At 72.9% G+C, this 55,990-nt stretch carries 56 protein-coding genes and 1 riboswitch (1 of these 57 running past the window's edge); of the genes, 28 read left to right on the top strand and 28 right to left on the bottom strand.

The window, feature by feature from the left end:
* Positions 1-86: the beginning of a helix-turn-helix domain-containing protein gene (locus R2E43_RS14480; protein ID WP_332056262.1), read on the bottom strand. It extends 1,039 nt beyond the left edge of the window; the window shows 86 of its 1,125 coding nt (coding positions 1-86); the start codon lies at positions 84-86; the stop codon falls past the left edge of the window.
* 96 nt (positions 87-182) lie between these two features.
* On the opposite strand from R2E43_RS14480, the gene R2E43_RS14475 reads away from it, so the two are divergent.
* Positions 183-1,847: a cell division protein PerM gene (locus R2E43_RS14475; protein ID WP_332056261.1), complete on the top strand. Its 1,665-nt coding sequence runs from the start codon at positions 183-185 to the stop codon at positions 1,845-1,847.
* A 138-nt stretch (positions 1,848-1,985) separates the two neighbouring features.
* Here R2E43_RS14475 and R2E43_RS14470 read toward each other — a convergent pair whose 3' ends face one another.
* Complete coding sequence (locus R2E43_RS14470) at positions 1,986-2,783, bottom strand: hypothetical protein (RefSeq protein WP_011029882.1); 798 nt, start codon at positions 2,781-2,783, stop codon at positions 1,986-1,988.
* 294 nt (positions 2,784-3,077) lie between these two features.
* On the opposite strand from R2E43_RS14470, the gene purN reads away from it, so the two are divergent.
* Both purN and purH read left to right on the top strand, forming a co-directional pair.
* Entirely contained in the window at positions 3,078-3,725 is a 648-nt protein-coding gene (purN, locus tag R2E43_RS14465; RefSeq protein WP_003974158.1) for a phosphoribosylglycinamide formyltransferase, read from the top strand.
* Positions 3,722-5,293 carry a bifunctional phosphoribosylaminoimidazolecarboxamide formyltransferase/IMP cyclohydrolase gene (gene purH / locus R2E43_RS14460; protein ID WP_030871946.1) on the top strand — a complete coding sequence of 524 codons (1,572 nt, stop codon included), beginning with the start codon at positions 3,722-3,724 and terminating at the stop codon, positions 5,291-5,293. The genes purN and purH overlap by 4 nt, the downstream gene beginning before the upstream one ends.
* A 63-nt stretch (positions 5,294-5,356) precedes the next feature.
* Here purH and R2E43_RS14455 read toward each other — a convergent pair whose 3' ends face one another.
* The 9 genes from R2E43_RS14455 to R2E43_RS14415 all read right to left on the bottom strand — a co-directional run bounded on the left by R2E43_RS14455 (position 5,357) and on the right by R2E43_RS14415 (position 15,327).
* Complete coding sequence (locus tag R2E43_RS14455; protein WP_332056260.1) at positions 5,357-5,674, bottom strand: peptidoglycan-binding domain-containing protein; 318 nt, start codon at positions 5,672-5,674, stop codon at positions 5,357-5,359.
* Between the two features lie 35 nt (positions 5,675-5,709).
* On the bottom strand, positions 5,710-6,354 hold the full coding sequence (locus R2E43_RS14450) for a hypothetical protein (protein WP_332056259.1): 645 nt from the start codon (positions 6,352-6,354) through the stop codon (positions 5,710-5,712).
* A gap of 1 nt (position 6,355) precedes the next feature.
* The gene (locus R2E43_RS14445) at positions 6,356-8,776 is read right to left on the bottom strand and encodes a glycoside hydrolase domain-containing protein (protein ID WP_332056258.1); all 2,421 of its coding nucleotides are present in this window, start codon (positions 8,774-8,776) and stop codon (positions 6,356-6,358) included.
* A 184-nt stretch (positions 8,777-8,960) separates the two neighbouring features.
* Positions 8,961-10,319, bottom strand: a complete 1,359-nt coding sequence (locus tag R2E43_RS14440; protein ID WP_332056257.1) for a protein kinase domain-containing protein — start codon at positions 10,317-10,319, stop codon at positions 8,961-8,963.
* On the bottom strand, positions 10,316-11,056 hold the full coding sequence (locus tag R2E43_RS14435; protein ID WP_106518784.1) for a hypothetical protein: 741 nt from the start codon (positions 11,054-11,056) through the stop codon (positions 10,316-10,318). Before R2E43_RS14435 ends, R2E43_RS14440 begins: the two co-directional genes overlap by 4 nt.
* 209 nt (positions 11,057-11,265) lie before the next feature.
* Positions 11,266-11,736 carry a hypothetical protein gene (locus R2E43_RS14430; RefSeq protein WP_332056256.1) on the bottom strand — a complete coding sequence of 157 codons (471 nt, stop codon included), beginning with the start codon at positions 11,734-11,736 and terminating at the stop codon, positions 11,266-11,268.
* Between the two features lie 98 nt (positions 11,737-11,834).
* Complete coding sequence (locus R2E43_RS14425) at positions 11,835-13,865, bottom strand: serine/threonine protein kinase (protein ID WP_332056255.1); 2,031 nt, start codon at positions 13,863-13,865, stop codon at positions 11,835-11,837.
* Positions 13,862-14,614 carry an FHA domain-containing protein gene (locus R2E43_RS14420; RefSeq protein WP_191850455.1) on the bottom strand — a complete coding sequence of 251 codons (753 nt, stop codon included), beginning with the start codon at positions 14,612-14,614 and terminating at the stop codon, positions 13,862-13,864. Before R2E43_RS14420 ends, R2E43_RS14425 begins: the two co-directional genes overlap by 4 nt.
* A 125-nt stretch (positions 14,615-14,739) precedes the next feature.
* The gene (locus R2E43_RS14415) at positions 14,740-15,327 is read right to left on the bottom strand and encodes a single stranded DNA-binding domain-containing protein (protein WP_003974149.1); all 588 of its coding nucleotides are present in this window, start codon (positions 15,325-15,327) and stop codon (positions 14,740-14,742) included.
* A 295-nt stretch (positions 15,328-15,622) separates the two neighbouring features.
* On the opposite strand from R2E43_RS14415, the gene R2E43_RS14410 reads away from it, so the two are divergent.
* The 9 genes from R2E43_RS14410 to R2E43_RS14370 all read left to right on the top strand — a co-directional run bounded on the left by R2E43_RS14410 (position 15,623) and on the right by R2E43_RS14370 (position 27,580).
* Entirely contained in the window at positions 15,623-16,477 is an 855-nt protein-coding gene (locus tag R2E43_RS14410; RefSeq protein ID WP_003974148.1) for a bifunctional methylenetetrahydrofolate dehydrogenase/methenyltetrahydrofolate cyclohydrolase, read from the top strand.
* Positions 16,467-17,003 carry a DUF3017 domain-containing protein gene (locus R2E43_RS14405; RefSeq protein ID WP_003974147.1) on the top strand — a complete coding sequence of 179 codons (537 nt, stop codon included), beginning with the start codon at positions 16,467-16,469 and terminating at the stop codon, positions 17,001-17,003. Before R2E43_RS14410 ends, R2E43_RS14405 begins: the two co-directional genes overlap by 11 nt.
* Before the next feature lie 392 nt (positions 17,004-17,395).
* Positions 17,396-18,796 carry an XRE family transcriptional regulator gene (locus tag R2E43_RS14400; RefSeq protein ID WP_191850457.1) on the top strand — a complete coding sequence of 467 codons (1,401 nt, stop codon included), beginning with the start codon at positions 17,396-17,398 and terminating at the stop codon, positions 18,794-18,796.
* Between the two features lie 362 nt (positions 18,797-19,158).
* Positions 19,159-20,148: a malate dehydrogenase gene (locus tag R2E43_RS14395; RefSeq protein WP_003974145.1), complete on the top strand. Its 990-nt coding sequence runs from the start codon at positions 19,159-19,161 to the stop codon at positions 20,146-20,148.
* A gap of 228 nt (positions 20,149-20,376) precedes the next feature.
* Entirely contained in the window at positions 20,377-21,906 is a 1,530-nt protein-coding gene (locus R2E43_RS14390) for an aldehyde dehydrogenase family protein (RefSeq protein WP_326650068.1), read from the top strand.
* Positions 21,907-21,962: 56 nt separating this feature from the next.
* Positions 21,963-23,495 carry a GMC family oxidoreductase gene (locus tag R2E43_RS14385; RefSeq protein ID WP_332056254.1) on the top strand — a complete coding sequence of 511 codons (1,533 nt, stop codon included), beginning with the start codon at positions 21,963-21,965 and terminating at the stop codon, positions 23,493-23,495.
* Positions 23,492-24,664 (top strand): quaternary amine ABC transporter ATP-binding protein, encoded by a 1,173-nt coding sequence (locus R2E43_RS14380; RefSeq protein WP_003974142.1) that lies wholly within the window; start codon positions 23,492-23,494, stop codon positions 24,662-24,664. Before R2E43_RS14385 ends, R2E43_RS14380 begins: the two co-directional genes overlap by 4 nt.
* Positions 24,664-26,610 (top strand): ABC transporter permease, encoded by a 1,947-nt coding sequence (locus R2E43_RS14375; protein WP_319129614.1) that lies wholly within the window; start codon positions 24,664-24,666, stop codon positions 26,608-26,610. Before R2E43_RS14380 ends, R2E43_RS14375 begins: the two co-directional genes overlap by 1 nt.
* A gap of 1 nt (position 26,611) precedes the next feature.
* Positions 26,612-27,580, top strand: a complete 969-nt coding sequence (locus R2E43_RS14370) for an ABC transporter substrate-binding protein (protein WP_078653433.1) — start codon at positions 26,612-26,614, stop codon at positions 27,578-27,580.
* A 3-nt stretch (positions 27,581-27,583) separates the two neighbouring features.
* On the opposite strand, the gene R2E43_RS14365 is transcribed toward R2E43_RS14370, so the two are convergent.
* Genes R2E43_RS14365 through R2E43_RS14355 form a run of 3 tightly spaced genes read right to left on the bottom strand, consistent with a single transcriptional unit; the run spans position 27,584 to position 29,255 of the window.
* Positions 27,584-28,315, bottom strand: a complete 732-nt coding sequence (locus tag R2E43_RS14365) for an isocitrate lyase/PEP mutase family protein (protein ID WP_003974139.1) — start codon at positions 28,313-28,315, stop codon at positions 27,584-27,586.
* A complete protein-coding gene (locus R2E43_RS14360) occupies positions 28,312-28,749 on the bottom strand; it encodes a carboxymuconolactone decarboxylase family protein (RefSeq protein WP_332056253.1) in 438 nt (145 codons plus the stop codon). Before R2E43_RS14360 ends, R2E43_RS14365 begins: the two co-directional genes overlap by 4 nt.
* Complete coding sequence (locus R2E43_RS14355; protein WP_011029897.1) at positions 28,746-29,255, bottom strand: carboxymuconolactone decarboxylase family protein; 510 nt, start codon at positions 29,253-29,255, stop codon at positions 28,746-28,748. Before R2E43_RS14355 ends, R2E43_RS14360 begins: the two co-directional genes overlap by 4 nt.
* 47 nt (positions 29,256-29,302) lie before the next feature.
* Here R2E43_RS14355 and pdxR point away from each other — a divergent pair, with 47 nt between their 5' ends.
* Both pdxR and R2E43_RS14345 read left to right on the top strand, forming a co-directional pair.
* On the top strand, positions 29,303-30,691 hold the full coding sequence (pdxR, locus tag R2E43_RS14350; protein WP_106518535.1) for a MocR-like pyridoxine biosynthesis transcription factor PdxR: 1,389 nt from the start codon (positions 29,303-29,305) through the stop codon (positions 30,689-30,691).
* Positions 30,692-30,781: 90 nt separating this feature from the next.
* A riboswitch (ZMP/ZTP riboswitch) is annotated at positions 30,782-30,871 on the top strand.
* 35 nt (positions 30,872-30,906) lie between these two features.
* Entirely contained in the window at positions 30,907-32,352 is a 1,446-nt protein-coding gene (locus tag R2E43_RS14345) for a glycine hydroxymethyltransferase (RefSeq protein WP_003974134.1), read from the top strand.
* Between the two features lie 14 nt (positions 32,353-32,366).
* On the opposite strand, the gene R2E43_RS14340 is transcribed toward R2E43_RS14345, so the two are convergent.
* Positions 32,367-33,023: a hypothetical protein gene (locus R2E43_RS14340; RefSeq protein WP_332056252.1), complete on the bottom strand. Its 657-nt coding sequence runs from the start codon at positions 33,021-33,023 to the stop codon at positions 32,367-32,369.
* 116 nt (positions 33,024-33,139) lie between these two features.
* Between R2E43_RS14340 and trpS the strand changes: the two genes are divergently transcribed.
* Both trpS and R2E43_RS14330 read left to right on the top strand, forming a co-directional pair.
* A complete protein-coding gene (gene trpS, locus R2E43_RS14335; RefSeq protein WP_003974132.1) occupies positions 33,140-34,159 on the top strand; it encodes a tryptophan--tRNA ligase in 1,020 nt (339 codons plus the stop codon).
* A 176-nt stretch (positions 34,160-34,335) separates the two neighbouring features.
* Positions 34,336-34,914, top strand: coding sequence for a 2'-5' RNA ligase family protein (locus tag R2E43_RS14330; RefSeq protein ID WP_003974131.1), 579 nt, complete (start codon positions 34,336-34,338; stop codon positions 34,912-34,914).
* Positions 34,915-35,014: 100 nt separating this feature from the next.
* Here R2E43_RS14330 and R2E43_RS14325 read toward each other — a convergent pair whose 3' ends face one another.
* Positions 35,015-35,770 (bottom strand): decaprenylphospho-beta-D-erythro-pentofuranosid-2-ulose 2-reductase, encoded by a 756-nt coding sequence (locus R2E43_RS14325; protein ID WP_016327093.1) that lies wholly within the window; start codon positions 35,768-35,770, stop codon positions 35,015-35,017.
* Between the two features lie 34 nt (positions 35,771-35,804).
* Complete coding sequence (locus R2E43_RS14320; protein WP_332056251.1) at positions 35,805-37,178, bottom strand: FAD-binding oxidoreductase; 1,374 nt, start codon at positions 37,176-37,178, stop codon at positions 35,805-35,807.
* Positions 37,179-37,320: 142 nt separating this feature from the next.
* Between R2E43_RS14320 and R2E43_RS14315 the strand changes: the two genes are divergently transcribed.
* The 4 genes from R2E43_RS14315 to R2E43_RS14300 are packed head-to-tail and all read left to right on the top strand — an operon-like array spanning position 37,321 to position 40,178.
* Positions 37,321-37,830: a phosphatase PAP2 family protein gene (locus tag R2E43_RS14315; protein ID WP_003974128.1), complete on the top strand. Its 510-nt coding sequence runs from the start codon at positions 37,321-37,323 to the stop codon at positions 37,828-37,830.
* Positions 37,823-38,791 (top strand): decaprenyl-phosphate phosphoribosyltransferase, encoded by a 969-nt coding sequence (locus R2E43_RS14310; protein WP_011029901.1) that lies wholly within the window; start codon positions 37,823-37,825, stop codon positions 38,789-38,791. Before R2E43_RS14315 ends, R2E43_RS14310 begins: the two co-directional genes overlap by 8 nt.
* Complete coding sequence (locus tag R2E43_RS14305) at positions 38,785-39,258, top strand: GtrA family protein (protein WP_011029902.1); 474 nt, start codon at positions 38,785-38,787, stop codon at positions 39,256-39,258. Before R2E43_RS14310 ends, R2E43_RS14305 begins: the two co-directional genes overlap by 7 nt.
* Positions 39,246-40,178: a YihY/virulence factor BrkB family protein gene (locus R2E43_RS14300; protein WP_272925986.1), complete on the top strand. Its 933-nt coding sequence runs from the start codon at positions 39,246-39,248 to the stop codon at positions 40,176-40,178. The genes R2E43_RS14305 and R2E43_RS14300 overlap by 13 nt, the downstream gene beginning before the upstream one ends.
* Here R2E43_RS14300 and R2E43_RS14295 read toward each other — a convergent pair.
* Positions 40,126-41,553 carry a D-alanyl-D-alanine carboxypeptidase gene (locus R2E43_RS14295; protein ID WP_332056250.1) on the bottom strand — a complete coding sequence of 476 codons (1,428 nt, stop codon included), beginning with the start codon at positions 41,551-41,553 and terminating at the stop codon, positions 40,126-40,128. The two genes, R2E43_RS14300 and R2E43_RS14295, sit on opposite strands and share 53 nt — an antisense overlap.
* On the opposite strand from R2E43_RS14295, the gene R2E43_RS14290 reads away from it, so the two are divergent.
* Entirely contained in the window at positions 41,492-41,731 is a 240-nt protein-coding gene (locus R2E43_RS14290; protein ID WP_003974124.1) for an SCO4848 family membrane protein, read from the top strand. The genes R2E43_RS14295 and R2E43_RS14290 overlap by 62 nt on opposite strands.
* A gap of 54 nt (positions 41,732-41,785) precedes the next feature.
* Complete coding sequence (locus tag R2E43_RS14285) at positions 41,786-43,096, top strand: metallophosphoesterase (protein ID WP_016327096.1); 1,311 nt, start codon at positions 41,786-41,788, stop codon at positions 43,094-43,096.
* Here the strand turns inward: R2E43_RS14285 and R2E43_RS14280 are convergent.
* From R2E43_RS14280 to R2E43_RS14235, 10 genes are all read right to left on the bottom strand, one after another.
* The gene (locus R2E43_RS14280; RefSeq protein WP_011029905.1) at positions 43,087-43,842 is read right to left on the bottom strand and encodes a TetR/AcrR family transcriptional regulator; all 756 of its coding nucleotides are present in this window, start codon (positions 43,840-43,842) and stop codon (positions 43,087-43,089) included. The two genes, R2E43_RS14285 and R2E43_RS14280, sit on opposite strands and share 10 nt — an antisense overlap.
* 11 nt (positions 43,843-43,853) lie before the next feature.
* A complete protein-coding gene (locus R2E43_RS14275) occupies positions 43,854-44,342 on the bottom strand; it encodes a thiol-disulfide oxidoreductase DCC family protein (protein ID WP_003974120.1) in 489 nt (162 codons plus the stop codon).
* 4 nt (positions 44,343-44,346) lie between these two features.
* Complete coding sequence (locus R2E43_RS14270) at positions 44,347-44,754, bottom strand: hypothetical protein (RefSeq protein WP_003974119.1); 408 nt, start codon at positions 44,752-44,754, stop codon at positions 44,347-44,349.
* Positions 44,755-44,839: 85 nt separating this feature from the next.
* Positions 44,840-45,250: a VOC family protein gene (locus R2E43_RS14265; protein WP_003974118.1), complete on the bottom strand. Its 411-nt coding sequence runs from the start codon at positions 45,248-45,250 to the stop codon at positions 44,840-44,842.
* A 41-nt stretch (positions 45,251-45,291) separates the two neighbouring features.
* Positions 45,292-45,912 (bottom strand): Uma2 family endonuclease, encoded by a 621-nt coding sequence (locus R2E43_RS14260; RefSeq protein WP_011029906.1) that lies wholly within the window; start codon positions 45,910-45,912, stop codon positions 45,292-45,294.
* Between the two features lie 165 nt (positions 45,913-46,077).
* Positions 46,078-46,851, bottom strand: a complete 774-nt coding sequence (locus R2E43_RS14255) for a succinate dehydrogenase iron-sulfur subunit (protein WP_003974116.1) — start codon at positions 46,849-46,851, stop codon at positions 46,078-46,080.
* Positions 46,851-48,605: a succinate dehydrogenase flavoprotein subunit gene (gene sdhA / locus R2E43_RS14250; RefSeq protein ID WP_003974115.1), complete on the bottom strand. Its 1,755-nt coding sequence runs from the start codon at positions 48,603-48,605 to the stop codon at positions 46,851-46,853. The genes R2E43_RS14255 and sdhA overlap by 1 nt, the downstream gene beginning before the upstream one ends.
* A 19-nt stretch (positions 48,606-48,624) precedes the next feature.
* Positions 48,625-49,107 (bottom strand): succinate dehydrogenase hydrophobic membrane anchor subunit, encoded by a 483-nt coding sequence (locus tag R2E43_RS14245; RefSeq protein WP_011029907.1) that lies wholly within the window; start codon positions 49,105-49,107, stop codon positions 48,625-48,627.
* 5 nt (positions 49,108-49,112) lie between these two features.
* Positions 49,113-49,493: a succinate dehydrogenase, cytochrome b556 subunit gene (sdhC, locus tag R2E43_RS14240; protein ID WP_003974113.1), complete on the bottom strand. Its 381-nt coding sequence runs from the start codon at positions 49,491-49,493 to the stop codon at positions 49,113-49,115.
* 181 nt (positions 49,494-49,674) lie between these two features.
* Entirely contained in the window at positions 49,675-50,226 is a 552-nt protein-coding gene (locus R2E43_RS14235; protein ID WP_011029908.1) for a 2-oxo-4-hydroxy-4-carboxy-5-ureidoimidazoline decarboxylase, read from the bottom strand.
* A 230-nt stretch (positions 50,227-50,456) separates the two neighbouring features.
* Between R2E43_RS14235 and R2E43_RS14230 the strand changes: the two genes are divergently transcribed.
* From R2E43_RS14230 to R2E43_RS14205, 6 genes are all read left to right on the top strand, one after another.
* Positions 50,457-52,082 carry a beta-N-acetylhexosaminidase gene (locus R2E43_RS14230; protein ID WP_234308198.1) on the top strand — a complete coding sequence of 542 codons (1,626 nt, stop codon included), beginning with the start codon at positions 50,457-50,459 and terminating at the stop codon, positions 52,080-52,082.
* 118 nt (positions 52,083-52,200) lie between these two features.
* Positions 52,201-52,746, top strand: coding sequence for a hypothetical protein (locus R2E43_RS14225; RefSeq protein WP_011029910.1), 546 nt, complete (start codon positions 52,201-52,203; stop codon positions 52,744-52,746).
* Between the two features lie 87 nt (positions 52,747-52,833).
* Positions 52,834-53,403, top strand: a complete 570-nt coding sequence (locus tag R2E43_RS14220) for a hypothetical protein (RefSeq protein ID WP_011029911.1) — start codon at positions 52,834-52,836, stop codon at positions 53,401-53,403.
* Positions 53,404-53,570: 167 nt separating this feature from the next.
* Positions 53,571-53,993: a hypothetical protein gene (locus tag R2E43_RS14215; RefSeq protein WP_003974108.1), complete on the top strand. Its 423-nt coding sequence runs from the start codon at positions 53,571-53,573 to the stop codon at positions 53,991-53,993.
* Positions 53,994-54,119: 126 nt separating this feature from the next.
* Positions 54,120-54,737 carry an RNA polymerase sigma factor gene (locus R2E43_RS14210; protein ID WP_046247785.1) on the top strand — a complete coding sequence of 206 codons (618 nt, stop codon included), beginning with the start codon at positions 54,120-54,122 and terminating at the stop codon, positions 54,735-54,737.
* The gene (locus tag R2E43_RS14205) at positions 54,734-55,654 is read left to right on the top strand and encodes a hypothetical protein (RefSeq protein ID WP_332056249.1); all 921 of its coding nucleotides are present in this window, start codon (positions 54,734-54,736) and stop codon (positions 55,652-55,654) included. The genes R2E43_RS14210 and R2E43_RS14205 overlap by 4 nt, the downstream gene beginning before the upstream one ends.
* The last annotated feature ends 336 nt before the right edge of the window (positions 55,655-55,990 follow it).

Here is a 55,990-nt window from a genome sequence, read left to right as displayed (position 1 = left end):
AGCTGAGGCTGTGTCAGTGCGGCGGACTCACGCAGACGTCGGCGTTCCTTGGGAGGGGGGAGGGGAGTTGCGGGGCCGCGCGTCACAGGACACCCCTTCGTACGAAAAAGTACATAAACATATATTGAGCGACACAACGGAGCTTGGCTCGTTACGCCCGGAAAGCGCGTGTCGTTGGGAGCATGGCGGGCGTGATCCAGACCACCGCTCGTCCAGCCCCGCTCTCCCTGCTGCGCACCCGGTGGCGGGACCGGTCGCCCGGGCTGGCCGCCGGCCTCCTGGGCGGTGTGGTCGCCGCCGTGCTGGGGCTGGCGGCGTGCGCCGCGCTCGTGACGCTGCTCTGGATCAGTTCGCCGTACCCCGACAGCGGGCCCGGCGGCGCCCTCCACGTCGCCGCGGCGCTGTGGGTGCTGGCGCACGGGGCCGAACTGGTGCGCGCCGACACGCTCTCCGGCACCCCCGCGCCCGTCGGCGTCACCCCGTTGCTGTTCCTCCTCCTGCCGGTGTGGCTGCTGCACCGCGCCGCCCGGGACGCCACCGACCCCGGGGACGGCGTGGGCGTGGCGGTCGGGGCGGCTCCGAAGGCGGGGCCCGGGGCGCGCCCGGCGTGGATGGCGAGCGCCCCCGACACCGGGCCGCCGCCCGTCTCCGCGCGCGTGGCCTGGACGGGGGTCGTGCTCGGCTACCTCGCCGTCGCCGCGCCCGTCGTCCTGTACGCGCAGGGCGGCGCGCTGCGGCCCTCGGCGTGGTGGGCGGCGGTGTGCCTGCCGCTGGTCGCCATGGGAGCCGCGGGCGCCGGGGTGTGGACGGCGTTCGGCCGGCCGGGCGGGCCCGTGGGGCGGGCGCTGCGCGTGCTGCCCCGGAAACTGCGGGAGCTGATGGTGGAGCCGGACGCGCGCCTGGGCGCCGCGACGCGCGCCGCGGGCGCCGGTGCGGCGGTGCTCGTCGGGGGCGGCGCGCTGCTGCTCGCGGTGTCGCTGGTGTGGCACTCGCACGCCGCGGGTGAGGCGTTCCTGCGGCTGACCGAGGGCTGGTCGGGGAGGCTCGCCGTACTGCTGCTCTGTCTGACCCTGGTCCCGAACGCGGCGGTGTGGGCGGCGGCGTACGCCCTCGGCCCCGGCTTCGTACTCGGGGCGGGGCATGTCGTGGCCCCCACCGCCTCCGCTCCCGCGCCGCTGCTGCCGCCGTTCCCGCTGCTGGCGGCGGTGCCGGACGCGGGGCCCGGAACGCCGCTGCACTGGGCGGCCGGGGCGGTGCCGTTGCTGGCGGGGGCGGTGGTGGGGTGGTTCACGGCGCGGGCGGCCACGGCGAGAGAGCCGAAGGAGCGGGGAGCGGGCCCGGCCGCCGGGGTGTGGTCGTGGCGGCGGACCGCCGCCGCCGCCGTCGTGGCCGCCGTCCTGTGCGCGGTCCTCGTCGCCCTGCTGGCCGCGTTCGCCGGCGGGCCGCTGGGCAGCGCCGCGCTCGCCCGGTTCGGACCGGTCTGGTGGCAGGCCGGGGGCGCGACGCTGGCGTGGACCGGGGTGGTGGCGGTGCCGGTGGCCGTGGCGGCGCGGGCGTGGCGGGGGCGGAGCGCTGCCGCGCGGCAGGCGGTGGTGGAGGCGTCCGGGGCCGAGGAGGCGGCCGACGGAGGGGGGCGCCGGCGGCGGTGGGTGCGGGTTCCGGCGCCGTCCGTGGGGCGGTGGTGGAGGCGGGGGGCGACGAAGGATGCGGAGGCCGGGGCCGGGGCGGGGGTGGACGAGGACGTGGACGCGGTGCCCTTCGGGTTGTACGACGGCGAGGGTGGGGGTGCGTATGACCTGCTGCCGGCCGACGGTCCTGGGCAGTCGTCGCCTCGCGGTGGGCAGTGACGTCGGCGCCGACAGACCCCTTTCGCCCCCGCCGCCCCTTCCCGTCCCGGCCATGGGGGCTGCGCCCCCAGACCCCGCTTTCGGCCCTGAACGGCCTCGCCCTCAAGCGCCGGACGGGCTCACAGTGATCCGGACCGGTCAGTCCTCCGAGCCCAGCAGCGGGCGGAGCTGCTCCGGCAGGTGGCGCTCGCAGGACTGTTCCGCCGCGTTGGTCAGGGCGTCCTCGCGGCAGGTGTAGTAGTCGCTGTAGATCAGCTGGGCGCCGAAGGACGCGGCGACCAGGAGGATGGCCAGGGACGACGTGACCAGGCCGCTGATCGCGGCGGTGCGCTGCGGGCGGCCGGTCTGCTCGGCGGGCGGGGCGGGAGTGTCCGGGTCGGCGGCGGACCGCGGCTTGGCGCGCAGCGCGCTGATGCCCCAGTACAGGGCCAGGGCGCCGAGCAGCAGGGCCACGTACGGCCAGGTGAAGAGGGCGAAGAACAGCGCCCACATGCCGCTCAGCAGGGCGTAGCGGGCACGCCGCTGGGCGGGGTCCGTCGGGTCCCAGCGCGGGCCCTGGCCGCCGCCCGACCCCTCGGGGCCGCCGCTGCCGCTGGGCCGCTCGCCGAAGCCGCCGGGGGACCGGCCGGGCTGCCGGTCGCTCCACCGACCGCCCCACGGGGAACGGCCGCCCTCGCCCTGGGAACCCGAAGCGCCCTGGGAGTCGCCGTCGCCCGACGGGTGCCGCGGCTGCCAGGGGCTGTCCGGCGTGCCCTCGGGGGGCGGTGCGAAGGGGTTGTCCTGGTCGGAGGAGCCGTCCTGCCCGGCGCCGTTCCTCCGGTCCGAGGGCGTGTCGGGCGGTGACGAGGGGCGCTCCCGCAGCAACACGGTGCTGCGCCCCCCTGGCTGCGCCGACTGCTGGGGGAGCGTGAGCAGTCGCAGGCTGCGGTCCGGCATCAACTGAGCGTCTTCCCCTTGGCGACGATGAACGGGCGGCTGGTGGAACGGGCGAGCTGGTGGAACGGGCTAGCGGGTCGGTACGTCTGGTGAACGCCCGACGCACAGGCCGCGTTCCCGCTCCGGCTCCACGCAGACGCTACCTTCCGGCCACGCCCCCGTCCCGAGGGGGCCGTCCGGTGTGCCGGTATCGTTGCTGACGGTCGGCCGCTTCGTAGACTTCCCCGTATCCCGGGGCACGAAGCATTCGTACGACCGTACAAACAGATCGCTTTCCCGAGAAAGGCCCCCACCGTGGCCGCCAAGCCCGTGGACCGGCGAGCCAAGCGCCTCGTCGTGCTGGTCTCCGGATCCGGCACCAACCTCCAGGCGCTCCTCGACGAGATCGCCACCACCGGGGCCGAGGCCTACGGTGCCGAGATCGTCGCGGTCGGCGCCGACCGCGACGGCATCGAGGGGCTCGCCCGCGCCGAGCGGGCCGGGGTGACGACCTTCGTCCGCAGGGTCAAGGACTACGGGACCCGCGAGGAGTGGGACGCGGCACTCGCCGAGTCCGTCGCCGCCCACGAGCCGGACCTCGTCGTCTCGGCCGGGTTCATGAAGATCGTGGGGAAGGAGTTCCTCGCGCGGTTCGGCGGGCGGTTCGTCAACACCCACCCCGCCCTCCTCCCCAGCTTTCCGGGGGCCCACGGCGTACGGGACGCGCTCGCGTACGGCGCCAGGGTCACCGGCTGCACCGTCCACTTCGTCGACGACGGCGTCGACACCGGGCCGATCATCGCGCAGGGCGTGGTGGAGGTCCGGGACGAGGACTACGAAGACGAAGGTGTCGCTCTGCACGAGCGCATCAAGGAAGTCGAGCGAAGGCTGCTCGTCGATGTCGTGGGGCGGCTCGCCCGCAACGGCTATCGCATTGAGGGACGAAAGGTAGTTATCCAGTGACCGCCACCGCCGGAAGCAACAAGCGGGCCATCCGTCGCGCACTCGTCAGCGTCTACGACAAGACCGGGCTCGAGGACCTCGCCCGCGGGCTGCACGAGGCCGGCGTCGAACTCGTCTCCACCGGGTCCACCGCCGGGCGGATCGCCGCGGCCGGCGTCCCCGTCACCAAGGTCGAGGAGCTGACCGGGTTCCCCGAGTGCCTGGACGGCCGCGTCAAGACCCTGCACCCCAAGGTCCACGCGGGCATCCTCGCCGACCTGCGCCTGGAGAGCCACCGGCAGCAGCTCGACGAGCTGGGCGTGGCCCCGTTCGACCTGGTCGTGGTGAACCTCTACCCGTTCCGCGAGACCGTCGCCTCGGGCGCCACCCCGGACGAGTGCGTCGAGCAGATCGACATCGGCGGCCCCTCCATGGTGCGCGCCGCCGCCAAGAACCACCCCTCCGTCGCGGTCGTCACCAGCCCCGCCCGGTACGCCGACGTGCTCTTGGCGGTCGAGGGCGGCGGCTTCGACCTGGCCGCCCGCAAGCGCCTGGCCGCCGAGGCCTTCCAGCACACCGCCGCCTACGACGTGGCCGTCGCCTCCTGGTTCGCCGCCGAGTACGCCCCGGTCGACGAGTCCGGCTTCCCGGACTTCCTCGGCGCCACCTACGAGCGCGCCCACACCCTGCGCTACGGCGAGAACCCGCACCAGCCGGCCGCGCTCTACACCTCCCCCGAGGGGGGTGGCCTCGCACAGGCCGAGCAGCTGCACGGCAAGGAGATGTCGTACAACAACTACACGGACACGGACGCCGCCCGCCGTGCCGCGTACGACCACGCCGAGCCCTGCGTCGCGATCATCAAGCACGCCAACCCGTGCGGCATCGCGATCGGCGCGGACGTCGCCGAGGCGCACCGCAAGGCGCACGACTGCGACCCGGTCTCCGCGTACGGCGGTGTGATCGCGGTCAACCGCCCGGTCTCCAAGGAGATGGCCGAGCGGGTCGCCGGGATCTTCACCGAGGTCATCGTCGCGCCGGACTACGAGGACGGCGCGCTCGAAGCCCTCACCAAGAAGAAGAACATCCGCGTCCTGCGCGCCCCGGCTGCCCCCGCCGCCCCGGTCGAGGTCAAGCCGATCGACGGCGGTGCCCTCCTCCAGGTCACCGACCGCCTCCAGGCCGAGGGCGACGACCCCGCCACCTGGACCCTCGCGACCGGCGAGGCGCTGTCCGAGGCGGAGCTGGCCGAGCTGGCCTTCGCCTGGAGGGCCTGCCGGGCCGTCAAGTCCAACGCCATCCTCCTCGCCAAGGACGGCGCCTCCGTCGGCGTCGGCATGGGCCAGGTCAACCGCGTCGACTCCGCGAAGCTCGCGGTGGAGCGCGCCGGCGCCGAGCGGGCGCAGGGCGCCTACGCGGCCTCCGACGCCTTCTTCCCCTTCCCGGACGGCCTGGAGATCCTCACCGGGGCCGGTGTGAAGGCCGTGGTCCAGCCCGGCGGCTCGGTCCGCGACGAGCTGGTCGTCGAGGCGGCGAAGAAGGCCGGCGTCACGATGTACTTCACGGGGACGCGGCACTTCTTCCACTGAGCCGGACGCAGCCCCCGAGGCCGTGGGCGCACGCCGCCCACGGCCTCGGGGCCGGTCGCACCGTCACCTGGAGCCGGTCACCAGGAGCCGGTCACCTGGAGCGTCCGCTTGCTCGTAGGCACCGCCGTCCGCGGAGTCACCGGGGTCGTCGCTGTTGCCGCGGATGAAGCCGACGCTGCCCTCGCGTCCGTTGCGGATGGCTGCTTCCGCCCATTCGAGGCCGTCCCCGTACATGCGGTCGTCCGCCTTGCTCCAGGTGGCGTCGCCCACCCACCCGTCGGCCGTCGGACCGTAGCGCGACTGCCACTTCCTGGTGGCGGAGGCGGCGTCCGGACCGAACCGGCCGTCGATGTCGGAGAGGCTCAGCAGGCCCTCGGCCACGAGAAACGGGTGGTCGGTCGGCGGCGTGGGCGTCGTCAGTTCCTGGCCTGGGCCTTGGCCCGGCGGCGTGCCCCGGCGCGGCGTTCCGGTGTCGCCGGGTCCTCCACCGCGCCGGGGCGCGGGCCGTCGTGGTGCACGGAACGGGCGTGGAAGATCTCCGTGAGCCGCCTGAGAGCCTTCGCGTCCGGACCGACGTCGATCTGGAAGTGGCACGCGTCGGCGGGGGAGAGGTCCGTACCCCAGCGCACCACGCCGCCGCAGTCGGCGAGGATGTCGCGGACGACCGCCTCCTGGTGCGGCCAGAGGCCGTCGCCCGCCCCGAGCAGGGCGATCGCGCTGCCGGAGAGGTAGTTCGACTCGTACGCGGCCCCTACGGCTCGGTCCGTACGGTGCCCCAGGACGTGCCGGGAACCGCGCAACGGTATGACCTCGTAGTGCCAGCGCCGGGCGACGTGCAGCAGGACCGGGGCCGCGGCACGGTGCAGGCGTACGGTCGCGGGGGATCCCTCGACGCGGAATGATCCGACGGCGTCGGGGTCCATGGCCCAGCCGTTGGCGCTGCGTGGGGAGTCCCAGGTGCCGTCGGCCGCGGCCGCGGGGCCGGTGAGGACGCCACCGAGCGCGGTGGCCGCTCCCACGGCGCCGACGGACAGCAGTACGGATCGTCGGGTCGGTGTCATGTCACTTGCCTTCCTCGGCCTCGACGCGTTCCTGGAGTTCCCAGGCGTACGCGAGCACGAAGTTGGTGAGCTGGGCCGGGTCGATGTTCTCCGGACGGTCCTCCGCATCGAGACTGACACGGCTGATCAGGAACCACGTTCCCGCGATCACCGCGATGTCGGAGTTCCTCCCCAGGAGCAGATTCCTGGCGAGGGTCTGCGTCGTCGAACTGCTGCCGTCGAAACGGTCGGCGTGGAAGAGCGTGTACCGGCGCTGGCAGACCCGGTCGCCGGCGCCCGGGCTGTCGGTGCCGTAGTAGCGGGCGACGGCATCGGGGAGACCGAGCGACTCCGTCCGCATGAGCCGCATGATGTTGAACCCGTCGGCGTCCTGGATCCACTGATCGTTGGAGAAGTGGGACGCGGCGTCACGCTTGCCGAGGTAGTCCCGGGCGAAGAGCATGGGGTTCGGGAACCGGTCCTTGTTCTCGCGCCAGTCCCCGTAGAACGTCACGAGGTCACCGGCCCAGCCGCCGCCGTCCCCCAGCGACACGAGATCGGTCGTCGAGGAGTACTCGAGGCACATCTCCAGCGTCGCCATGAGGTGCTCCGTACCGACGGACGTCCCGGTCACCGGATCGGTGAGGTTCCTCCGGCCGGCAAGCGTCAGTCCCTGCTCCGCCAGTGCCGCCGTCCATCCCGGGTCGACCGCCCCGAGGGACAGCCGCCAGTCGGGGCCGTTGTACTGCTCCTGCCGGAAGAACTGGCAGACGAGTCGGGCGGGGTCCGCCCCGGCGTCGTACTCCAGGGCGGCCGTGAAGAGGCGCTGGACGAGGTCGATGAAGTCCTGTGCGGGCGACCGGGCGGGATTGAGCACGGTCGTGCCGGGATCGGAGCCGCGGCGCCACACGTTCCGGTCGATCTCCCAGGCCTCGCCGAAACTTCCGCTGCCGTAGCTGAAGGTGCCGTTGCGGATCTGGTTGAACGACCAGTTCGCGGGCAGCGGGAACCCGAGGTTGCCGGAGAACCCCCAGGAGAGGCCGGACACGAAGGACCAGGTGGCTCCGACGCGGTTGGAGACGTTGCGGCACACGTTCCGGGAGCCGTAGACGCCGAAGGTGTAGCGGTTCGTCCGGCCGAGGGCCGCGCGCACGCCCCGGAAGTAGTCGAGGACGGCCGCGTCGATGTCCGCCTGCGTCGCGTCGAAGTCCACGGCGAAGTAGATGCAGGTACCACGGCCGAAACCGAACTCCCGTGCCCTCGCCTCGGCCACGCCGCCCTGCTCGAATCCCTTGTCGTAGGTGAAGTTGGCCCTCGTCGTACCGTTCCACTGGAAGATCGGGTACACGCCCAGGCCGCCGCGGACGATGTCGCTCAGCTCGGTACTGGTCAGCGCCTTGCCCAGATAGTCGTCGTCGCCCGGGTCGAGGTGTTCGTCGAGGTAACGGCCCACGATCCGGTATCCGGCGTTGCCGAGTGCCTGCGCGCGGGCGAAGGTGAGCGGCGCCGCCTCGTCGCACGCGGTGGTGTCGCGGTACTCGTTGCCGGTGGAGACGAGGAGCTGGGCCCAGGTGTCGTAGTCCGACTTGCCGGTCACGGTGAGCTGGCTGAACTTCTGGAAGGCGCGGACGAACTCCTCGGTGTCGTCGGTGTAGGTGCTGCGGACGGTCGTCGGGATCGCGGAGCCGTTCTCCAGTACCGGCGAGTTGAAGACGCACAGGGCCGTGAACAGGTGGACCAGGGCGCCGTCGCTGCCCGTACCGAGGGTGGGCTGCTCCTTGAGCCTCGCCTTGGTGGTGGAGCCGAAGTACCCGCCGATCTCCGACCGTTCGATGCCGATCTCGAACTGGAGGGCCTTCATCACGGCCTGCTGCACGTCGCGCGAGTAGACGCCGTCGCACGGACTGAGGTCCATGGTGGTGATGTCCTCGCCGTACACGTAGGTCAGGTTCAGGTGACGCTGGAACTCCTGGATCTCCGAGGTACCGCCGGGCACCCGCCGGAACTGGTCCATGCGCAGCAACGCCTTGACGATCTGCACCAGCAACCTGGTGGGGATGTTGGACACGTTGGCGGCCGACGCCAGACCCGCGTCGCCGATCAGGTCGTTCATGGAGTCGGTGGTCACGGAGGTCCACCGGCCTGCCGAGGCGGCGCCGTAGTACCCCTTGCACCACAGCGCGTAGTTGATGATGCGGATCAGGTTGGTGTCGGTCTCGGTGGGACGGATGCCGCCGCGCGCCACCAGCGCGTCGAACGTGCCGGGACCGAAGTTCTGCACCGTCGGCGAGATCCCCAGCTCGTGCTGGAGCCCCTGAGTGAGGCTGAGCACCGTCTGCCAGCCGGTGCTGCCGTCCTCGGCGCAGCGGATGTAGCCCTCGGCCACGCCGTCGTACGTCGCGTTCACCCATTCCTGCGCCGCCCGCACATTGGGATCGTTCATACGAGATGCCCCCGTTGGATTCGTCCGAGACCAGAGGGGCGCCACGACCCCGCTGCCAGACCATCGCTCAGGAGGGGGACACCGGGAACCTCGAAAGATGCAGGGTTCCCTCCACGCGCCGACGGCGAGCGGCGGCAGTCGGGCTACGACCACCGCGCCCGCGGTCGGCCGTCGGCGCCGGGCGTCATGCCTCGTCGGCGTCGCGCAGCGCCCGCCAGGTGGCCGGCCCCACGATCCCGTCCGCGTCCAGGCCCGCGCGTTCCTGGAAGGTGACGACCGCGCCCTGGGTCATCGGGCCGAAGTCGCCGTCGACTTCGCCCACCGCCGTGATGCCGTGCAGATACCGGAGCAGACACTGCAACTCCCTGACCTGGCTTCCGCCGTCGCCCCGCGCGATGGTGAAGTCCCAGGTGCCGCTGTGGCCCGCCTGGTAGCCGCGGCCGTCGGTATCCGCGTACACCACCGGCTTCTCGCAGGTGGGCGGGGCCGCGGCGGCGGGTTCCGGTTCCCACGGGGTGGTGTAGACGAGGCTCGCCGTGCCCACCACGGCCCCCGCCAGCGCCGCCGCCAGGACCGGGCGCCGCCAGCGGCGCGGCCGCAGCCTCGGCAGCCGGGCCGAGCGGGAGGCGCCCGCCGCCTCCTCCACCCGGCGCAGTAACGCGGCGGTGTCGGTGGTGCGTTCCGCGTGGGTCGGGGCCAGGCAGTCCCGCAGGATGTCCCGCCAGGTGTCGGGCAGGGCGGGGGACAGGCGCAGTTCCTCGCGGCCGCGGGTGTAGCGCATCGCCGCGTCGGAGCGTGCCTCCGAGGTGCCGCCGGGCAGCGGGAAGGCACCGGTCAGGACGACGTGCGCGAGGACGCCGAAGGCCCACACGTCGGCCGACGGGCGGATGCGCGTACCGCGCTCGTCGACCTCGGGCCACAGGAGTTCGGGCGGGGTGTAGTCCGGGGTGGCGAAGGCGGGTGTGTAGGCGTGGGTGCCCTCCAGTTCGGCGGCCATGTTGAAGTCGGCGAGCCGGGCCGAGCCGTCCGCCATCAGCAGCACGTTGGCCGGTTTGAGGTCGCCGTGCACCCAGCCCGCGCGGTGCAGCTGGTGCAGGCCCTCGCAGATCTGGGCGAGCAGGGCGGGCCCGGACTCCGGGGCCGGCGTCCTGGCCAGCACCGCGTCCAGGGAGCCCTCGGCCCGCTCCAGCACCAGGACGGTCGCGCCGTCCAGCTCCGGGTGGTCCGGGTCGTCGACCGTCAGCGTGTCGTACATCCGGATCAGCCGGGGTGAGCGCAGCCGCCGCAGCAGCTGCACCTCGCGTTCCGCCAGATCGCGCAGGTGGTGCAGTTGGCGCGGGGTGCGGGTGCCGGTGGGCAGGAACTTCAGCGCCGCCCGCCTCGGCTGCTCACCGTCGTCCAAGGTGCGGTCCCGCCCCGCGGAGGCGTCGCGGACCGCCTCGTAGACGGTGGCGAAGGCGCCGGAGGCGACCGGCTCGCGCACCTCCCACGGCCCGACCCGGTAGCCCTTCGGCACCGGGACCGCGTACGGCCGCCCGCTCACCGCTCCGCCCTGCTCGCCACCGGCGCCAGCACCAGCAGGTCGTCCTCGCGGACCAGGTCGAAGCGGAGGGCGAGAGAGGCCAGGGACTCCTTCTTGCCGTGCGTGCGCTGCCCCGGTCCGGCCGCCTCGGGACCGGGTCTCAGCCGCAGCTTCACGGCGAGGTAGTCGATGTTCCAGTACACGGCGGAGCGGCTGACCTTGGGCCAGCTCGGCCGCAGCCGCTCCACGATCTCCTCGACCGCGGGCAGCGGCGCCCGGGGCTCCCCGCGCAGGCGCCGTTCGCACAGGGCGGCCAGGACCGCGAAGTACCGCTTGGTGCGGTCCAGGGCGAACGCCGGTACGGTGCCGGTCCCGTCGAGCGCCCGGCGGTCGACGCTGCGGAAGGCGTGCCGCGGCGCCCAGACGTCGAAGCTGAGCAGGTCCCCGGCGGCGGGCAGGGTCACCCGGGACAGCTCGAACGGCACCGGCGCGTCCACCCGGCCCGGCGCGACCTTGATGTGCTCGCCCGCGCCCTCCGGGTTCTCCACCACGTAGGTCTGGTCCTCGCTGAGGTTGCTCAGCAGCCAGAACGTCCGGTGCGCCGCGATCTCCCCGGCGAGCCTCGGCACGCCCGCGTGCGCGATGGTGAGTCCGCCGCCGGATTCCGCCCGGCCGAACTCGATGCGCTCGCCCGTGCCGATCCTCAGCTGTTCGGCGACGCTGCCGCACGACGGCGGCACGACGATGATGCTGTACATGGAGTCGTCCCCCTCCCCCGATTCCCCTCGGGGTCAACCTTCCCCAGTCCAACGGGGGGCAGCCTACGGCGAAGAGGTGAGGGGAGCCCAAGCATTCCGACGCCGTGGCGGGTCGGCGGGCCGTGGTCCGTGCGGACGACGGAACGGCGGCCCCCGGCCCCTCCGCGGAGGGACCGGGGGCCGCCGCGGTGGCGGACCCGGTGGGGGGATCAGCAGGGGCGCAGCGACCAGATCGGGTCCCAGGACGCGGTGCCCGCCTGGTAGGCCGTCGACGTCCAGCGGACGCTGCCGTCCTTGTTGAAGAACTTGGCGACCGTGCCGCGCGTCTGGTTGTTGATGAACGGGCCGTCGCCGGTCCAGTTGGTGAGGTTCCAGGTCTGGCACTTGTAGAAGTCGAACTTCGTGCCCTTGACGACCATGCAGAGGTGGCCGTAGTCGCAGGGCAGGTCCTGGGCGCCCTTGGTCACGGGCGCGTCGGTCACGGTGAGGCCCTCGTACTCGACCGCGTCGGCGGTCACGCGCAGGGGCTTCGGGCTGTCGGCCAGTACCTGGCCGGCCGTCTGCTGGAGGTCGGTCACCCGGGTGCCGCCCGGGCTGTCGGCGGCCGTGGCCGCGGCCGTGGAGCCGGCGGCCAGGGCGGTGGCCGCGAGAAGGAGCGCTGCGGGCTTGAGGATGTTCATGGTCGTTCCCCCGTGAACGTCGGTGTCGTACCGCCGAGGCGGTGTGCTCACACCGTGCCCCCCGGCGCCCGCCGCGCGGAACCTGGGAACTCCCAGGGTCACTTCCCCCGCCGGGGCGTGTACTCCTTGAGGTGGTGAGCGACGCGGTCGGCGTAGTCGCGGTACTTCGGGGGAACACCGCCCGCGTCGTTCACCTTCCGGTACGACGTCCGGTAGGCCACGGCGACCAGCACGCTGCGGTCGCCCGGCAGGCCGGCGTCGAGACGGGGCGCGATCCAGCACAGGTAACGGCCCATCGCCGGAACGGACTCGGCGGGCGGGAACGGCGGCTGCGGCACGGTCTCGCCCGGGGTGCCGTCCTCGTTCATCCACCAGCGCAGCACGCTCGGCGTCCAGCGGGCGATGCCGTACTCGTCCTTGGCCGGGTCGGCGAGATCCGGGTCGAAGTCGCTCTCGACCTTCAGCATGGCCGCGATCAGGGCCGGGCTGACCTCCTCGCGGTCGCAGTCGTGCGCCGTCTCCACGATCAGCAGGCGGTAGGCGGGCGGCACGTCCCGGTCGGTGCGCAGTTCGGCCGCCCCGTAGGAGGCGGCGGCGACGCTCCCGGTACCGCCGGGGCGCGGGCCCGCGGCCGGCTCCCGGCCGTCACCGGCCCAGCGGGCGACGCCGTAGCCGAGCGCGGCGAGGGCGAGCAGGCCCGCGGCCAGGGCGGCCAGGACCCTGCGCCGGGGGCGTGCGCGGGTGCGCAGCGAGAACCCCGCCCCGCCGCTCGCGCCCTCCGTCGTACCCGTCACGCGGCGCAGCAGGGCGTCGGTGCCGATGCGGTCGGCGTGCGTACGGGTCAGGCAGGCCCGCACGATCTCCCGCCACCCCGGGGGAAGTTCGGGGGACAGGCGCAGCTCGTGGCCGCCCCGGGCGTAAGCGACGGCGGCGTCGCGGCGGGCCGTGGGGGTGCCGCCGGGCAGCGGGAAGGAACCCGTGAGCACCAGGTGGGCCAGGACGCCGAAGGCCCACACGTCGGCGGAGGGGCGGATCCGGCGGCCCCGTTCGCCGATCTCGGACCACAGCAGCTCGGGGGGTGTGTAGTCCGGGGTGGAGAAGGCGGGCGTGTAGGCGTGGGTGCCCTCCAGCTCGGCGGCCATGTTGAAGTCGGCGAGCCGGGCCGAACCGTCCGCCATCAGCAGCACGTTGGCCGGTTTGAGGTCGCCGTGCACCCAGCCCGCGCGGTGCAGCTGGTGCAGGCCCTCGCAGACCTGCGCGAGCAGCGCGGGTCCGGCCGGCGGGCGGGGCGTGGCGGCGAGCAGGGCGGACAGCGAGCCCTCGGCCCGTTCCAGGACGAGGACGGTGGCGCCGTCGAGCCGGGGGTGGGCGGGGTCGTCGACGGTGAGGGTCTCGTACATCCGGATCAGCCGGGGCCGGCGCAGCCGGCGCAGCAACTCGACCTCGCGCTCGACCAGGTCCCGCAGGTGGGCCAGCTGCCGCGGGGTGCCGGTGCCGGTGGGCAGGAACTTCAGCGCGACGGTGTCGGGAACCTCCCCGCCCGCATCACCACCACGACCGGCGCCGACCACGCCGGCTCGCCCCGGCCGGCGGGCCGTGCCGTTCCCGCTCGTGTGCCCCGGGTTGTCGGTGTCGCCTTCGGCGGGGTGGGCCGTGTCGGTGTGCGTGCGGCTGGGGGCGTGGGTGCCGGTGCCGGTCCCGTGGCTGCGGCCGGTGCCGTCGGTGCCGGTCGTGACGTCCCCGCTCGTGTGCCCCGGGTTGTCCGTGTCGCCTTCGGCCGGGTGGGCCGTGTCGGTGTGTGCGCGGCTGGGGGTGTGGGAGCCGGTCCCGTGGCTGTCGTCGGTGCCGGCCGTGTCGGTCGTGCCGGGCCGGCTGGGGCGGTGCCCCGTACCGTCTCCGCCGGGCCGCGTCGGTGGGGCCTTCGTGTTGTCGTCTCCGCCGGGCCGCGTCGGTGGGGCCTTCGTGTTGTCGTCTCCGCCGGGCCGCGTAGGTGAGGCCTTCGTGTCGTCGCCGCCGGTGCGGCGTGCCGCGTACACGCTGCCGAAGGCGCCGGTCGCGATCGGGGCGTGCACCTCCCAGACGCCCACCCGGTACCCCCTGGGGACCGGGACGGCGTACGGCTCGGTCATCGCCGGACCTGGCCGGACGGTGCCGCGAGGACCACCAGGTCGTCCTCGCGGACCAGGTCGAAGCGGAGCGCCAGCGAGACCAGCGACTCCTTCTTGCCGTTCAGCCGGGGGCCCGGCTCGGCGGTCTCCGGGCCCGGCTTCAGCCGCAGCTTCACGGCGAGGTAGTCGATGTTCCACTGCACCGACGTGCGGGAGGCGGCCGGCCAGGCCGGGCGGAGCCGTTCGACGACCTGGTCCATGGTCGGCAGCGGAGCGTGCGGCGCCCCGCGCAGCCGCGGCTCGCACAGCGCCGCCAGCACCGCGAAGTACCGCTTGGTGCGGTCGACGGAGAAGGCCGGGGCGGTCGGCTCGCCGTCGGCGCCGTCCTCGCCGCGCAGATAGTCGTGGCGGGGCGCCCACACCTCGACCGGCAGCAGGTCACCGGCGGCGGGCAGCACGATCCGCGAGAACTCGAACGGCACCGGGGCGTCCAGGCGGCCGGGCGCCACCTTGATGTGCTCGCCCGCGCCCTCCGGGTTCTCCACCACGTAGGTCTGGTGGGCGGAGAGGTTGCTCAGGGTCCAGAAGGTGCCGTGCGCCGCGATCTCACCGGCTCTGCGGGACACCCCGTCGTGCCCGATCCGCAGCCCGCCCCCGGGCACGGACCGCCCGAAGACGAGCCGTTCGCCGGGCGCGAGCCGGTACTGGGTGCCGGTGCCTTTGCCTTCGTCCTCCGTGGTCGGCGGAGGTACCACGATGATGCTGTACAAGGTGCGTCTCCCCGTGCCTGACGGCTACCCGGGCCAGACTAGGGCGACGCACCAGGGCCGTGCCCCCCTCGTACGGGTGAGACACGGCCCTGTGGCGTGATTGGCGAGAAAGCGCTCCGCGCCGGTCAGTAGCGGGGTCGCCTGAACCACTCGGCGCTGGCGCGCTTGGCGGCGAACACGATCAGCAGGATCGAGACGATCATGATGAGCAGGCCGAGGCCGTAGATGGCCAGGGTGAAGATACCGGTCACGATCGCGAGGGAACCGTAGACGATCGAGCAGACCCGGACCGCGTTGCTGCCCTTGGCGTACTGCAGCACCAGGACGAGACCGAGTACGGCGTAGACGGCGGCCAGCGCGAGGAAGAAGACGACGATGCCCTTGCCCAGCTCGAGGAAACGTTCCGCTTCGGCGTCCCCGGAGACGCCGGCTTCCAGCATCACCTCGTCCCACTGGGACAGGTTGTAGGCGTAGACCGCGGCGACGATCAGATGGGCGGCGGCGATCACGGCGAGCATGATCTGCGCCGCGCGCGTGATGCCCGGCATCTCCGTCGGGCCCGGCCCGTAGCCTCCGCCGTACGGCTGCTGCACCGGAGGCGCCGCCGGGTACCCGTAGCCGGGCTGGCCCTGGGGCTGCTGCGGGTAGCCGTAGTTCGGCTGCTGGCCGCCCTGCGGGGGGCCGTAGGGGTTGTTCGGATCGCCGAAACTCATGGCGGGTCTTCCTCCGTCGCTGTCAAGTGCGGGGACGACGCGCGGCTCGACGCGGAGGAGATTCTTCTAGAGCGGTTCGTCCCCCCGGTACGGCCCCGCGGCACTGTGCTGCCCAATCGTTCTTGACCGAACTCTTACTTGTCCAGCCCGCCCGCAAGGCGTTGTGCAAGCGCAACAACATCGATCATGAGCGGATAGGGCGGGACGTGTCCCGCGGAGTCCGGAAGGTTCCCGTGCGGTGCCCGCATGCCGACCTGATTGGAACCGGGGGCCGGTCATCCGCGAGGATGGGGGCATGACCGCCCAGATTCTCGATGGCAAGGCCACCGCAGCCGCGATCAAGTCCGAACTGACCGCCCGCGTGGCGGCGCTGAAGGAGAGGGGCGTCACGCCCGGCCTCGGCACCGTCCTGGTCGGCGACGATCCAGGCAGCCAGAAGTACGTCGCCGGCAAGCACCGCGACTGCGCCCAGGTCGGCATCGCGTCCATCCAGCGCGAACTGCCGGCCACGGCCACGCAGGAGGAGATCGAGGCGGTCGTCCGCGAGCTGAACGAGGACCCGGCCTGTACGGGGTACATCGTCCAGCTGCCGCTGCCCAGGGGCATCGACGAGAACCGCATCCTCGAACTGATGGACCCGGACAAGGACGCGGACGGCCTGCACCCGATGAACCTGGGCCGCCTCGTCCTGAACGAGCCGGCACCGCTGCCCTGCACCCCCAACGGCATCCTCACCCTGCTGCGCCGCTACGGCGTCGAGATCAAGGGCGCCGAGGTCGTGGTCGTCGGCCGCGGCGTCACCATCGGCCGCCCGATGCCGCTGCTGCTCACCCGGCGCAGCGAGAACGCCACGGTGACCCAGTGCCACACCGGCACCCGGGACCTGGCCGCCCACCTGAAGCGCGCGGACATCGTGATCGCCGCGGCCGGTTCCCCGCACCTGGTGCGGCCCGAGGACGTCAAGCCGGGCGCGGCCGTCCTGGACGTCGGCGTCTCCCGCAACGCCGAGGGCAAGATCATGGGCGACGTGCACCCCGGCGTGGCCGAGGTGGCCGCCTGGATCTCCCCGAACCCCGGCGGCGTCGGCCCCATGACCCGGGCCCAGCTGCTCGTCAACGTGGTGGAGGCGGCGGAGCGCAGTGCCGGCTGAGGACACCAACGCCGAGCGTCCGGGCGACGCGCGGGCCCCGGAGGACGGGGCCCCGCGGGCGTCACAGGCCTCCGGGGAGCCGGACGGCATCACCGTCCGCGATCCCGTCAGCGCGCCCGACGCCGAGGGGCGGCCACGGCGCACCACGCGCCGGTTCCCGCTCTTCACCCGTGACACCGCCCGGCCCGAGGGCGGCGGCCGGGCCGCGCCCGGCGACGCCCCGGCGCCCGCCCGGCAGTGGCCGGTGCTCACCGTGACACTGCTGGTCGGCGTGGGCCTGCTGCTGACCGCGCTGGACGTGTTCCGCTGGGGGCTGGTCCTGGTCGGCGCCGCGTTGCTGCTGGGCGCCGCGCTCCGCTGGACGATGCCCCGCGTCGGCATGCTCGCCGTGCGCTCGCGCTTCACGGACATCGCGACCTACGGCGTCCTCGGCCTCTCCATCGCCCTGCTGGCGCTGATGGCCCAGCCGAACCCGGTGCTGGAGATCCCGTTCCTCAAGGACACCCTGCACTTCACGGTCAGCTGACCGCGACGCGGGGCGGCGGCCCGTCCTCACCCCCGTGAAAGGACGGGCCGCCGCCGGGAACAACCTTCCTGCACTTCGAACGCCCTGTTCAACGCCTGGCAGGGCGCTGTGGCACGGAAGTGACCGTTCCGCTACTCCGCTACGCGCCTCCTTCTCGGGGGTTCCGTTCCGGTCACGGGGCCGCCGGTGGGACACTGGACCCCGGGTCGGTGGGCGTGCGACGGTGCACGTTCGCGGCCTCTGTGCTCCTGTGCGCCCCCACCCCGGGAACTGAGATCCTGACCGGGCGCATCCCTGTGGGTAGCCAGAAACGGGTGCCGCGCGGGGGGACGCCGCGCGCGGGGACCAGCGGGGAAACGACCAGCACGTCACCGGGGGAAGAGGGGGAAGCAGTGCCTCGTTGGAAGGCCTTGCCGGAGGAACTCGATCCGCAGATCAGGGAGTTCACCAGTCAGCTGCGCCGGCTCGTGGACCGCAGCGAGCTGAGCGTGGCCTCGGTGGCCGACGCCACGGGCTACAGCAAGACGTCCTGGGAGCGCTATCTGAACGGCCGGCTGCTGGCGCCGAAGGGCGCCATCGTGGCGCTGGCGGAGGTGACGGAGACCAACCCCGTCCACCTGACCACCATGTGGGAGCTGGCCGAGCGCGCCTGGAGCCGCTCGGAGATGCGCCACGACATGACCATGGAGGCCATCCGGATCTCCCAGGCCCGTGCGGCCCTCGGTGAACTGGGCACGCCCGCGGCCAGGTCGGGCGGCTCCGCGGCCAAGTCGGGCCACGGCGGCAGGACCGGCAAGGGGAGCCGGACCGGCCGCCACGGCGGCGGCACGTCGGCCGCGTCCGGGATCGCCGGGCCCGCGGGTGTGTCGCCCACGCTGCCGCCGACGGTGCCGGCCCAGCCGACGGCCGCCGACAGCCCCGACTCGGCCCTCGGCGCGGGCCGGGACGGCGGCGCACCCGGTGCGTCCTCCGCCCCGTCCCCCGGCGGAGCGACCGACGGCAACTCGTGGGGTCTCGCCGGGTACCGGGGCCCCGCGCCGACCGGTGACCGCACGGCCCGCTCCGGCGTCCGGCCCGGCACCGAGGAGCCCGTGGGGCCGGCCGGACCCGCCGGGCCGCACGGCCCCGGCCCTGCCGGCGCGTACGACGAGCCCCGTTCCGACGCGTACGGCGGGCCCCGTCCCGACGCGTACGCCGGGCCCCGTTCCGGCGCGTACGGCGAGTCCCCTTCCGACGCGTACGGCGAGCCACCGCACGGCGGTGCCCGCGCGTCCCGCCGGACACCCCCCGGCGGCGGCGGCAACAAGCGGGTGACGACCGTGATCGCGGGCGTCGTCGGTGTCCTCGTCGTGATCGCGGGCGCCTTCTTCCTCCTGAGGGACGGCGGCGACAAGAAGAACGAGGGCACCAAGCCCTCCCCGTCCCCCACCGTGAGCAGCGAACCGAAGCTGCCGCCGGGCGTGAAGTGCAGCGGGGACGCCTGCACCGGCAAGGACCCGGAGGCCATGGGCTGCGGCGGCGACCTGGTGACCACCGGCGCGACCGCCGTGGTCGGCACCGCCGCCGTCGAGGTCCGCTACAGCGAGGTATGCGGTGCCGCGTGGGCCCGCGTCACCCAGGCCGCACAGGGCGACGAGGTCCAGGTGAGCGCCGGTGGCGCGGGCGAGCAGCGGGCGACGGTCGGCACCGTCGGCAGCACCGTCGCGTACACCCCGATGGTCGCCGTGAAGTCCGCGGCCGACGCCACGGCGTGCGCGACGCTGGCGGCGGGGACGCAGGGCTGCACGAAGTAGCGGCGGGCGGGCCGCAGCGGGCGTACGGCGGCCGACGGCGGGCCGGCGAAGAAATTCGTCCCGGGCAGGCATGCCCCGCGGCGTCACGGGCACGCGAGAAGTACCCCCACGGGAGTCCGGCAACGGTACCCCCGAACGGCGGTCGCCTTCGTCCTCCCTCTCCCGGACAGGCGGCCGCCTTCTTTTGCGCGCCGTTCGGCCGTTGGGCGGCTCGGTCCTGTGGGCCGGGCCACACCGACCCGGACGTGCCGGACACCACGGGCGCGATAGCCTGACGGCTGGATCGATCTCTTGATACCAAGAGATCGATCAAACGCCCGGGGCCGGGACGCCCCACCGCCAGCTGTCATACGGAGAACGCCATGACTCGCACTCCCGTGAACGTCACCGTCACCGGCGCGGCCGGCCAGATCGGTTACGCCCTGCTCTTCCGCATCGCCTCCGGCCAGCTGCTCGGCGCGGACGTGCCGGTCAAGCTGCGCCTCCTGGAGATCACCCCGGCGCTCAAGGCCGCCGAGGGCACCGCGATGGAGCTGGACGACTGCGCGTTCCCGCTGCTCCAGGGCATCGAGATCACCGACGACCCGAACGTGGCCTTCGACGGCGCCAACGTCGCCCTCCTCGTCGGCGCCCGCCCCCGCACCAAGGGCATGGAGCGCGGCGACCTCCTGGAGGCCAACGGCGGCATCTTCAAGCCGCAGGGCAAGGCCATCAACGACCACGCCGCGGACGACATCAAGGTCCTCGTCGTCGGCAACCCGGCCAACACCAACGCCCTGATCGCCCAGGCCGCCGCCCCGGACGTACCGGCCGAGCGCTTCACCGCGATGACCCGCCTGGACCACAACCGCGCCCTGACCCAGCTCGCGAAGAAGACCGGCTCGACGGTCGCCGACATCAAGCGCCTGACCATCTGGGGCAACCACTCGGCCACCCAGTACCCGGACATCTTCCACGCCACCGTCGCGGGCAAGAACGCCGCCGAGACCGTCAACGACGAGAAGTGGCTGGCCGACGAGTTCATCCCGACCGTCGCCAAGCGCGGTGCCGCCATCATCGAGGCCCGCGGCGCCTCCTCGGCCGCCTCCGCCGCCAACGCCGCCATCGACCACGTGTACACCTGGGTCAACGGCACCGCCGAGGGCGACTGGACCTCCATGGGCATCCCGTCGGACGGCTCCTACGGCGTCCCCGAGGGCATCATCTCCTCCTTCCCGGTCACCACGAAGGACGGCTCGTACGAGATCGTCCAGGGCCTGGACATCAACGAGTTCTCCCGCGCCCGCATCGACGCCTCCGTCAAGGAGCTGTCGGAGGAGCGCGAGGCGGTGCGCGGTCTCGGCCTCATCTGAGTCCGCCCCGACGCCCGCACGGGCCCCGTTCCGGTTCAGGCCGGGACGGGGCCCGTGTCCGTTTCCGTGCACCCATAAGACCCTTTTGCCGCCTTCCTTCGTGATGCGCCGCACTTTCGGCCGCCGATTCGGCATGCAAACGGAGCCGCGGGGCAGGGGCTCACGGTCCCCGAGAGCGACACCGGGTGACCCAGGGGGACCGATCGGGAACGGAAGGCAACACCGACCATGGCGAACAGCACGCACACTCCGGCGGAGCGGGCGCACCGGACCATCCACGCGGGAGGCGAGTGGCTCGCGGCGTCCTCCGGCGCCACGCGCGAGATCCTCGACCCCGCGGACGCCGTGGCGTTCGCCGTGGTCGCGGAGGGCGACGAGAAGGACACCGACCTCGCGGTGGCCGCCGCCCGCCGCGCCTTCGACGCGGGCGACTGGCCGCACACCCCGGTCGCCGAGCGCGCCGCCCTGCTGCGCCGCGTCGCCGGGCTCCTCGTGCGCGACCGCGAGAAGCTGGGCCTGCTGGAGAGCCGCGACGCGGGCAAGACCGTCGAGGAGGGGCGCGTCGACATCGACTGCGTCGCCGACGCCTTCCGCTACTTCGCCGACCTGGTCGCGGGCGAGGCCCCCGGCCGCGTCGTCGACGCGGGCTCGCCCGAGGTCCACAGCGTCGTCGTGCACGAGCCGGTCGGCGTCTGCGCGATGATCACGCCCTGGAACTACCCGCTCCTTCAGGCCAGTTGGAAGATCGCCCCGGCGCTCGCCGCCGGCAACACCTTCGTGATCAAGCCCAGCGAGATCACCCCGATGACCACCATCGCCCTGATCGACCTGCTCGTCGAGGCCGGCCTCCCCACCGGCGTCGCGAACATCGTCACCGGCCCAGGACACACCGTCGGCGCCCGGCTCGCCGAGCACCCCGACGTCGACCTGGTCTCCTTCACCGGCGGCCTGACCAGCGGTGTCAAGGTCGCCCAGGCCGCCGCCGTCACCGTAAAGAAGGTCGCCCTCGAACTCGGCGGCAAGAACCCCAACGTGGTCTTCGCCGACGCCTGCGCGACCGAGGAGGGCTTCGACACCGCCGTCGACCAGGCACTCAACGCCGCCTTCATGCACAGCGGGCAGGTCTGCTCCGCCGGCGGCCGCCTCATCGTCGAGGAGTCGGTGCGCGAACGCTTCGTCGCCGAACTCGCCCGCCGCGCGGAGCGGATCCGCCTCGGCCGCGGCACCGAGGAGGGCGTCGAGTGCGGCCCGCTCGTCTCCGCGCAGCAGCGCGCCAAGACCGAGGACTACGTCGCCTCCGCCCTCGCCGAGGGCGCCGAACTGCGCTGCGGCGGCAAGCGCCCCGAGCCGTCCCCCCAGCGGCCCGAGTCCGGCTACTTCTACGAGCCGACCGTCCTCGACCACTGCCGCCGTGAGATGCGGGTGGTACGGGAGGAGGTCTTCGGACCGGTCCTCACCGTCGAAACCTTCCGCACCGAGGACGAGGCCGTAGCCCTCGCCAACGACACCGAGTACGGTCTGGCCGGTGCCGTCTGGACCGCCGACGCGGGACGGGCCCGCCGGGTCGCGGGCCGGCTGCGGCACGGCACCGTGTGGATCAACGACTTCCACCCCTACCTGCCGCAGGCGGAGTGGGGCGGCTTCGGCAAGAGCGGCGTGGGCCGCGAACTGGGCCCCGCGGGCCTCGCCGAGTACCGCGAGAGCAAGCACGTCTACCAGAACCTGGCGCCGAAGCCCGTCCGCTGGTTCTCCGGCTGACCACTCCCGTCTCCGTACGTCCCCGCACCATCCGCTCGCCCCACTGGAGTACCCCCATGCCAGAAACCACTCACGTCTACGACTACGTCGTCATCGGCGGCGGTACGGCAGGCTCCGTGATCGCCTCCCGCCTCACCGAGAACCCGGACGTCACCGTCGCCGTCATCGAGGGCGGCCCCAGTGACGTCGGCCGCGACGACGTGCTGACCCTGCGCCGCTGGATGGGCCTGCTCGGCGGCGAGCTGGACTACGACTACCCCACCACCGAGCAGCCACGCGGCAATTCGCACATCCGGCACAGCCGCGCCCGCGTCCTCGGCGGCTGCTCCTCGCACAACACCCTCATCGCCTTCAAGCCGCTGCCGTCCGACTGGGACGAGTGGGAGGCGGCCGGCGCCAAGGGCTGGGGCGCGGTCCAGATGGAGGCGTACTTCGCCCGGCTGAAGAACAACATCGTCCCGGTCGACGAGAAGGACCGGAACGCCATCGCCCGCGACTTCGTCGACTCCGCGCAGAAGACGCTGGAGGTCCCCCGGGTCGAGGGCTTCAACAAGAAGCCCTTCACCGAGGGCGTCGGCTTCTTCGACCTCGCCTACCACCCCGAGAACAACAAGCGCTCCTCGGCGTCGGTGGCCTACCTGCACCCCGTGATGGACGAGCGCCCCAACCTCACCCTGATGCTGGAGACCTGGGCGTACCGGCTCGAACTCGACGGCACCCGCGCCGAGGGCGTCCACGTCCGCACCAAGGACGGCGAGGAGATCCTGGTCAAGGCCCGGGGCGAGGTCGTGCTGTGTGCCGGTGCCGTCGACTCCCCACGTCTGCTGCTGCACTCGGGCATCGGCCCTCGCGAAGACCTCGAAGCCCTCGGCATACCCGTGGCGCTCGACCTGCCCGGCGTCGGCGAGAACCTGCTCGACCACCCCGAGTCGGTGATCGTCTGGGAGACGAACGGGCCCATCCCGGACAACTCCGCGATGGACTCCGACGCCGGTCTGTTCGTGCGCCGCGACCCCGAACACGCGGGCCCCGACCTGATGTTCCACTTCTACCAGATCCCGTTCACGGACAATCCGGAGCGCCTCGGCTACCAGCGCCCCGAGTTCGGCGTCTCCATGACCCCGAACATCCCCAAGCCGAAGTCGCGCGGCCGCCTCTACCTCACCAGCGCCGACCCGTCCGAGAAGCCCGCCCTGGACTTCCGGTACTTCACCGACGAGGACGACTACGACGGCCGCACCCTCGTCGACGGCATCCGCATCGCCCGCGAGATCGCCGAGTCCCAGCCGCTGGCCGGCTGGCTCAAGCGCGAGGCCTGCCCCGGCCCGGACGTCACCGGCGACGCGGAGCTGAGCGAGTACGCCCGCAAGGTCGCCCACACCGTCTACCACCCGGCCGGCACCTGCCGCATGGGCGCCGCCACCGACGAGCAGGCCGTCGTCGACCCCGAGCTGCGCGTCCGCGGCCTGACGGGCCTGCGCATCGCCGACGCCTCCGTCTTCCCGACCATGCCCGCCGTCAACCCGATGATCGGCGTCCTCATGGTCGGCGAGCGCGCCGTCGAGCTGATCGGCGGTGACGCCCGATGAGCACCACCGGCAAGAACACCACCGCCGCCGCGACCGAGCGCCCGCCGGTCTTCTCCGTCGACGGCCTGTGGAAGGTCTTCGGCCCGAAGGCCGCCCGCGTCCCCGCCGACCCGGACCTCACCGCCCTGAGCCCGGCCGAGCTGCGCTCCCGCACCGGCTGCACCGCCGCCGTCGCCGACGTCTCCTTCGACGTGCGCAAGGGCGAGGTCTTCGTCGTCATGGGCCTGTCCGGCTCCGGCAAGTCCACCCTCGTACGCTGCCTGACCCGCCTCATCGAGCCGACGGCCGGGTCCATCGTCATCGACGGCGAGGACGTCCGGGCGATGGACAGGTCCCGGCTGCGCGAACTGCGCCGGCACCGGGCCGCGATGGTCTTCCAGCACTTCGGCCTGCTCCCGCACCGCACCGTCCTGGACAACGTCGCCTACGGCCTGGAGGTCCAGGGCATGGGCCGCGCCGAGCGCCGCGAGCGCGCCGCCGCGATCGTCGCCAAGGTCGGCCTGGAGGGCCTGGAGCAGCGCCGCCCCGGCCAGCTCTCCGGCGGCCAGCGCCAGCGCGTCGGCCTCGCCCGCGCCCTCGCCGTCGACCCCGAGGTGCTGCTCTTCGACGAGCCGTTCAGCGCGCTGGACCCGCTGATCCGGCGGGACATGCAGGAGGAGGTCGTCCGGCTGCACCGCGAGGAGGGCCGCACGATGGTGTTCATCACCCACGACCTCCAGGAGGCCCTCAAGCTCGGCGACCGCATCGCCCTGATGCGCGACGGCCGGGTGGTGCAGCTCGGCACGCCGGAGGAGATCGTCGGCTCGCCCGCCGACGACTACGTCCGCGAGTTCGTCCGCGACGTCCCGCGCGAGCAGGTCCTCACCGTCCGCACGGCGATGCGCCCCGCCGCGAACGCCGACGAGGCGGGCACGGGCCCGGCGATCCGCCCGGAGGCCACGGTCTCGGAGGCCATCGAGGCGGTGGCAAGGGCAGGCTCGGCGGCCCGCGTCATATCCGACGGCCGCTGCCTGGGCGTGGTCGACGCGGCAGACCTCCTGTCGGTGGTAGCAGGCACCGCAGCTGCGGGCAGTCGTGCCGCTGGGGCGGCACGGGTGGGCGCAGCGGCAACCGGCGAGCGCCGTGAGCCGACCGGCCCCCGCCCCGCCACCACCGAGGAGCCGGTCTGATGGCAACGATCACGGCCACGGCCCGAAAGCCCGCCCCGCCGGGCATCCTCACTCACAGAGCCGTCCGCAAGCTCCTGATCCTCGCCCTCGCGGCAGCGGTCCTCGCCCCCATAGCCGCCACGCAGTGGCCCGGCGCCACCTGGCCCACCGCCCTCACCGTCGACGTCTCCGAACCCCTCGGCAAGGCCAGCGACTGGATCATCGACAACCGCGACACCCACCCCCTGTTCCTCTACTTCTTCGGCCACGTCAGCAACATCGTCGTCATCGCCGTACGCGCCGTGTACCTCGCCCTCCTCGCCGTCGGCTGGGCCGGGGTCACCGCGATCGGCGCCCTGGTCGCCTGGCGGGTGGCCGGAGTGAGGCTCGCGGCGGGCACCGCGGCCGCGTTCCTCGCCTGCGGCCTGCTCGGCATGTGGGTGCCGACGATGCAGACCCTCGCCCTCATGGTCGTCGCCGTCCTCGCCTCCGTCGCCGTCGGCGCCCTGCTGGGCCTCGCCGCCGGCCTGTCCGACCGAATGGACCGCGTCCTGCGCCCGGTGCTCGACACCATGCAGGTGCTGCCCGCCTTCGCCTACCTCCTCCCCGTCGTCCTGGTCTTCGGCATCGGCGTCCCCGCCGCCGTGCTGGCCACCGTCGTCTACGCCGCCCCGCCCATGGCCCGGCTCACCTCGCTGGGCCTGCGCGGCGCGGACCGGGAGGTCCTGGAGGCCGTCGAGTCCCTCGGCACCACCGCCCGCCAGCGCCTGCTGACCGCCCGCATCCCGCTGGCCCGCAAGGAACTCCTCCTCGGCGTCAACCAGACGATCATGATGGCGCTGTCCATGGCCGTCATCGCCTCGGTCATCGGCGCCGGCGGCCTCGGCGACCGCGTCTACCAGGCCCTCGCCTCGGTCGACGTCGGCGCGGCCCTCGCGGCCGGCATCCCGATCGTGCTGCTCGCCGTCGTCCTGGACCGGGTGACCGGCGCGGCCGGGGAACGCCTCGGCGAGTCCGGAAAATCCCCGGTGACCTGGCTGTACGCCCTGGTCGTCGCCGCGGCCGTCGCGCTCGCCGGACGCCTGGCCGGCTTCCTCGACTGGCCCGACGGCTGGGACCTGAACATCGCCGAGCCCGTCAACCGGGCCGTCGACTGGATGACCGCCCACCTGTACTCCGGCGTCCCCGTCGTCGGCGGCACCGCCGACTGGGCCGCGCACTTCACCAGCTGGGTCCTCAACCCGCTGCGCGAGGGCCTCCAGTGGCTGCCCTGGTGGTCCGTACTCCTGATCGTCGCCGCCCTGGCCTGGCTGATCGGCACCTGGCGCACCGCGCTCACCGCCGTCCTCGCGATGGCCGCGATCGGCGTGCTCGGCGTGTGGAACCCGTCCCTGGACACGCTCTCCCAGGTGCTCGCCGCCGTCGCCGTGACCCTGGTCGTCGGCTTCGCCACCGGCATCGCCGCCGCCCGCAGCGACCGCTTCGAGCGCCTGCTGCGGCCCGTGCTCGACGTCTTCCAGACCATGCCGCAGTTCGTGTACCTGATCCCGGTCGTCGCCCTGTTCGGCGTGGGCCGCGCGCCCGCCGTGGCGGCAGCGGTCGTCTACGCCCTCCCGGCCGTCGTCCGCATCACCGCCCAGGGTCTGCGCCAGGTCGACCCGGCCGCCATGGAGTCGGCCCGTTCGCTCGGCGCCACCAGCGGCCAGCAGCTCCGCCAGGTCCAGCTTCCGCTGGCCCGCCCGGCCCTGCTGCTCGCCGCCAACCAGGGCGTCGTCCTGGTCCTCGCCGTCGTCATCATCGGCGGCCTGGTCGGCGGTGGCGCGCTCGGCTACCAGGTCGTGTTCGGCCTCGCCCAGGGCGACCTGGCGACCGGCCTGGTCGCGGGCGCCGCGATCGTCTGCCTCGGCCTGATGCTCGACCGCGTCACCCAGCCCACCGAACGCCGTACGACGAAGAAGGGAGCCTGACATGCGACTGCGACCGCGTATCCGTACGACTTCCGCCCTCGCGGGCGTGGCCGCGCTGACGCTGCTCACCGGCTGCGGCGCCGCCGACATGACCAAGCAGGCGTCCCCCTACGCCAACGCCCAGGGCGCCAGGACCGTCACCCTGTCCGTGCAGTCCTGGGTCGGCGCCCAGGCCAACGTGGCCGTCGCCCAGTACCTGCTGGAGCACGAGCTGGGCTACCGCGTCGACACCGTCCAGGTCGACGAGGTCCCCGCCTGGGACGCGCTCAGCCAGGGCCGCGTCGACGCCATCCTGGAGGACTGGGGCCACCCCGAGCAGGAACAGCGCTACGTCCAGGACAAGAAGACCATCGCCCCGGGCGGCGACCTCGGCGTCACCGGGCACATCGGCTGGTTCGTCCCGACGTACTTCGCGAAGAAGCACCCGGACGTCACGAACTGGAAGAACCTGAACAAGTACGCCGACCTGCTGCGCACCGCGGAGAGCGGCGGCAAGGGGCAGCTCCTGGACGGCTCCCCGTCCTACGTCACCAACGACAAGGCCCTGGTGAAGAACCTGGACCTGGACTACCAGGTCGTCTTCGCCGGTTCCGAGGCCGCCCAGATCACCCAGATGCAGCAGTTCGCCAAGGAGCGGAAGCCCTTCCTCAGCTACTGGTACACCCCCCAGTGGCTGATGGAGAAGGTCCCGATGACCGAGGTGAAGCTGCCCCCGTACGAGGAGGGCTGCGACGCCGACCCCGAGAAGGTCGCCTGCGCCTACCCCGTCACCCCGCTGCAGAAGTACCTCAACGCCGGCTTCGCGAAGGACGGCGGCAAGGCGGCGGAGTTCCTCAAGCGGTTCACGTGGACGACGGAGGACCAGAACCAGGTCTCCCTGATGATCGCCCAGCAGAAGATGCGGCCCGAGGAGGCGGCGAAGAAGTGGGTGGACGGCCACGAGTCCGTCTGGAAGAAGTGGCTGCCCTGACCCTCACTTCACGGGCCGGCCCGCGAGCCCTGCCGCGGCCTCCCGCACCGACTGCTCCGCATGCCGCTGGAGACCGGGCCCGAACGTGATCCGGGTGGCCCCGAGCCCGCCGAGTTCGGCGGGTGCGGGGCCCTGCCCGGGCCGCGCGAACACGTTCACCGGCCCCTGGATCCCGGACCGCAGCAGCGGCAGCAGGGCGGTCGGGGCGGCGATGGGATACACGCAGTCGGCGCCCGCGGCGACATAGGCGGCGGCCCGCTCGATCGCCGCTCCCGGATCGTCGACGCCCCGGATGAACGTGTCGATCCGGGCGTTCAGGAAGAGCCGGTCACCGGCCTCCTCCCGCACCCCGGCCAGCCACTCGGCGTGCTCCGCCGGGTCCTTGAGCCCCCCGTCGGTGGAGTCCTCCAGGTTGCAGCCGACCACGCCCACCTCGAGGAGCCGCTCCACCAGCTCCTTCGGCGCCAGGCCGTAACCGTCCTCGACGTCCGCCGACACGGGCACGTCCACGGCGCGCACGATCCGCGCGACGGCCGCGAACATCTCGTCGGCCGGGGTCTGCCCGTCCTCGTACCCGAGCGAGGCCGCCACCCCGGCGCTCGGCGTCGCGAGCGCCGGGAACCCGGCCTCCACGCACACCCGGGCGCTCGCCGCGTCCCAGGGGCCCGGCAGGACGAGGGGGTCGTCCGGGACCCGGCCGTGGTGCAGGGCGCGGAACGCGGCGGCATGACTCACGGTGTGTAACCCCCCGGTGGGACCCTGCGGCTGACCATCAGCCGGTTCCAGCTGTTGATGACGGTGATCAGCCCGATCAGATGGGCGAGTTCACCGTCGTCGAAGTGTACGGCGGCCTCCTCGTACACCTCGTCGGGCACGAAGCCCTCGGTCAGGACGGTCATCGCCTCGGTCAGCGCGAGCGCGGCCCGCTCCCGCCCGTCGTACAGGTCCGCCGCCTCCTCCCAGGCGGCGAGCAGACCGAGGCGCTCCTCGCCCTCCCCGTTCTGGGCGAGGTGCATGTCCAGGCAGAACGCGCAGTGGTTGAGCTGCGAGGCCCGGATCATCACCAGCTCGGCGAGCACGGGGTCGCCGAGCCCCTTCTTGGCCGCCGCGCTCAGCGCCGACAGCGCCTTCCCGACCTCCCGGTCCAGGAGCTGCGTGCGTGCCGTCACGCGTTCCCGCCGGGCGTGTAGTGGCCCGGCGTCATCCGGCAGGTCACGCCGAACCGGTTCCAGGCGTTGATCGTCGTGATCGCGGCGATCAGCTGCGCCAGCTCCGGCTCGTCGAAGTGCTTGGCGGCCTTCTCGTACACCTCGTCCGGCACGAAGCCGTCGGTCAGCACGGTGACCGCCTCGGTCAGCTCGATCGCCGCCAGCTCCTTCTCCGTGTAGAAGTGCCGCGACTCCTCCCAGGCGGCCAGCTGCACGATCCGCTCCACGCTCTCACCGGCGGCCAGGGCGTCCTTGGTGTGCATGTCGAGGCAGAAGGCGCAGTGGTTGATCTGCGAGGCGCGGATCTTCACCAGCTCGTACAGCGCCGGGTCCAGTCCCCGCTTGGCGACGGTCTCGAGCCGGATCATCGCCTTGTAGACCTCGGGGGCGTGCTGGGACCAGTTCAGCCGGACGGGTACCTCGGCGGCGTAGTCCGTGGTCTTCGTGTCGTCGGTGGGTGTCGTCATGCCTTCGACCCTAGGCAGGAAACAGCCCAGCGGTATGGTCCATTTCCATGGCGAATTCCTGGGCCACTCTCGGCGTGGACCTGCACCTCGAACCCACCGGTCCCGGCCTGCGCCGCGGTCTCACCGACGCGTTGCGCGAGGCCGTCCGCACCGGCCGGCTGGGACCCGGTACCCGGCTCCCCTCGTCCCGCGTCCTCGCCGCCGACCTCGGTATCGCCCGCAACACCGTCGCCGACGCCTACGCCGACCTCGTCGCCGAGGGCTGGCTCACCGCGCGCCAGGGCTCGGGCACCCGCGTCGCCGACCGGGTCGCCGCCCCGCCGGCCGAAGCCTCGGCCCGGCGCCCCCGGGAGCCCGCCCGGCCCCTCCACGACCTGCGCCCCGGCAGCCCGGACCTCGCCAGCTTTCCGCGCGTCGAGTGGCTCAGAGCCGCCCGCCGCGCCGTCACGGCCGCCCCCAACGAGGCCTTCGGCTACGGCGATCCCCGCGGCCACCCCGAGCTGCGCGGCGCGCTGTCCGCCTACCTCGCCCGTGCCCGGGGCGTGCGCGCCGCCCCCGACCACCTGCTGGTCTGCGGCGGCGTCGCCCACGCCCTGGTGGTGCTGGCCGCGGTGCTGCGGGCCCGTGGCGTGCGCACCGTGGCCGTCGAGTCGTACGGCCTCCACGTCCACCGCGACCTGCTCGAAGCCGCCGGTCTGCGGACCGTCCCGCTGCCCGTCGACGACCGGGGCGCCGACCCCGGGGCGCTCACGGACGCGGGCGCCGTGCTGCTCACCCCCGCCCACCAGTTCCCGACCGGTGTGCCGCTGCACCCCGACCGCCGGGCGGCCGTCGTGGACTGGGCGCGGCGCACCGGCGCCCTGATCCTGGAGGACGACTACGACGGCGAGTTCCGCTACGACCGCCAGCCCGTCGGCGCCCTCCAGGGACTCGCCCCCGACCACGTCGTCTACCTCGGCACCGCCAGCAAGTCACTCGCCCCCGGCCTGCGCCTGGCCTGGGCGGTGCTGCCGCCGGGGCTCGCCGACGAGATCACGGCGACCCGCGGCGGCTCCGACACCTGCGGCGTGCTGGAACAGCTCACGCTGGCCGAGTTCCTCGCCTCCGGCGCCTACGACCGGCACGTCCGTGCCTCCCGCCTGCGCTACCGGCGCCGCCGGGACGCCCTGGTCGCGGCCCTCGCCGGCCGGGTTCCCGAGGTGCGGATCGCCGGGATCGCGGCCGGTCTGCACGCCGTCCTCGGGCTGCCGCCCGGCACCGAGCAGCAGGTACTCAGATCGGCGGCCTGGCAGGGCCTGGGCCTGCACGGCCTGTCCGTCTTCCGCCACCCGAGGGCCACGACCGACCCGCTGGACGCGGTGGTCGTCGGCTACGGCACCCCGCCCGACCACGCCTGGACGGGCGCCCTGGACGCGCTGTGCCGGGCGCTGCCGTGAAGCCCGCGGCGGGAGCCGCACACGCGTCCGGCCCAGCCGTCTCCCGCATCCCGGACACCACGGCACCGGCCGAACCCAGCCGGTACCCTGACCCCGGGCCGTGACTGGCGCGCTGGGATGGGACGAACCATCGGGAAGCGGCCCCGGAAACACCGAGAGCCGTGCGCCTGGGCCATCCGTACCGCGAACGCTGCAACCGACGTCCGGAGGACCCCTTGCCCGCCGAAATCTCCCCCGAGTCCACCGCCTACCGAGCCGCCCTCGACGTGATCCGCGCCGTCGAGCCGCGCGTCGCGGACGCCATCGGCCAGGAGGTCGCCGACCAGCGCGAGATGCTCAAGCTGATCGCCTCCGAGAACTACGCCTCCCCGGCCACGCTCCTGGCGATGGGCAACTGGTTCAGCGACAAGTACGCCGAGGGCACCATCGGCCGCCGCTTCTACGCCGGCTGCCGCAACGTCGACACCGTCGAGTCCCTCGCCGCCGAGCACGCGCGCGAGCTGTTCGGCGCCCGCCACGCCTACGTCCAGCCGCACTCCGGCATCGACGCCAACCTGGTCGCCTTCTGGGCCGTCCTGGGCGCCCGGGTCGAGGTGCCCTTCCTGGAGAAGACCGGCGCCCGCCAGGTCAACGACCTGACCGACGCCGACTGGGCCGAGCTGCGCCAGGCCTTCGGCAACCAGCGGATGCTCGGCATGTCCCTGGACGCCGGCGGCCACCTCACCCACGGCTTCCGCCCGAACATCTCCGGCAAGATGTTCGACCAGCGCTCCTACGGCACCGACCCGGCCACCGGCCTCATCGACTACGAGGCCCTGCGCGCCTCCGCCCGCGAGTTCAAGCCGCTGATCATCGTCGCGGGCTACTCCGCGTACCCCCGGCTGGTGAACTTCCGGATCATGCGCGAGATCGCCGACGAGGTCGGCGCGACCCTCATGGTCGACATGGCGCACTTCGCCGGACTCGTCGCGGGCAAGGTGCTCACCGGCGACTTCGACCCGGTCCCGCACGCCCAGATCGTGACGACCACCACCCACAAGTCGCTGCGCGGCCCGCGCGGCGGCATGGTCCTGTGCGACGACTCCCTCAAGGACCAGGTCGACCGCGGCTGCCCGATGGTCCTCGGCGGCCCGCTCCCGCACGTCATGGCCGCCAAGGCCGTCGCCCTCGCCGAGGCCCGCCGGCCCGCGTTCCAGGACTACGCCCAGCGCATCGTGGACAACGCCCGCGCCCTCGCCGAGGGCCTGACGAAGCGCGGCGCCACCCTGGTGACCGGCGGCACGGACAACCACCTCAACCTGATCGACGTGGCCTCCTCCTACGGCCTCACCGGCCGCCAGGCCGAGGCCGCGCTGCTCGACTCCGGCATCGTCACCAACCGCAACGCCATCCCGGCCGACCCGAACGGCGCCTGGTACACCTCCGGCATCCGCATCGGCACCCCGGCGCTGACCACGCGCGGTCTCGGCACGGCGGAGATGGACGAGGTCGCGGGCCTCATCGACCGCGTCCTCACCGCCACCGAGCCCGGCACCACCAAGTCCGGCGCCCCGTCCAAGGCCTCCCACGTCCTCGACGCGAAGGTCGCCGACGAGATCTCGCACCGCGCCACCGACCTGGTGGCCGGCTTCCCGCTGTACCCGGAGATCGACCTCGGCTGAGAGGCCGCGAGGCTCTAGAGGTCGATCAGCTCCTGCCGCGGCTCCCCGCGCGGCGGTCCGGTCCGCAACCGGTCCGCCGCGCGGCGCACCAGCAGTGTCCCCGCGACGCCCGTCCCGAGCCCGGCGGCGGCCCACCACACCCCGTCCGGCCCGCCGTCCTCTTCCGCGTCCCCGGTCCCGTCCTTCGCGAAGAAGCCCTCGTCGGCCAGCCAGGCGTAGGTGTCCCGGTCCACCCGGTGCCAGCGGATGTCGTCGTCCGCCACGTCGGGCGCCGGATCGGTGCGCACCCACGGCGTGCCGTCCCCGGCCAGGAACAGCTGGTCCTGCCGCAGCATCGCCACGTCCCCGCCCGGCGCCCGCTCCGTCTGCGGCCACCCCCCGACCCCGGTCAGCCCCCACAGCACCGTGCACCGCACCGGGGGACGGCGATCCCGCGTCCAGTCCTGCGGCACCGGCTCGGATCCCGAGTACGACGGGTCGAGCAGGCTGCGCAGCCGGTCGAAGTCCCGCTCACCCGCGTGCCAGGACGTGGTGCGCCCCGAGCCCGTCCACACGACCACCGCCACGTCCGGATCCACCAGGGGCGCCGTACCGTCCGCCACCGCGGTCCCCGGCACGCCCGTCCACAGCACCGCGGCCAGCGCCGCCCCCGCTCCCGCCCACCACCGCACGCCGTACCCCCTCCGGCCCCGCCCTTGCTCCCCGCCCTTGTTACACCGTCGGGCCGGGAATGGATCCCCCCTGTTCCGAACCAGTGCCCGACCGCCCCCCGCGGCCTGAGAGAATAATGAGCATGGCCAACGAACGTCCCCGTGTGCTCTCCGGTATCCAGCCGACCTCCGGCTCGTTCCACCTCGGCAACTACCTCGGCGCCGTCCGCCAGTGGGTCGACATGCAGGACACCCACGACGCGTTCTACATGGTCGTCGACCTGCACGCGATCACGGTCCCGCAGGACCCGAAGGAGCTGCGCGAGAACACCCGCGTCGCCGCCGCCCAGCTCCTCGCGGCCGGCCTCGACCCGGACCGCTGCACCCTGTTCGTGCAGAGCCACGTCCCCGAGCACGCCCAGCTCGGCTGGCTGATGAACTGCATCACCGGCTTCGGCGAGGCCTCGCGGATGACGCAGTTCAAGGACAAGTCCGCCAAGCAGGGCAACGACCGCACCACCGTCGGCCTGTTCACCTACCCGATGCTGATGGTCGCCGACATCCTGCTGTACCAGGCCGACCAGGTCCCCGTCGGCGAGGACCAGCGCCAGCACCTGGAGCTGACCCGCGACCTCGCGGACCGCTTCAACCAGACCTACGGCGACGCCTTCACCGTGCCGACCGCGTACATCCTCAAGGAGACGGCGAAGATCTACGACCTTCAGGACCCGACCGCCAAGATGAGCAAGTCGGCGGCCACCCCGAAGGGCCTGATCAACCTCCTCGACGAGCCGAAGGCCACCGCGAAGAAGGTGAAGAGCGCGGTCACGGACACCGACACCGTGGTCCGCTTCGACCGCGAGACCAAGCCCGGCGTCAGCAACCTCCTGACGATCTACTCCACCCTCACCGGCGCCGAGATCGCGGAGCTGGAGCGGAAGTACGAGGGCAAGGGCTACGGCGCGCTGAAGACGGACCTCGCCGACGTCGTCGTGGAGTTCGTCACCCCCTTCCGGGAGCGCACCCGGCAGTACCTGGACGACCCGGAGACGCTCGACGCGATCCTCGCCAAGGGCGCGGAGAAGGCCAGGAGCGTCGCCGCCGAGACCCTCGCCCGGGCGTACGACGAGGTGGGCTTCCTCCCCGCCAAGCACTGACCCGCGACACCGCCCGGGAGTGCCGCCGCCGCGGCACCCCCGGCACCGTCCGTGCGCCCCGGCATGCCGCCGTAGCGCTGCACATCACTCCGGTTGCGCCTGCCCACGGCACGGCGGTGGCCGTACAGTCGATATCCGGGTGTCCGCCCGAAGGACACACAACGACAGGAGACGAAGTGGGGACCGTAACGATCGGCGTGTCGATCGCGGTCCCGGAGCCTCACGGCAGCAAGCTCCAGCAGCTGCGCGCGGGCTTCGGCGACGCCGCTGCTCACGGCATCCCCACGCACGTCACCCTGCTGCCGCCGACCGAGGTCGACGGCGCCGCGCTGCCGGCGGTCGAGGCGCACCTGGCGGAGGTGGCGGCGCGCGGCCGGCCCTTCCCGATGCGGCTGTCCGGCACCGGGACCTTCCGCCCGCTGTCGCCCGTCGTCTTCGTCCAGGTGGTCGAGGGCGCGGCGGCCTGCTCCTGGCTGCAGAAGCGGGTGCGCGACGCGTCCGGCCCCGTCCCCCGCGAACTGCAGTTCCCGTACCACCCGCACGTCACCGTGGCGCACGGCATCGAGGAAGCGGCGATGGACCGCGCCTACGAGGAGCTGTCCGACTACGAGGCCCAGTGGCCCTGCACCGGCTTCGCGCTGTACGAGCAGGGCGCCGACGCGGTCTGGCGCAAGCTGCGCGAGTTCCCCTTCGGCAGCGCCACCGTGCCCCCGCAGGCAGGCCGGGTGGAGACCGGCTCCCTGCCGACGCGGTAGCCGCGCCTCGCACCGGCAGCCGAGTCACACGCGCAGCCGGACCGTCACACGGGCAGCCGAGTCACACGCGCAGCCGGACGTCACACGGGCAGCCGGACCGTCACACGGGCAGCCGCCGGAACACCGCCCGCGGCAGGTGCCGCACCGCCGACATCACCACCCGCAGCGCGCCCGGCACCCACACCGTCTCCGAACGCCGCCGCAGTCCCAGCTCGATGGCCGTGGCCACCGCCTCGGGCGTCGTGGCGAGCGGTGCCTCCGCCATCCCCTCGGTCATCCGCGACCGCACGAACCCGGGGCGTACGACCATGACGTGCACGCCCGTGCCGTGCAGCGCGTCGCCCAGGCCCTGCGCGAAGGTGTCCAGTCCTGCCTTGCTGGAGCCGTAGATGAAGTTGGCGCGGCGGGCCCGCTCACCGGCGACGGAGGAGAGCACGACCAGCGAGCCGTGCCCCTGTGCCTGGAGGGAGCGGGCGGCGACCAGCCCGGCCGAGACCGCGCCGGTGTAGTTGGTCTGCGCCACCCGCACGGCGTTCAGCGGCTCGCGCTCGTCGTGCGCCTGGTCGCCCAGGATGCCGAAGGCCAGCAGCACCAGGTCGATGTCGCCCTCGGCGAACACCTTGCCGAGCGCCGCCTCGTGGCCCTCGGGGTCCAGCGCGTCGAAGGCGACCGTACGCACCTCGGCGCCGAGCCCGCGCAGTTGCCCGGCGGCCGCGTCCAGGGCGGGGGAAGGGCGCCCGGCCAGCCACACCGTACGGGTGCGGCGGGCCACCAGGCGGCGCACGGTGGCGAGCGCGATCTCGGAGGTACCGCCGAGGACGAGGAGGGACTGGGGGAGGCCGAAGGCGTCCTTCACGACTGCTCCAGACATGTCAGTGGTGGCAGGGGCGTCACAGGGCGAGGCGGCGGGCCAGGTCGGAGACGAACACCCCGCGCGGGTCCAGTTCCGCGCGCAGGGTACGGAAGTCGTCCAGGCGGGGGTACATCGCGGCGAGCAGTTCGGGGCGCAGCCGGGAGTCCTTGGCGAGATAGACCCGGCCGCCCGCGTCCGCGACCTCCTCGTCCAGCTCGTCCAGGAACGCGCCGAGCCCAGGCAGGCCCGCCGGGATGTCGAGGGCGAGCGTCCAGCCCGGGACGGGGAAGGACAGCCAGCCGGGGTCGGCCGCGCCGAAGCGCTTGAGGACGGCCAGGAAGGACGGGCAGCGGCGGGCGGAGATGCGCCGCACGATCCGGCGCAGGGCCTCCTCGCGGCCGTGCCCGACGACGAACTGGTACTGCACGAAGCCCCCGCGGCCGTAGACCCGGTTCCAGTGCGGGACGCCGTCCAGCGGATGGAAGAAGGTGGCGATCCGCTGGAGGCGGCCCCGGCTCTCCCGGGGGGCCTTGCGGTACCAGACCTCGTTGAACAGGCCCACCGTCGTACGGCTGAGCAGTCCGCCCGGCAGGAAGTCGGGGGTCGCGGGCAGGCGCGAGGTGCGGAAGGCCAGCGGCGCGTGCCGGGCGCGCGAACGGGCGGGCAGCGCGTCCAGCGGGGCGTGGTCGCCGCGGGTGAGCACCGCGCGGCCGGTCGCCCGCCCGCGCGCGAGGAGGTCGATCCAGGCGACCGAGTAGCGGTAGCGGTGGTCGGTGGCGGTCAGCCGGGCCATCAGGTCGTCCAGGTCGCCGGCCCGCTCGGTGTCGACCGACATCAGTGCCGTTTCGACCGGCTGGAGCCGCAGCGTCGCGGTGAGGATCACGCCGGTCAGCCCCATGCCCCCCGCCGTCGCGTCGAACAGGGGCGTGCCCGGGGCGACGGTGCGGACCCGGCCGTCGGCGGTGAGCAGCTCCAGCGAGACCACGTGCCGTGTGAAGGACCCCGACACGTGGTGGTTCTTGCCGTGGATGTCCGCGCCGATCGCCCCGCCGACCGTCACGTAGCGGGTGCCGGGCGTCACCGGCACGAACCAGCCGAGCGGCAGCAGCACCTCCATCAGCCGGTGCAGGGAGACGCCCGCGTCGCACAGCACGGTGCCGCCCGCGACGTCGACGGCGTGCACGCGGTCCAGGGCCGTCATGTCGAGCACGGCGCCCCCGGCGTTCTGCGCCGCGTCCCCGTACGCCCGGCCGAGCCCCCGGGCGATGCCGCCCCGGGCCCCGCAGTCCCGGACGGCGACGGCCGCCTCCTCGTACGTCCGCGGCCGGACGAGGAGCGCCGCGGTGGGCGCCGTGCGGCCCCAGCCGGTGACGGTGCCCCAGTCGGCGTCGGGAACGGTGTCGGCAGACATGGCGGTGACCGTATCGCCCCGTCTCGCCATGTGTGAATGGTTAGTCCCAAAACATTCGGAGCATCCCTGAAACGGGTGATTAATGGTATGTCGCTCCGACGTGCCCGCCTTCCCGTGCCGCGGGCGTGGACAGTGAGTCCACATGGACGACCTCGACGACATGGACCACCGGATCGTCAGCGCGCTCAGGGCCCGCGGAACCGACCCGCGCGTGGCCGGCGCCGCGCGCGCCCTGTCCTGGGCGGGGGAGCACGGGGCGCTGTGGCTCGCGGCCGGCCTCACCGCGGCCGCCGTGGACGCGCCCCGGCGCACGGCCTGGCTGCGCGGCACCGCCCTCACCGCGGGCGCCCACGTCGTCAGCATGGGCGTGAAGCGGGTCGTGCGCCGCCCCCGCCCCGCGCACGTCGTCCCCCTGGTGCGCACCGCGGGCCGGCACTCCTTCCCCAGCTCCCACGCCACCTCGGCCGCCGCGGCCGCCGTCGTCTTCGGCACCCTCGGGGTGCGGGCCGCCTGGCCGCTCGCCGCGGCGGTGTGCGCCTCCCGGCTGGTCGTCGGCGTCCACTACCCCTCCGACGTCGCCGCGGGCGCCGCCCTGGGCGCGCTCACGGCCCGGCTCGGTGCCGACTGGATGCGCGGAGGCACCCGTGACTGACACGGCCGTCACCGACACCGCCGTCCTGCGCCAACGCGCCCCCGAACAGCAGCGGGAGCCCGACCCGCCGCGCCGCGCGAGACGGGTCCCGGCCGGACTGCTGCGCACCGCGCGCCCCCGCCAGTGGGTCAAGAACGTCCTGGTCGTCGCGGCCCCGGCCGCCGCCGGCGAACTGTTCTCCGCGCCCGCGCCGGCCCGGCTCGCCCTCGTCTTCGTCCTGTTCACCGCCTGCGCCGCCGCCGTCTACCTGGTCAACGACGCCCGCGACGCCGAGGCCGACCGCGCCCACCCCGTCAAACGGCACCGCCCGGTCGCCGCCGGAGACGTCCCGGTGCCGCTCGCCTACGCCGCCGGAGGCGCCCTGGGCGTCCTGGCGCCCGTCCTCGCCGCCTGGCTGTGCCCCGCGCCCGTCGCGGTCCTGCTGACCGCCTACCTGGCCATGCAACTGGCGTACTGCGTCAGCCTCAAGCACGTCCTGGTCGTCGACCTCGCCGTCGTCACCACCGGCTTCCTGATGCGGGCGATGATCGGCGGACTCGCGCTCGGCATCCCCCTGTCGCGCTGGTTCCTCATCACCACCGGCTTCGGCGCCCTGTTCATGGTCGCCGCCAAGCGCTACTCCGAAGCCGTGCAGATGGCCGGGAAGGACGGTGCCACGCGCGCGCTGCTCACCGAGTACACCACCGGCTACCTGCGTTTCGTCTGGCAGCTCGCCGCCGGGGTCGCCGTCCTCGGCTACTGCCTGTGGGCCATGGAGGAGGGCGGCGTCCCGCACACCAGCGTGCTGCCCTGGCGCCAGCTCTCCGTGATCCCCTTCGTCCTGGCCGTCCTGCGCTACGCCGTCTTCGCCGACCGCGGCACCGCGGGCGAACCCGAGGACGTCGTCCTGCGCGACCGCGCCCTCGCGCTGATCGGCGTCGTCTGGCTCGCGATGTACGGCCTGGCGGTGGCCAATTGGTAGCCGGCCGGCGCGAACTGCTGGGCTTCGCCTCCGCCGGCCTGCTCGCCTACGCCGTCGACCTCGGCCTCTTCACCTGCCTGCGCGGCCCGGCCGGTCTCGACCCGCTCACCGCCAAGGCCCTCTCCTTCGTCGCGGGCTGCTCGGTCGCCTACGCGGGCAACGCGCTGGGCACCTACCGCCACCTCGGCCGCCCCCGGGGCCTGCGCCCCTGCGCGGTGTTCTTCGCCGTGAACGCCGCCGGCGCCGCCGTGCAGCTGCTCTGCCTGATCGTCAGCCACTACGGGCTCGGCCTCACCTCGCAGCGCGCCGACACGGTCTCCGGCGCCGGGGTCGGCATGATCCTGGGCACGATCCTGCGCTTCTGGGGCACAAGGACACTGGTCTTCCGGTCCGCGGCCGGATCCGGGGGGCCCTCGGGATCATGGAACGCGACGAGCGGGGGCAGGGTCGGATCATGGACTGGCTGAAGAAGCTCCCCGTGGCGGGACCGTGGATCGCCCGCCTGATGACCACGCACGCGTGGCGCTCCTACGAGCGTCTCGACCGGGTGAAGTGGTCCCGGCTGGCCGCCGCCATGACCTTCACCAGCTTCGTCGCGCTCTTCCCGCTGCTGAGCCTGGCCGCCGCCGTCGCCGCCGCCACGCTGAACAAGCAGCAGCAGGACAAGCTCCAGGACAAGCTGGCCGAGCAGATCCCCGGCATCTCCGACCAGCTGAACATCCAGGGCCTGGTCGACAACGCCGGCACCGTCGGTGTGATCTCCGCCCTCCTGCTGCTGTTCACCGGCATGGGCTGGATCGAGGCCACCCGGGGCTGTCTGCGCGCCGTGTGGGAGCTGCCCGACGAGGACGAGAACCCGGTCCTGCACCGGGCCAAGGACGCGGGCGTCCTCGTCGGTCTCGGCGGCGCGCTGCTGATCACCGTCGGCATCTCCACCGTCGCCTCGGCGCTGGTCGGCTGGATCATCCGCACGATCGGTCTCGCCCAGGGCGGGGTCGGCGGCGTCCTGCTCTACGTCGCCGCCTTCGCCGTCGCCGTGCTCGCCGACTTCCTGCTGCTCCTGTACGTACTGACCCTGCTCCCCGGCGTCCAGCCCGAGCGCCGCCGCCTGGTGGTGGCCGCGCTGATCGGCGCGGTCGGCTTCGAACTGCTGAAGCTGCTGCTCAGCGGCTACATCCAGGGAGTCGCGGCGAAGAGCATGTACGGCGCCTTCGGCGTCCCCGTCGCCCTGCTGCTGTGGATCAACTTCACCGCGAAGCTGGTGCTGTTCTGCGCCTCCTGGACGGCGACGGGCAGCAAGGCGCAGGAACTGGGAGAGCCGGGCGACGCGGACGTCACGGACGGGTCCGGCGGCGGACCAGGTCCGGCAGCGGCCACTTCCGGTTGATCAGGAACGCACCGCCCGCGAGCAGCGCCAGCACCCCCGCGGCGATACCGGCCGCGACCCCGGCCCCGCCGGCCCCGTCGCCGGCCGCGGCTCCCGCCACCGGCTTCGTGCCCGCGCCGCCCTTCCCGGTGCCGCCGGCCTCACCGGAGGCCTCCGCCGAGGGGCTCGCCGCGGTGGCGCTCCTCGGCCTCACCAGCTCCCCCACCGGCCGCACCTTGCCGGCCGCCCGGAAGCCCCAGTCGAACAGCCGGGCGGTCTCCTTGTAGACCTCGTTGTGCTTGTCCTCCGCCGGGTGCATCACGGTGACGAGCAGCACCTTGCCGCCCTGCTCGGCCACGCCCGTGAAGGTGTTGCCCGCGTTGGTGGTGTAGCCGTTCTTGACGCCCGCGATGCCCGGGTAGACCTCCACGTCCGCATCACCGGCCAGGAGCCGGTTGGTGTTCTGGATCTCGAAGGGCTCACGGCTCGTTTTGCCCTTCTTGTCCTTCTTCGTCTCGCCCGGGAACTTCGCACGGACCGTGGAGGCGTACTCGCGGAAGTCCATCTTCTGCAGCCCCGAACGGGCGAAGAGCGTCAGGTCGTACGCGGACGAGACCTGCCCCGGCATGTCGTAGCCGTCGGGGCTCACCACCGTGGTGTCGCCGGCCTGAAGTTCCTTCGCGTGCGCGTTCATGTCCGCGACGGTCTTCTCGACACCGTCGTTCATCGCCGACAGCACGTGCACGGCGTCGTTCCCCGAGCGCAGGAAGACGCCGAGCCACAGGTCGTGGACGGTGTACGTCTCCTCCTCCTTGATCCCCACCATGCTGGACCCGGAGCCGATGCCCGCGAGGTCGGAGACCTGGACCTTGCGCTTCGTCGTCTTCGGCCACTTCGGCAGCAGCGTGTCCGCGAACAGCATCTTCAGGGTGCTCGCCGGGGCCAGCTCCCAGTGCGCGTTGTGCGCGGCCAGCACGTCGCCCGACTCGGCGTCCGCGACGATCCACGACCGGGCCGTGAGGTCCTTCGGCAGCACGGGCGCCCCGCCCGCCAGGTCCACCTGCGTTCCGGGCTTCCCGAGCCGCGCACCGCCCACGCCCGACATCGACGCCGGCGGAGTGGCCGACGGACTCGTCGACGGGCTCGGGGCGGCGAGCGCGGTGGGGGAGAGGAGGGCGAGAGCGGTCAGGGCGGCGGAGGTGACCGTCAGGGATCGCCTGAGGGCCTTCTTGGGAGCGGGCACGAGCGGAAACGTACCCCCCGTGATCGGGTCGGTCCCACCCCCCTCCCCACCCCGCGCACGGATCCGGACAGCGTGCGGCGATACTGAAACCATGAAGCTCAGCCGCCCCGTCTCCTGGTTCCTGCTCGCGTTCGGGGTGTGGAGCTGGATCATCTGGATCACTTTCGTCAAAAACCTGGTCAAGGACGGCAGCGGGCTCGCCTTCGAGGACGGCGACCCCACGGCGTACTTCTGGGTGCACCTGCTGCTCGCGATCGTCTCCTTCGTATTGGGGACGGTCGTCGGGGTCATCGGGTTGCGCGGCGTGCGCGCACTGCGCCGAACGTCATAGGCGACGAGGACGTCACGGACGCCCTGAGCGTCCCAACCGAGGGGATACGACGGCATGGTGGTCGTCTTCGTGCTGGTCGCGTTGCTGATGGTGGGCGTCCTGGTGACGGCCAACTGGTACGTGTGGCGGCGTCTGTTCCGCGACACCACCCGCGCCCCGGGTCCCGTGCGCCGAATCGGCGCGGCCGTGATCGCCGGGGGCTGGCTGCTGGCGGTCGGGGCGCTGGTCGCCGAGCGCGCGGGCGCCCCGTTCTGGCTCCAGCGGGTGCTCGCCTGGCCGGGCTTCCTGTGGCTCGCCCTGTCGATCTACCTGCTGCTCGCGGTGCTCGCGGGCGAGGTCGTCCGGCCGCTGCTGCGGCGGTTCCTGGAGCGCAGGGCGGCCGCGCGGCGGACGGCGGGGGCGGAGCCCTCGGTCACCCCGCCCGCGGACACCTCGCGCATACCGGCCGGCACGGCTCCGCCGAAGACGCCCGAGGCACCTGAGGCGCCCGAGGCGCCGGGGACCGAAGCCCTGGCAGCCCAGGGCAGCCCCCTCGCCGTACCCTCCCGCCGTCTCTTCGTCTCCCGCGTCGTCGCCGGTGCCGCCGCGGCGGCGGCCGTCGGCACGGTCGGCTACGGCACGTACGGCGTGCTGAGCGGCCCGAAGGTGAAGCGGGTCACGGTGCCGCTGGCCAAGCTCCCGCGCGCGGCGCACGGCTTCCGCATCGCCGTCGTCAGCGACATCCACCTGGGCCCGGTGCTCGGCCGGGGCTTCGCGCAGCAGGTCGTCGACACGATCAACTCCACGCAGCCCGACCTGATCGCCGTCGTCGGCGACCTGGTGGACGGCAGCGTGAAGGACCTCGGCCCGGCCGCCGCCCCGCTGGCCCGGCTGAGGGCACGGCACGGCGCGTACTTCGTCACCGGCAACCACGAGTACTTCTCCGGCGCCGAGCAGTGGGTCGCCGAGGTGCGGCGGCTCGGGCTGCTCCCGCTGGAGAACGCCCGCACCGAGCTGCCCCACTTCGACCTGGCCGGCGTCAACGACGTCGCCGGCGAGGACGAGGGCCAGGGCCCCGACTACGACAGGGCCCTCGGCGACCGGGACCGCTCCCGCGCCTGCGTGCTCCTCGCCCACCAGCCGGTGCAGATCCACGACGCCGTGGACCACGGAGTCGACCTCCAGCTCTCCGGCCACACCCACGGCGGCCAGCTCTGGCCCGGCAACCTCATCGCGGGCGCCGCCAATCCGACGCTGGCGGGCCTGGAGCGCTACGGCGACACCCAGCTCTACGTCAGCCGCGGCGCGGGCGCCTGGGGCCCGCCCACGCGCGTGGGGGCGCCCTCGGACATCACGGTGATCGAGCTGGCGTCCCGTCAGGCCTGAGGACCGGCATCCCGCGTCGGCTTCTTCGCCGGGTCCGGCATCACCTTCGTCATCCCCGGCAGGAAGTCCGTGAACAGCTCGTGCACCTCGCGCACCAGCGGGCGCAGCACCCGGAAGCGGGCCAGCACGACGCCCCGCGCGGTGAGCCGGGCGCCGCGCTCGGCGAGGCGGTAGCTGCGCTCGCGGCCCTCGGTGCGGTCGAAGATCCAGTACAGGACGAGGCCCATCTGGGAGAGCCACATCAGCTCCGGCAGGATGTCCCGCAGCTCCTCGGGCACCTTGGTCTTCGCCCCGGCGAGCACCGCGCGGTGGATGCCGATGGCCTCCACGCGCGCGTGCTCCGACTCCGGGGAGAAGGGGCTGAGCGGGCTGTCCGGGTCGGCGGCGTTCTTGAAGAACTGCACCGCGAACTCGTGGTACGGCGTGGCGATGTCCAGCCAGACCTTCAGCACGCCCGCCAGCCGCGCCTCCAGGTCGGTCTCCCTGGCCAGCACCTCGCGGACCGCCGCCCGGTGCTCGGCGGCGATCCGGTCGTAGAAGCCCTGGATCAGGTGTTCCTTGCCGGCGAAGTAGTAGTACGCGTTGCCGACGGAGACCCCGGCCTCCTGGGCGATGGCCCGCATCGTGGTCCGGTCGTAACCGCGTTCCTGGAACAGCCGCATGGCCGTCTCCAGGATCAGCGCGCGGGTCTGCTCGGACTTGCTGAGGTGGGCGCCGTCGTCGGGGCCGTCGTTGGTCGCAGGCACGGGTCCAGAGCCTATCCAGTGGCGCAGGTGCCGTCGTCACAGCCCGGCCCGGCGTAGATCCATCCGAGGCGCGGCTCGTACACCCAGCCGTCCGCGCGGCGGTAGGCGTAGCCTCCCGCGGACCGCTGTCCGGCGCGCCACTTGGCGGCGGCCAGGACGGCCCCGCGGGCCAGCAGGGCGCCCTTGGGCGTGCTGAGCCGGTGGGCGAGCCTGCGGTACCCGCGCAGCGCCCACAGGACGACCACCCAGGCGGCGGCGCCCCGGTAGACCTGCCCGGCGTCGCCCACGGCGGTGACCTCGTCGAGGGTGGCCCCGTGGTCGAGCCCGGGAAAGCGCCTGCGCGCCTCCTCCGAGGCGGCCGGGACCAGTTCGAGCGGCACCAGCCGGGGCTGGCGCAGCAGCCAGTCCCGTACGTGGGTGCACAGGGAACACTCGGCGTCGTAGAGGACGGTGAGCCGGCGCACGGGGGCGCCGGCCGTCGGCCCGGGAGCGGGAGCCATCGGCTCAGGCCCCGGCCGTCGGGGCCACCCAGCCCTGCGGCGGGACCGGGGGCACCTGCTCGCGCTCCATCAGGCCGCGCCGCCGGATCTTGTTGAGCACGTACACGTTGCCCAGGTGCATCACGCCGAGCACCAGCAGCACCACGCCGAGCTTGGTCGACAGCGCCTCGAAGATGCCCCGGGCGTTGGTGATGGTCTCGTCGTCGCTCAGGTAGAGGGCGACGAAGCCGAGGTTGACGAGGTAGAAGCCGACCACGAGGAGGTGGTTGACGGCGTCCGCGAGCTTCTCGTTGCCGTGCAGGACGTCGGAGAGGAAGACCCGTCCGTTGCGGCTGAGCGTGCGGGCCACCCAGACGGTCAGACCGATGCTGACGGCCAGGTAGATGACGTAGGCGATGACGGTGCGGTCCATGCCCCACCCCTTCTTGAACGCGTTCAAAACGCTGACAGGACTGACTGTAGACCTGTTTTTGAACACGTTCAAGCGAGAGTTCCGCTCAGGGGCGGCGGCCCAGCTCCGGGCGCTTGGAGTAGTCCGTGAGGCCGATGACGTTGCCCCACGGGTCGGCGAACTCGACCGTCCAGCCGGTGGCCACGGGAAACGGCTCGTCGAGCGGCGGCACCCCCGCCTCGCGCAGCTCCCGGGCGGCCGCGCGGGCGTCGGTGACCTCCAGCCACACCCGCGCGGAGGGCCACATCGGCGGCTGCCGCCCGAACTCCTCCTCCGCCCGCAGCAGCAGCCCCGGCGTCTCGACGCCCACCTTCAGCAGCGCGATCCCGGCCTCGTCGAGCCGGTAGGCGACCGGGAAACCGGCTCGCTCGTAGAACCCGACGGCCTCGGCGAGGTCCCCGACGGGCAGCAGTACGTTGTCGAACCCGAGCAGTTCGTACGACTCGTCATCTGACATGGCGTCAGGCTAGGACGATCGTCGCCCGGAACGGCTGATTGTCAGCCCTCGCCGGGCGCGCTCTTCGGCCGTCCGGCGGCAAGGATCTCGCCGACGTCCAGGGTGACCTCGGCCCCGAGGGAGTCGGGCAGGGTGACGGTCTCACCGGGGGAGTGGACGCGGTGGGTGGAGTAGTCGGCGCAGTCCGGGTCGGTCAGGACGTGGAGGCGCTGGTGCTTGCGGTCGACGATCACGTAGACGGGGACCATGGCGGCGGCGTAGGCGGTGACCTTGGCCTTGAGGTCGTTCCTCCAGTTGCTGGAGGTGACCTCCAGGACGAGGCGGAAGCAGACCGGGTCGTAGCAGTTGTTCTCGACTAGGTGGTCGTCGACGTCGGCGTCCACGACCGCCAGGTCGGGGATCGCGTAGTCCTCGGCGTCCATGGGAAGCCAGAGGCCGATGCCCTGGACCACCTTCGATTCCGAGCCGTGGAGGCCGGCGGCCGCGAAGGGCAGGATGAGGTCGGTCAGGACTACGGCGTGCGGGCCGTCCGGTGGCGGGGTCACGACGAGCTGGCCTCCGATGATCTCGACGCGGTAGCCCGGATTGCGCTCCATGATGCGGTTCGCCTCCGCGATCAGCGGAAGGTCGCCGTGGGGCAGCTCGACGGATGCTGCGGACATCGCGTGCCTCCTAGGGGCTGGTGTCGAGGCCATCATCGTAGGACGGAGGGTAGCCGTACGGCCCGATGCCGACGGGTTCACCCGATGGTGTGGCATATGCCGGAGGGCCCCGCTTCCAGGGGAAACGGGGCCCTCACGGCCGTCGACCGGCGTACACCGACGGTGTCAGAAGCGGCGCGTGATCAGCGCTCGCTTCACCTCCGCGATGGCCTTGGTGACCTCGATGCCGCGCGGGCAGGCGTCCGTGCAGTTGAAGGTCGTACGGCAGCGCCACACGCCGTCGCGGTCGTTCAGGATCTCCAGCCGCTGCTCGCCGGCCTCGTCGCGCGAGTCGAAGATGAAGCGGTGGGCGTTGACGATCGCGGCCGGGCCGAAGTACTGGCCGTCGTTCCAGAACACCGGGCACGAGGACGTGCACGCGGCGCACAGGATGCACTTGGTCGTGTCGTCGAAGCGCTCGCGGTCCTCGGCGGTCTGGAGGCGCTCACGCGTCGGCTCGTTGGTGTCCTTCGTGATCAGGAAGGGCATCACGTCCCGGTACGCCTGGAAGAACGGCTCCATGTCGACGACCAGGTCCTTGAGGACCGTCAGGCCCTTGATGGGCTCGACCGTGATCGGCTTCTCGGGGCTGAGGTCCTTGATCAGCGTCTTGCAGGCCAGGCGGTTCTTGCCGTTGATCCGCATGGCGTCCGAGCCGCAGATGCCGTGCGCGCAGGAACGGCGGAAGGTCAGGCTTCCGTCCAGCTCCCACTTGATCTTGTGCAGCGCGTCGAGGACGCGCTCCTTCGGGTCGATCTCCAGCTGGAAGTCTTCCCAGGTCGCCTCGGCCGCAACCTCCGGGTTGAACCGCCGGACGCGGAAGGTGACCGTGATGTAGGGGGAGTCGGCGAAGCCCGGCTCGGGGGCCTGGTCGCTCTTCTCCATGACAGGGGTAGCCATCAGTACTTACGCTCCATCGGCTGGTAGCGGGTCTGGACGACCGGCTTGTAGTCGAGCCGGATGGACTCGGCGCCGTCGTCGCCCACCTCGCGGTACGCCATGGTGTGGCGCATGAAGTTGACGTCGTCGCGGTTGGGGAAGTCCTCGCGGTAGTGACCGCCGCGCGACTCCTTGCGGGCGAGGGCGGAGACCGCCATCACCTCGGCCAGGTCGAGCAGGTTGCCCAGCTCGACGGCCTCCAGCAGGTCGGTGTTGAAACGCCGGCCCTTGTCCTGGATCGACACGTTCTTGTAGCGGGCGCGCAGTTCGGCGATCTTCTCGACGGCCGTCTTGATCGTCTGCTCGGTGCGGAACACCATGACGTTGGCGTCCATGCACTCCTGGAGCTCGCGGCGGATCGTCGCCACCCGCTCGGTGCCGGTGGACGAGCGCAGTCGCTCGATCTGCTCGACGACCAGGGTCTCCGGGTCCTCGGGCAGCTCGACGAAGTCCGCCTTCTGGGCGTACTCCGCGGCGGCGATGCCCGCGCGGCGGCCGAAGACGTTGATGTCGAGCAGCGAGTTGGTGCCCAGGCGGTTGGCGCCGTGCACCGACACGCAGGCGACCTCGCCGGCCGCGTACAGGCCCGGTACGACGGTGGTGTTGTCCGCGAGGACCTCACCCTCGACGTTGGTCGGGATGCCGCCCATGGCGTAGTGCGCGGTCGGCTGGATCGGGATCGGGTCCGTGTAGGGCTCGATGCCGAGGTAGGTGCGCGCGAACTCCGTGATGTCGGGCAGCTTGGCGTCCAGCTGCTCCGGCGGGAGGTGGGTGAGGTCCAGGTAGACGTGGTCGCCCTCGGGACCGCAGCCGCGGCCCTCGCGGATCTCCGTGTAGATGGAGCGCGAGACGACGTCGCGGGACGCGAGGTCCTTCATGACCGGCGCGTACTTCTCCATGAAGCGCTCGCCGTCCTTGTTGCGGAGGATGCCGCCCTCACCGCGGGCGCCCTCCGTCAGCAGGATGCCCATGCGCCAGATGCCGGTCGGGTGGAACTGGAAGAACTCCATGTCCTCCAGCGGCAGCCCGCGCCGGTACACGGCCGCCTGGCCGTCACCGGTGAGCGTGTGCGCGTTGGAGGTCACCTTGAAGAACTTGCCGGTGCCGCCGGAGGCGTAGATCACGGACTTCGCCTGGAAGACGTGGATCTCGCCGGTCGCCAGCTCGTAGGCCACCACGCCGGCCGACTTCTTGACGCCGTCGACCTCGGTGATCAGCTGGTCCAGAACGTAGAACTCGTTGAAGAACTCCACGCCCTCCTTGACACAGTTCTGATAGAGCGTCTGGAGGATCATGTGACCGGTGCGGTCGGCCGCGTAGCAGGAGCGGCGGACCGGGGCCTCGCCGTGGTTGCGGCTGTGACCGCCGAAGCGGCGCTGGTCGATCGTCCCGTCGGGCGTCCGGTTGAACGGCAGGCCCATCTTCTCCAGGTCGAGGACCGAGTCGATGGCCTCCTTCGCCAGGATCTCGGCGGCGTCCTGGTCGACCAGGTAGTCACCGCCCTTGACCGTGTCGAAGGTGTGCCACTCCCAGTTGTCCTCCTCCACGTTGGCCAGCGCGGCGGCCATGCCGCCCTGCGCGGCGCCCGTGTGGGACCGGGTCGGGTAGAGCTTCGTCAGCACGGCGGTGCGGCTGCGCTTGGTCGACTCGATGGCCGCGCGCATGCCGGCGCCACCGGCGCCGACGATGACGGTGTCGTACTTGTGTACCTTCATGATTTTCGCAGCCCCGTGCCTAGCGGATGTTCGGGTCGAAGGTGAAGATCACCAGCGTGCCCAGCAGGATGGTGAACACCGTGGCGGTGTAGAGCAGGCCCTTGAGCCACAGCCGGGTGTTGGGGCGCTCCGCGTAGTCGTTGATGACCGTGCGCAGGCCGTTCGCGCCGTGCAGCATCGCGAGCCAGAGCATCAGGAGGTCCCAGACCTGCCAGAACGGCGAGGCCCAGCGGCCCGCCACGAAGGCGAAGCCGATCTTGGAGACACCGCCGTCCAGCACCAGCTGGATGAGCAGGTGGCCGAGGACGAGCACGACCAGCACGACGCCGGACAGGCGCATGAACAGCCAGGCGGCCATCTCGAAGTTGCCCCGGGTGGACTTCGGGGACTTCTTCGTGCGGGCGCGGGGCGCCTCGATGAGCGGCGCCGGGTTGTCGGCCGAGTAGAGGGAGGCGCCCTCGATGGGGCCGATCCCGGAAGCGGGGGATTCAGTCGTGGACATTGGCGTCAGCTCCCGAACAGTTCACGAGCGGCGTGGCCGAGGACGGGGTAGATCGCCCCGAGCATCAGCACGACCCACAGGGCGACGACGGTCCAGAGCATCTGCTTCTGGTAGCGGGCGCCCTTGACCCAGAAGTCGACGGCGATGACACGCAGGCCGTTGAGCGCGTGGAAGAGGATGGCGGCGACGAGGCCGTACTCCAGCAGCGCGACGATCGGCGTCTTGTACGTGGCCACGACGGTGTCGTAGGCCTCGGGGGACACCCGCACGAGAGCGGTGTCCAGCACGTGAACGAACAGGAAGAAGAAGATGAGGACGCCGGTGACTCGATGAGCCACCCAGGACCACATTCCTTCCCGGCCGCGGTACAGCGTTCCAGCCGGCACGGAAATTTCCTCCGGGAGCGGGGATTGGGGCCGCGCCGGCTTTCCTTGTCGGTCGGGCCCGGCCGGGTACGGTCCACCGGCCCCCAGCATGGTAGCGACGGTTGCCTGCGGCGCTTACGGGGGGCCTGGTTGTGTGATCAAAGTTGCACTCAAAGGAGCAGTGGGGTTGCCGCGGGGGCGGCTACGGGGGTGGGGGTTTGGTGTGGTTTGCCGGGTGCGGGTCGTCGGTGGCTGGTCGCGCAGTTCCCCGCGCCCCTAGAAGTCGGCGTACTCGCCCCCCTGCCAAGCGGCGCAGTTCCTCGGATGCGACCAGCCGTTCCTCGTCCGGATCGTTGGCCAAGCGTGACCGGATGGCTGCCAATACGTGGTTCAGGGTCTCTTCCGGGCTCAAACCGTCCAGGCTGATGACGAACACGTGTCCGAAGCGGGACTCGTAGGCCGCGTGGGCCGCGCTGAGTGCCGTGTGGGCGGCCGCGTACGTGTCCTCCGGCAGCGCGGGCAGCGTTTCCGCGGCCAAGGCCTCGCTCAGGTCGTCCGAGGAGAGGTCGTAGGCCGCCTCGTCCGCTGCCGCCAGGAGGGCGGGGAGGTCCGGGTACGGGCGGTGCGCGACGAGGCGATCGGCCCAGGCGCGGCTGTGCAGGCAGGCGAGGAGGGTCCCGGCGGCCTCCTCGGCGGGGGCCGCGTTGAAGCGCTCCAGCGGGGCGGCAGGTGCCGGTGTGGCGCGTGTTTGCACCGGTACCGGTATGGCCACTCGGCGTGGGAGGTCTGGGAGACGGTGCGCAGGCAGCGTGGGTCCTCGTGGGCTTCCCGTGTGTGTCGGCAGGGGATTGTGCGAAAGGTGTGGCGTCACGTTATCGAGTGACGGCAACGCGTGTCCGTCCGATGCCCGAATTTCACCCGAACGGGAGAGTTTCAGAACATGTGGTGGACGCATGACGGCAACGGCGACCTTAGGTTGGTGCCGTGAGCCAGCACGGAGGCCGGATACCGGCGCACAAGGTGAGGCAGCGGGCCGTGATCGCCGGCGCGGTGGTCGCCGCCCTCGGCGTGGGAGCCGGCCTGTGGGCCACCGACGGCGACGGCGGCGGTGACGGCGACCGGGAGGGCTCGGCGGCCCGGTCCTCCACCGGCGAGGCGGCCGCCCCCAGCCCCAGCCGGTCCTACCCGCTGTCCAAGGAGCCGCGCACCATCCCCGCCGTGCGTGAGCACACCGCCGCGCGCGGCCCCGGCTGGCAGCCCGAGAAGGGGAACCGGGTCGTCGTGGCCGACTCCGGACTCGCCGACGAGGGCAAGCAGATCGCCGGGGACCTGGGGATGACGTACGCGGGGGAGAAGGACGACGAGCGCGCCGGGGACCTGCTGCTCGACGTGAAGGCCGCCAAGGGCGCGAACCCGGAGTCGTACACCATGACCGTGCGGGACGGCCGGGTCACCGTCACCGGGCCCGCCGAGGCCGGCGTCTACTACGGCACCCGCACCCTGAAACAGGCGGTGGACGGCGGCGGCACCGCGCCGGAGGGCGTCGTGAAGGACGAGCCCGCCAAACCGAAGCGCGGCTTCTCGCTCGACATCGCCCGCAAGCACTACAGCGCCGACTGGATCAAGGACCGGATACGCGAGCTGGGCGACCTCAAGTTCAACGAGCTGGGCCTGCACTTCTCCGACGACCAGGCCTTCCGCATCGAGTCCGACTCGCACCCCGAGATCGTCTCGGACGAGCACCTGACCAAGGCCGAGACGAAGGAGATCATCGATCTCGCCGCCTCGCGCCACATCACCGTCGTCCCCGAGATCGACTCGCCGGGCCACCTCGGCGCCGTGATCGCCGCCCACCCCGACCTCCAGCTGCGCAACGCGCAGGGCACGGCCACCCGCGGCGCCATCGACATCTCCAAGCCGGAGGCCGCGAAGATCGTCGACGACCTGCTGAACGAGTACGCCGACCTCTTCCCCGGCTCCCAGTTCCACCTGGGCGCCGACGAGTACCAGGCGCTCGTGGTGCCGAACCCGGAGGCGTCCTACCCGACGCTGGCCGCCGCGGCCCGCAAGGCCTACGGCTCCGGCGGCACCGTCGCCGACCTCACCACCGGCTGGCTCAACGGCCGCGCCAAGACGGTCATGGCCCACGACCGCACCCCGCGCGCCTGGAACGACGGCTTCTTCAAGGACACGTCCGTCGAGCCGCTCAAGGACATCAAGGTCGCCTACTGGACCGGCAAGGAGATCGGCGCCCGCCCGCCGGCCGAGTACCTGGGCGAGGGCCGCCAGGTCCTCAACTACAACGACGAGTTCCTCTACTACGTGCTCGGCCAGCCGCAGACCTTCGTCTATCCGACCGGCGAGCGCATCTACGAGCAGTGGACCCCGCGCGTCCTGCGCGGCACCACGGCCGTCGACGCCAAGTACGACGACCAGATACTCGGCGGCAGCTTCGCCGTCTGGGGCGACTTCCCGAACGCCCAGACCCAGGCCCAGGTCGCCGAGGGCATCAGGCTGCCGCTGGCCGCGACGGTCCAGAAGCTGTGGGACCCCGGCAAACCCGAGCTGTCCTGGGCGGACTTCGCGGCGCTGGCGAACCGGCTCGACTGACCTCGGACGACGCGGCCGACGCGGCCAACACGCCGATTGGCCGATCCTGCTGCGAACTCCCGTACGGCTGTGGTGGTCTTTTGCCCAGCCGAACCGACACGCCGGGGGGAACCGGGACATGGGCTACTGGGGGTACTTCGTCGTCGGCCGCGCCGAGCGGCCGCTCGCGGAACTGGAGGCGCTGTCCGGCGCCGGGGACATGACCCTGCGCCAATCGGCGCCGGACGGCTGGCAGGTGTGGGAGTTCCCGGGCGGCGACGGAGACGTCGGGAACATGAACGACCTGGCCGGCCAGACCGGCGCGCCCGCGCTGTTCGGCTACGTGATGGACAGCGACTGCGTGGTCGTGGAGGCGGCGGCGCCCGAGAGCGGGGCGTGGACGACCTGCCTGGCGCGCACCGCCATGGCCGGCTACCTGGGCGCCGAACGGGACGGGCTCACCCTGGAGGACTACTTCCTGGAACCCCGGGACGCCGCCGAGCGCGCCGTCGCCTGGGCCGCCGAGGCGGGATGTGCCGCGAGCCCCGCCGAACTGGCGGGGGTGCTGTCGGACGACCCGGCCGCGGAGCCCGACGCCGGTGGCGACCGGGTCCTCGCCCCCGGTCCAGTGGCCGAAAACCTCTTCTTCCGGTTCCTCGACCGGCTGGGCGTCGTGCCGCTGTGACACTCCCGGGCCGTCGCACGCAGTAAGGGTCAGTGCGGGCTCCGTGGTGGTGAGCGGGGCGAAGCGGCCGGAACAGGGAGGCACCCGATGAGCCTGGTGGAACTGATCGCGCGGGCCGACACACGCGGACTCGCCGCGAGCGGGCTGGCTTGTTTGGATCGCTGCGTCCCGCTGCTCGACGGCGACGACGAGGCCCTCAGACCCCTGTGGGCGACGCTCGCCGACGCGTCCGGCGACGCGTCCGGACCCGACTGGGCCGAGGCGCTGGCGCAGGTGCGGGACAAGCTCGCCGGCCCCGGCGCCACGGGTGAGGACGAGGCCGCGGTCCTGGCCCGCCGCATGCTCGCGGCCGCGCCGGCCGAGTGCTCCGGCCCGGTGCTGCGCACGTGGGCCGACGCGTGTTCCGTCGCCTCGCTCCGCATCCACCGGCTGCTCGCCCCGGCGGCCGGCGCGGCCCCGGAGGCCGACGTCCCCCGCGACGCGGGCACGGAGGGCCTCCCTCCGCTCGTCGCCGCCGAACTGCGCCGCCAGGCCGCCGTCCTGGAACTGCTCGCCGGGCACGGCGCGGCCGGGGTGCGTCCGGCCCTGGAGGTCTCCACGGAGGGACGCCGCGTGCTGCGCGCGGTGGTCTCCCGCCGGGCCCGGGGACGGGGCTGAACGCCGGGGCCGCCGTCGGGCCCCTTCTGTGACCGTCGTGCGGGGAACCAGCGGTGGCGGTGCGGCGGTCGTGGGGGAGGTGCGGCGGTCCTGCGCCGGTTGCGGAACGACCGCTTCCCACGTGTGACGCAAACCCGTGCCACGGCGCTATAGCCCATGTGACGACTGTGACCAGCGGATTGACGAGCGGATGGACGAGCGGGACGACGAGCCCGCAGCAGCCCCGGCCGTCGGCCGCCGCCAGGCCGGTGCGGTGGGCGGCGGACGCGGTGGCCACGATGCGCGAGGGCGCGAGGCTGCGCCTGGACTACTCGGCGCAGAGCCTGTGGCGGGTGGACCGGATGATCGACGGCATCCGGGGCGAGGAGGCGCCGTACGCCGCGGTGGAGACGGCGCTGCGCGGACTCGGCGCGTACGCCGGGGAGGTGATCGTGCGGCAGTCGGGCGGCGAGTGGTGGACGACCGGAGGCGACCACTGGGTCCGCACCCCGGACGGCCGCCTGTGGGACCCGATCGACGAGGCCCGCCGCTGCTTCGCGGGCGACGGGTCCCTGCGCCTGCTGTGCCGGGACGCCACGGCGCCCCGGTGACGCCGGGCGTCCGGGGCCACCACGGCCCCGGACGTCCCAGTGACACTTCTGTGCGCTCCGACGCTGATGACCTTGGGGGGCGCGCATCGGAGCGCGCGCAGGACTCGGTACGGACGAGGACGGTTCTTGGGCCAGCGAGGGGAACCCCGCCGCGTGCAGGCGTACGACGGGGAACTGGGCGCGGCCGTCGCGCGGGCCCAGCAAGGTGACGAGGCCGCCTTCGCGGTCGCCTACCGGCTCGTGCAGCCCGGCCTGCTGGGCTACGTGCGCGGGCTGGTCGGGGAGGACGCCGAGGACGTCGCGGCGGACGCCTGGCTGGAGATAGCCCGTGACCTGCGACGCTTCAAGGGCGACGGCGCCGGCTTCCGGGGCTGGACGGCGACGATCGCCCGGCACCGGGCCCTGGACCACCTGCGCCGCCAGAAGGTACGGCCCCGGCCCACGGCGCTGGAGCAGGACGTCCTGGACCTGCCCGGTCCGCACAGCACGCACGAACAGGTACTGGAGACGCTGTCCACCCGGGCCGCGCTCGGCCTGGTCGCGGCGCTGCCCCGCGACCAGGCCGAGGCCGTCCTGCTACGGGTCGTCGTCGGGCTCGACGGGCCCTCCGCCGCGCGTGTGCTGGGCAAGCGGCCGGGCGCGGTGCGTACGGCGACGTACCGGGGGCTGAAGCGGCTCGCCCGGCAGCTGGGGGCCGACGGTGTGACGGATGACGGTCCCAGGACGCTGGGGGAGTCGACATGAGGGGCGCCGCGGGCGGCGGCCCCGCGGACCGAGCGGGAGCGGAGGCGGGCATGGGCGCACGGCACGAGGCGGGTGACGGCCGCGACACCGGTCCCCGGCCCGCCCCCGGCGGCGTGCCCGGCACGGAGGTGCTGCTCGCCGCGGCGCTGCGGGCGGAGAGCGCCGACACCGAGGGCGAGCGCCGCGCCCTGGCCGCCTTCCGGGCCGCCCGGGACGCGGAACCGGCCCGCGCCGCGCGCACCCGGCGGCGGGACGACTGGCGGCCACGCGACGGGCGGCACCAGGGCCGCACGCCGAGGACGGCCCTCTCCGTCCTGCTGGCGAGCCTCACCCTGGGCGGCGTCGCCTACGCGGCCGTGGGCGGGGGCGGCTCCGCCTCGGACGACGGCGGCCCGGACCGCACCCGCCCGCCCGCCGTCTCCGACGACGCCCCGGCCCGGCCGGCCGCCACCCCACCGGGCACCACGCCGGGCCCCGGCACCACGGACCCCGCGACCACGCCCCCGGGCGCCTCCGAGTCCCCGGGGACATCCGCGCCTCCCCGCGTCTCCACGCCCCCGGGCCCCCCGTCCGTCGGCCGGGACACCGAGGCACAGTGCCGCGTGTACGAGCGGCTGGCGGGCAACGGCAAGTCGCTGGACGCTGCCGCCTGGCGGCGGCTGGTCGCGGCGGCGGGCGGTGCGGAGCGCGTCGAGACCTACTGCGCCGACCAGCTCGACCGGCTCGGCCTGCCGACCGGGCCGGGACCGTCGACCGGTGCCGGAAACGGCACCGGCGGGAACGACGAGGGGAACGGCGGTACGGGAGACACCGGCGCGGAAGGGGGCGCCGGCGGGATCCTCGGCGACGGCGGCGCCGACCCGGAGGCCGGCGACGGCGGCATCGCGGCACAGGTGCCGGACCTGGACCACCCATAGGCCGTTGGCGCGGAAGTGCCCGCATCGCGCCAGGTGGGCGGGTGTGTGCCGGCAACGGCCGGGGCCGCCACCCCCCACAGGAGAGGCCCCGGCCGTCGCGCGGCACGGGCCGCGCGGCGGCCCGTACTCCCTTCAGCGCCGGGAGTGCGTTTTCTGTCACACCTCACCGCGTCACGGGTTAGTTGCATCTTGTACGGCAATGCGAGGGGGACATGGACGAGTGGCGGTTTCAAGACGTAACGTGCCATTCGCGCCGGTGCAGCGCGGGGGCTCGCTCCCGCCAGGGGCTTGCGGGAGACCACCGCAACCATCGATGAGGAACCACGACGGCGAGGA

Source organism: Streptomyces violaceoruber (genome assembly GCF_033406955.1).
In the GTDB taxonomy this organism is placed as follows: domain Bacteria; phylum Actinomycetota; class Actinomycetes; order Streptomycetales; family Streptomycetaceae; genus Streptomyces; species Streptomyces violaceoruber.
Note: the sequence above shows the minus strand (reverse complement) of the source record. Positions and strands in the feature narration are given on the sequence as shown.

Bases quoted from the DNA above. Each gene is read 5' to 3' on its own strand.
- R2E43_RS14475 (WP_332056261.1), top strand. From the start codon at position 183: ATGGCGGGCGTGATCCAGACCACCGCTCGTCCAGCCCCGCTCTCCCTG.
- R2E43_RS14470 (WP_011029882.1), bottom strand. From the start codon at position 2,783: ATGCCGGACCGCAGCCTGCGACTGCTCACGCTCCCCCAGCAGTCGGCG.
- R2E43_RS14450 (WP_332056259.1), bottom strand. From the start codon at position 6,354: ATGACACCGACCCGACGATCCGTACTGCTGTCCGTCGGCGCCGTGGGA.
- R2E43_RS14445 (WP_332056258.1), bottom strand. From the start codon at position 8,776: ATGAACGATCCCAATGTGCGGGCGGCGCAGGAATGGGTGAACGCGACG.
- R2E43_RS14435 (WP_106518784.1), bottom strand. From the start codon at position 11,056: ATGTACAGCATCATCGTCGTGCCGCCGTCGTGCGGCAGCGTCGCCGAA.
- R2E43_RS14430 (WP_332056256.1), bottom strand. From the start codon at position 11,736: ATGAACATCCTCAAGCCCGCAGCGCTCCTTCTCGCGGCCACCGCCCTG.
- R2E43_RS14425 (WP_332056255.1), bottom strand. From the start codon at position 13,865: ATGACCGAGCCGTACGCCGTCCCGGTCCCCAGGGGGTACCGGGTGGGC.
- R2E43_RS14415 (WP_003974149.1), bottom strand. From the start codon at position 15,327: ATGAGTTTCGGCGATCCGAACAACCCCTACGGCCCCCCGCAGGGCGGC.
- R2E43_RS14410 (WP_003974148.1), top strand. From the start codon at position 15,623: ATGACCGCCCAGATTCTCGATGGCAAGGCCACCGCAGCCGCGATCAAG.
- R2E43_RS14395 (WP_003974145.1), top strand. From the start codon at position 19,159: ATGACTCGCACTCCCGTGAACGTCACCGTCACCGGCGCGGCCGGCCAG.
- R2E43_RS14390 (WP_326650068.1), top strand. From the start codon at position 20,377: ATGGCGAACAGCACGCACACTCCGGCGGAGCGGGCGCACCGGACCATC.
- R2E43_RS14385 (WP_332056254.1), top strand. From the start codon at position 21,963: ATGCCAGAAACCACTCACGTCTACGACTACGTCGTCATCGGCGGCGGT.
- R2E43_RS14380 (WP_003974142.1), top strand. From the start codon at position 23,492: ATGAGCACCACCGGCAAGAACACCACCGCCGCCGCGACCGAGCGCCCG.
- R2E43_RS14375 (WP_319129614.1), top strand. From the start codon at position 24,664: ATGGCAACGATCACGGCCACGGCCCGAAAGCCCGCCCCGCCGGGCATC.
- R2E43_RS14370 (WP_078653433.1), top strand. From the start codon at position 26,612: ATGCGACTGCGACCGCGTATCCGTACGACTTCCGCCCTCGCGGGCGTG.
- R2E43_RS14355 (WP_011029897.1), bottom strand. From the start codon at position 29,255: ATGACGACACCCACCGACGACACGAAGACCACGGACTACGCCGCCGAG.
- pdxR (WP_106518535.1), top strand. From the start codon at position 29,303: ATGGCGAATTCCTGGGCCACTCTCGGCGTGGACCTGCACCTCGAACCC.
- trpS (WP_003974132.1), top strand. From the start codon at position 33,140: ATGAGCATGGCCAACGAACGTCCCCGTGTGCTCTCCGGTATCCAGCCG.
- R2E43_RS14320 (WP_332056251.1), bottom strand. From the start codon at position 37,178: ATGTCTGCCGACACCGTTCCCGACGCCGACTGGGGCACCGTCACCGGC.
- R2E43_RS14315 (WP_003974128.1), top strand. From the start codon at position 37,321: ATGGACGACCTCGACGACATGGACCACCGGATCGTCAGCGCGCTCAGG.
- R2E43_RS14300 (WP_272925986.1), top strand. From the start codon at position 39,246: ATGGACTGGCTGAAGAAGCTCCCCGTGGCGGGACCGTGGATCGCCCGC.
- R2E43_RS14290 (WP_003974124.1), top strand. From the start codon at position 41,492: ATGAAGCTCAGCCGCCCCGTCTCCTGGTTCCTGCTCGCGTTCGGGGTG.
- R2E43_RS14295 (WP_332056250.1), bottom strand. From the start codon at position 41,553: ATGATCCAGCTCCACACCCCGAACGCGAGCAGGAACCAGGAGACGGGG.
- R2E43_RS14285 (WP_016327096.1), top strand. From the start codon at position 41,786: ATGGTGGTCGTCTTCGTGCTGGTCGCGTTGCTGATGGTGGGCGTCCTG.
- R2E43_RS14275 (WP_003974120.1), bottom strand. From the start codon at position 44,342: ATGGCTCCCGCTCCCGGGCCGACGGCCGGCGCCCCCGTGCGCCGGCTC.
- R2E43_RS14270 (WP_003974119.1), bottom strand. From the start codon at position 44,754: ATGGACCGCACCGTCATCGCCTACGTCATCTACCTGGCCGTCAGCATC.
- R2E43_RS14265 (WP_003974118.1), bottom strand. From the start codon at position 45,250: ATGTCAGATGACGAGTCGTACGAACTGCTCGGGTTCGACAACGTACTG.
- R2E43_RS14260 (WP_011029906.1), bottom strand. From the start codon at position 45,912: ATGTCCGCAGCATCCGTCGAGCTGCCCCACGGCGACCTTCCGCTGATC.
- R2E43_RS14255 (WP_003974116.1), bottom strand. From the start codon at position 46,851: ATGGCTACCCCTGTCATGGAGAAGAGCGACCAGGCCCCCGAGCCGGGC.
- sdhA (WP_003974115.1), bottom strand. From the start codon at position 48,605: ATGAAGGTACACAAGTACGACACCGTCATCGTCGGCGCCGGTGGCGCC.
- R2E43_RS14245 (WP_011029907.1), bottom strand. From the start codon at position 49,107: ATGTCCACGACTGAATCCCCCGCTTCCGGGATCGGCCCCATCGAGGGC.
- R2E43_RS14225 (WP_011029910.1), top strand. From the start codon at position 52,201: ATGGGCTACTGGGGGTACTTCGTCGTCGGCCGCGCCGAGCGGCCGCTC.
- R2E43_RS14220 (WP_011029911.1), top strand. From the start codon at position 52,834: ATGAGCCTGGTGGAACTGATCGCGCGGGCCGACACACGCGGACTCGCC.
- R2E43_RS14205 (WP_332056249.1), top strand. From the start codon at position 54,734: ATGAGGGGCGCCGCGGGCGGCGGCCCCGCGGACCGAGCGGGAGCGGAG.